Genomic DNA, 56,053 nt, shown 5'->3' on the forward strand with positions numbered 1-56,053 from the left:
GCGTCTTGTCGAACGGGCTGAGCGGGAAGTGCATGATCACGTCGTGCGCGCTGAGCACCTCGACGAGGCTCGGCAGCGGGACCGGCTTCGGCCGCCCCGTGGTGCCGGACGTGTAGAGCCGGGTGGTCTCGTCGTACGTGGACCGCGGCTCGGTGGCGGCGAGCTCGTCGGCGGTGACGGGGTCGGCGGTGACGAGCGTCGAGAACGGGACGTCGTCGGCCGGGGCGTCGACGGCCTCGCCGACCACGACGACGTGCGCCGGCCGGTGCGAGGCCGAGACGCGGGCAGCTGCCACGTCCTCCGCGCGGGCCGTGTCGTACACGAGCACGACCGGAGCGGAGTCGTCGACGATGAACGCGACCTCGTCGGGTGCGAGCCGGAAGTTCGTCGGCGAGAACACCGCGCCGATGCGATGGCAGGCCAGGTAGAGCATCGCGAACTCGGGCGAGTTGAACAGCTCGACCATCACGACCGATCCGCGCTCGACCCCGTGCCGCACGAGCCAGCCGCCGATCCGGTCGACGGCGTCCTCGAGCTCGGCGTACGTCCACGACCGGTCGGACTCCGGGTCCCGGAGCGCCGGCCGCCCGGCGAAGCGGTGCGTGTTCCGCGCGAACCCGTTCGCGTAGGTGTAGCTGCCCTCGAAGACCTCGCGGAAGCGGGTCGGGTCGTAGTCGGATCGGGTCTCGGTCATCGTCGCTCCCTGGCTCGTCCGGTGCTGCCGTCGCACCGCTCGTCAGCGTATCCGCGCGCCGATCCGGGTGTCGCGCGCCGCGCTCGCGGACCCGCCCCGGGACGGACGCCGGCGGGACGGCGGAGGTGGGTCGAGCCTCCAGGCCGGTGCGGTCCGGCAGTCTGCCGGACCCGCACCCGGACGGGAGGCCCGGCTCGGCTCAGGCGCGCGCGTCCGGTTCCAGCACGCGGACCCACACCCACGTGGCGGCCGCGACCGCGACGCACGCGCAGGCGACGACCGCCATCACGACCGGGGAGACGTGCGTGCCGGCGGAACCCGAGTACACGGCCGCGCCGAGCGCGACGCCGACGGCGGCGATCGACGCGTACCGGGCACGGGAGTGCGCCCACAGTGCGCCGCCCGCCGAGCCGGTGAGGGGGAGCAGGGTGACCACGAGCGAGCCGAGCCCGCCGACGCAGAGCGTGATCGCGAACTCCGACACGAGCGAGACCCAGAAGCCCGAGCCCGGCGTCAGGCTGTGCAGGACCCATCCGGCGGCGGCGAGGACCAGGAGCGCGGCGGAACGCCAGGTCGCACTCCGTGCGCAGGCGGCGACCCCGGCGCCGAGCCGCATCGCCCCGGTGTCCACGTCGGTGCGCCCGACCGGGACGAGCAGCACCCCGACCACGAGGGCGGGGGAGAGGTCGGCCGTGCGGGTCACCGCGCAGCCGACGAGCGCGGCGAGCACGAGCCACGGGGAGACCCGGTAGCCGACCGTGTGCCGATCGGTGCCGGCCGCCCACCGGGTCGCCAGGACGACCGCGGCCGCGAGGACCGCGGTGCCGAGCAGGACGGCGATGGCGAGGCGGACGTAGCGGGCCTCGAGCTCGACGCCGACGCCGAGCAGGGCCAGCACGGTCGCGAGCACCACCGCGATCCCGACCGAGACCCAGCCGGGCAGGGTGTCGTCCCCGCGGCGGCGCTCGGCGCGGGGGCGGTTCCGGCCGGTGAACGAGGCGAGGCGCAGGGGCACACGGCCACGGAGGGACCGGACGACGAGCCGGAGGGGCCCCGCGACGAGGAGCAGGAACGCGGCGGCGACGGCGGCCGCGACGAGGAGTGTGCGCCAGGAGAAGGAGGACTGGATCGTGGGGACCGTCTGGTCGAACGTCGTCGCGACGGACCAGTCGCCGGCCGGGCCGGACCAGTCGACGCCGTGGCCGGGGCCGCCGGTCGTGCCGGGGGCCGCGCCGGCACCCGTGCTGCCGGCACCGGATCCCGGTCCGGTGCCCTCGCCGGTGCCGCCCGCGCCACCGCCCGTGCCGCCGCCCGGAGTGGTGCCGCCGGTACCGCCGGTGCCCGGCGTGCCGTGCCCGGTGCCGGTGCCACCCGGGGTCGTCGCACCGGGGGTCGTCGCGCCGCCGCTCGGCGACCCCGGTGTGCTGCCGGCCGCACCGGCGACGCGGACCACGACGGCGGTCGAGGACGCCGAGTGGTTGCCGGCGGCGTCGTGCTGCAGGGCCGTGACCGAACGTGCGCCGGCCGTGAGCGGGACGCCCCTGGTGGAGCAGGACCACGAGCCGTCGGCGCCGACCGTCGTGCCGCACACCGGCGCTCGGTCGACGTAGACCGTGAGCTCGGCCGCGGGCTCGCCGGTGCCGCGCACCGTGAACTGGCCGTCCGCGATGCGCTGTCCGGAGCGGGGTGCGCTGATCCGGGGCGCAGCGGGCGGTGTCCGGTCGAAGGTGACGGACGCCGGTGCGGACGCGGCGCTCCGGAGGTCGGAGCGGTAGCCCTTCGCGGTGCTGCCCGTCTGGGTGGCCGTCATGGTGACCGTGCCGCTCGGGTGCGGGGCGGCGCCGGTCGACCACGACACGACCCACCGGCCGTCGGACCCGACCGTCGCCGTGCGGACCGCCGACGAGCCGGAGACCGACACGGTGACCGTCGTCCCGGCGTCACCGCTGCCGACCACGGTGCCCGTCGTGGGTTCCCGCGTGGTGATCGTGGGCGGGACGACGACGTCGGCGGCGGGGGCGTCGGCGGTGTGCCGCGACGGGTCGGAGACGTCCTGGACGGTGAAGACCTGCTGGGGCCCGGTGTGGACCGTGCCGGTGCAGGACCACGTGCCGGCCGCGCTCGTCATCGCCGTGCAGACCGAGGAGCTCGCCACCCCCGGGTCCATCACGCGCACCCGGTGCCCGGGGGTCGCGGTGCCGTGGAAGCGCCCGGTGGCACTCGTGACGTCGCCGGGATCGGCGATCGTCGGGTCGACGGGCGGGCGGCCGGTCGGTGGGGTGGTCGGTGTCGAGGTGGGGGCGCTCGACGGTGTCCCGGCGCCCGGCCGCGTGAGTGACTGCTGGTTCCGGTCGGACTGGTCGGCGGTCGGGGCGTCCGGCTGGGCCGGGTCGGACTGCAGCGCCTGGTCTGCCTGCGAGCTCGTGCTCGTCGTGCTCGTGTTGGTCGTCGTCGTGCTCGTTGTGCTCGTCGTGGCGGCGGCTGCGGGAGCCACGCTCACGGCGAGCAACGCCGCCGCGAGGGCTGCCGTCAGGCCCGCGACCACGGTCGTCCGGGCTCGACGAACGGGGCCGTCGCCCCCGACTGCCCTGGTGTCCACGTCGTCCCCGTGCGTGTTCATGCCCCTCCATCCCACGCGACGACGGCCGATCGGTCAATACACCCAACGGATGATCCGCGGGAACCGGCTCGTGTCCGGACGCCGGGTGTGTGTGCCTGGGGAATCGCCCGTGAACCGTCGCTCGCGTGGGGGACGTCCACGGAGCGTCGTTAGAATCGTCGATGGCCTGACCTGGCCGAACCCGACCCGACGAGGAGCACTCCCGCATGGACACCGGACTCATCACGACCCTGATCGTCGTCGGCGTGGTGGTCGTGGTCCTCGTGATCGTCGGGATCTACCTCTGGGTCACGTACAACTCGCTCGTCACGCTGAAGGTCCGCGTCGACGAGGCGTGGAGCGACATCTCGGTGCAGCTGAAGCGCCGCGCCGACCTGATCCCCACGATCGTGGACACGGTGAAGGGGTACGCCACCCACGAGAAGGCCGTCTTCACCGACGTCACGAAGGCCAGGGCCGAGACGCTCAGCGCCGGGGACGCCGACGCCGCCTCCGCTGCCGAGGGGCACATGCAGAAGGCGCTCAAGAGTGTGTTCGCCGTCGCCGAGGGGTACCCGCAGCTCCAGTCGAGCCAGAACTTCCTGCAGCTGCAGACCCAGCTCGTCGACACCGAGGACAAGATCCAGTCGGCCCGACGCTTCTACAACGGGGGCGTCCGAGAGCTCAACACGAAGATCAAGGTCTTCCCCAACTCCTCCTTCGCGAAGCGCCGCGGGTTCAGCGAGGCCTCCTTCTTCGAGACCGCCGAGCCCTCGGCCATCGCCGAACCGCCGCGCGTCCAGTTCTGACCTCCCCCTCCGGAAGCCGCTGATGTACAGCGCGATCGCGCGGAACAAGCGCAACACCGTCGTCATCGTCCTGGTGTTCCTGGTCATCATCGGCGCGCTCGGGTTCCTCGGCGGGTACCTGGCGGGCAACGTCTCGATCGGCGTGATCGTGCTCGTCGTCGCCCTCGGGTACGCCGTGCTGCAGTACTTCACCGCCGCCCGGCAGGCCACGGCGATCGCGGGTGGCATCGAGATCGACCAGCAGTCCGAACCGCGGCTCTGGCGGACCGTCGAGAACCTGGCGATCGCCACCGGCATGCCGATGCCGCGCGTGTTCGTGATCCGCGACCCGTCACCGAACGCCTTCGCGACCGGCCGTGACCCGGAGCACGCCGTCGTCGCCGCCACGACCGGGCTGCTCGAGATCATGGACGACCAGGAACTCGAGGGTGTGATGGCCCACGAGCTCGGTCACGTCCGGAACTACGACATCCGGGTGTCCACGATGGTCTTCGGGCTGGTGGTGGCGGTGGGGCTCATCGCGGACGTGCTCCTGCGCATCTCGATCTTCAGCGGGCTGTCCGGCGGCCGGAACCGGAACAACGACAACGGCGGCGGCGCGAACCCGATCCTGCTGATCGCCGGCATCGTCGCGGTGATCGTGGCCCCGATCGCGGCGATGGGCGTGCAGGCGGCGGTGTCGCGGCAGCGCGAGTACCTGGCGGACGCCACCGGGGCGCTCACCACCCGACACCCGGAGGGACTCGCGCGGGCGCTCGAGAAGCTCGGCGCGTACGGGCGGCCGATGCAGACGCAGAACTCGTCGATGGCGCACCTGTGGATCGCGGACCCGATGAAGCCGGGTGTGATGGACCGCCTGTTCTCGACGCACCCGCCGCTGCCGGACCGGATCGCACGGCTCCGCGGGATCCAGGACCGCTTCTAGGACGTCGCTGCGGGCGCCGGGACTCCGGCATCCGCATCTGTGTTCGCGTCCGCGTCGGCGTCGCTCGGTGCGGGCGCGTCCGCGTCGTCCGCCTCGACGTGCGGCACCAGCGGGACGCCCAGCGCTCCGGCCAGCCGTGCAGCCGCCGTGCCGCGATCGGTCACCTCGACGCCGTCGAGTCCCTGCCACGCCGCCGCCCGCCGGATCGTGTCCGCGAGCCGCTCCGGGTCGAGCGTGGTGCCGGGCTCTTCCCACGCGGTCCGCACGCGGAGCACCCCGCGCTGCCGGTCGCTCTTCAGGTCCACCCGCCCCACCAGGGCGTCGTCCTGCAGCACCGGGAGCACGTAGTAGCCGTAGACGCGCTTCGGTGCCGGCGTGTAGATCTCGATCCGGTAGTGGAAGCCGTACATCCGCTCGGCCCGCCGCCGGAACCACACGACGGGGTCGAACGGGCTCAGGACGGCGTCCGCCGAGAGCGACCGGGGCACCCGGGCGTCGGCGTGCATCCAGGCGCGGTCGCGCCATCCCTGCACCTGCACGGGGACGAGCACGCCGGCGTCCTGCAGCTCGGCGATGGCCGTGCCGGTGTCGTCGGAGCGGAGGCGGTAGTAGTCGGCGATGTCCGCGCGGGTGCCGACGCCGAGGGCGCGGGACGCCCGGGCGACGAGTTCCCGGAGGGCGTCCGGGCGCGCGGGCGCGCTGTCGAGGAACCCGGCGGGCAGGACCTGGTCCGGGAGTGCGTACACGCGCTCGAACCCGGAACGGCCAGCGCTCACGGCTTCGCCCCACCGGAACATCTGCTCGAGCCCGAGCTTCACGTCGCTCCAGCCCCACCAGGGACCGCGGCGGACGTTCGACTCGTGCTCGACCGCGCTCGCCGGCATCGGACCCTCGGCGCGGAGCAGCGCGTGCAGCTCACGCCGGACCGTCTCGGTGCGGGTGACCCCGTCGATGCGGGTGGGACCGGCGTCACGAACCCGGAAGGCGTCCATCTTCCAGCGGAACAGCGGGAGGTCGTCGCGCGGGATGAACGCGGCCTCGTGCGCCCAGTACTCCAGGTGCGAGCTGCGCTTGCCGAGCGTCAGGCGGTCGAGGGCCTGCCGGTCGTAGGCGCCGAGCCGGGCGAACAGCGGGAGGTAGTGGCTGCGGTCGAAGACGTTGACCGAGTCGATCTGCAGCAGCCCGAGCCGTGCGATCCCGGCGCTGACGGCGCGGGTCGGGACGGTGTCGAGCGGCGGTCGGCCGAACCCCTGCGCGGCCAGAGCGACACGGCGGGCCTCGGCGGCGGAGAGCGTGGTCCTGGGCACACATCGACACTACTGAGGGCCACCGACGTGCGACGCGCTGGTCATATGCCGCATCTGGAACACGTTGCGCCGTGCACGGATACACTCCAGCCATGGCATGGGGAAAGAAGACGGTCACCGAACCCGTGGTCGTGGAGCGCAAGTCGCACCCCGACCCCGTCGTCGAGGACTCGGTGCCCACCGGGATCCGGATCGCCGGCGCGTGGTCCTGGCGGGTGCTGGTCGTCGTCGGCGTGATCGCCCTCTTCATCTGGCTGATGACGATCTTCAGCGAGATCCTGATCCCGTTCCTCGTCGGCATCGTCGTCTCGGCGCTCCTGGTGCCGATCTCGAACTGGATGCAGCGGCACCACGTCCCGAAGTGGCTCGCGATCGTGATCAGCCTGCTCGGCGGGCTCGCGGCCATCGGCGCACTGCTCTGGCTCGTCGTCGACCAGGTCATCGCGTCGTACCCGTCGCTGCGTGACCGCACGGTGTCGCAGTACGCCAACGTCCGCGACCTCGTCCTGAACTCCGGCCTCGGCATCACCCAGAGCGACGTCAACGGCTGGCTCGACGACGGCACGAAGTGGCTGCAGGACAACTCGGCGTCGATCCTGTCCGGCGTCGCGAGCGCCGGCTCGGGTGCGACCCACGCGTTCGAGGCGCTGTTCATCATCCTGTTCACCACGATCTTCCTGCTCATCGACGGCAAGAACGTCTGGCGCTGGACCGTCCGGCTCTTCCCGAAGAAGGCCCGTGCCGCGGTCGACGGGGCCGGCGTCGCCGGGTGGATCACCCTGACCAGCTTCATCCGCGTGCAGATCTTCGTCGCGTTCGTCGACGCGGTCGGCATCGGCCTCGGTGCGTTCATCGTCGGCCTGTTCTTCGGCGGCATGCCGCTCGTCATCCCCATCGCCGCGTTCGTCTTCCTCGGCGCCTTCATCCCGGTCGTCGGTGCGATCGTCACCGGCTTCCTGGCCGTCTTCGTCGCGCTCATCTTCAACGGCCCGATCGCCGCCGTCCTGGTGCTCGCGGTCGTGCTGCTCGTCCAGCAGATCGAGGGACACATCCTGCAGCCGCTCGTGATGGGCAACGCGGTCAAGGTGCACCCCCTCGCGGTGGTGCTCGGCGTCACCGCGGCGTCCGGTCTCGCGGGCATCGCCGGGGCGTTCTTCGCGGTGCCGCTCATCGCCACCCTGAACGCCATGGTCACCACGATCGCGAGCGGCCGCTGGCGCCGACTCGACTCGGACCACGTGCTCGAGGCGACCCCGAAGCGCGGACAGCACGGGCAGCTGCAGCTGATGCGGCGACGCCGGCACACCACGCGCGACGACGTCCCGGCGCCCGGCAGCGACAAGGAACCGGCCGCCGCTGAGGGAACCGCCAGCACCAACTGACGTCACGGGTTCGTCAGGACGGGCCGGACCGACGATGATGGGACCGTGACCGACACCACTGCGCCGACGATCCCCACCATCGACGACATCGAGCGGGCGCGCGTGACGATCGCGGGCGTGGCACGCGTCACCCCGATGGAGACCTCGCAGTTCCTCGCCGAGGTGCTCGGGTCGCCGGTGCACCTGAAGTGCGAGAACCTGCAGCGCACCGGCGCGTACAAGGTCCGTGGCGCCTACAACCGGCTCGCCGCGCTGACCTCCGAGCAGCGCGCGAAGGGCGTCGTGGCCGCGAGCGCCGGGAACCACGCGCAGGGCGTCGCACTGGCCGCCCGTGAGCTCGGCATCCCGGCGACGATCTTCACGCCGGTGGGCGTCGCGCTGCCGAAGCTGCAGGCCACCCGGCACTACGGCGCCGAGGTCGTCCTGCGCGGCCACTCCGTCGAAGAGGCCCTGTCGGCCGCCAAGGACTTCGCCGCCCGGACCGGCGCGGTGTTCATCCCGCCCTTCGACCACCCCGACGTGATCGCCGGGCAGGGCACGCTCGGCCTGGAGATCGTCGACCAGGTCCCCGACGTGGACACCGTCGTCGTCCCGATCGGCGGGGGCGGCGTGATCTCCGGCATCGCGATCGCCGTGAAGGGCCTGGCCGAGCGCCTCGGCCGACCGATCCGCGTGATCGGTGTGCAGGCCGAGAACGCCGCCTCGTACCCGGACTCGCTCGACGCCGGCGAGCCCGTGACCATCACGACGAGCCCGACCATCGCCGACGGCATCGCCGTCGCGCGTCCGGGGGAGCTGAACTTCCCGATCATCCGCGACCTGGTCGACGAGATCGTCACGGTGTCGGACGACGACGTCGCCCGCGCCCTGCTGGTGCTCCTCGAGCGCGCCAAGCTCGTGGTCGAGGCCGCCGGTGCCGTGGGCGTCGCGGCGATCATGGCCGGCGCCGTCCACGACACCGGGCGCACGGTGGTGCTCCTCAGCGGCGGCAACATCGACCCGCTCATGATGGAGCGGGTGATCACGCGCGGCCTCGTCGCCGCCTCGCGCTACATCGGCATCCGGATCATGCTGCCGGACCGCCCTGGGCAGCTCGCCCGGGTGTCGCAGGTCATCTCCGACGCCGGCGCGAACGTGGTCGAGGTCCTGCACACCCGCCACGGGCAGGGGCTCGTGATCAGCGAGGTCGCCCTGGACCTCTCGATCGAGGCCCGCGGCCCGGAGCACGCCGAAGAGGTCATCCAGCGGCTCCACGAGGCCGGGTTCCGCCCCGAGCAGCTCCTGCACTGAGCCACGGCCGCCCCGGTCGCCACGGCCGCCCCGGCTGCCGGAGCGGTGTCGGCCGTCAGGACGGCGCTCGGGATCGCCCGCGTGCCGTGAGGATCCCGTCAGCGCCGGGTGCACCGCCGCGCGGTCGACCGAAGCTGTCGGCATGACCCTCACCGCGATCCTGCCGTCGCTCCGACGCACCCTGCCCGATCCGATCGACGCCACGTGCTGGCCCGTCCACACCGAGCCCACGCCGACCGACGTCCGCGTGAGCGCGGTCTCGATGGCACGGCTGGCTGACGTCGCCGGGACCCCGTGCGTGCACACCGCCGAGGAGGCCCCGCCCCGCTTCCGACCGCGGGACTGGACGCCGCGCGGGATGAGCGTCACCGTGGCGGCCGTCACCGGCGTCGCGTGGGTCGACGGTGCCCTGCTGGTCGGGCTGGACGCGGTCGTCCCGGACTGTGCCGTCCTCGGCCAGGTCCGCCTGATCGGCCGCTGCAGCACCGCGGCGCCCGCCCCGGCGACGTTCACCGCGACGCCGGTCCCCACGATGCCGGTCCCCACGATGCCGGTCCCGACGATGTCGGTCCCGTCCGCGCAGGACCCGGCGGACCGCGGTACCGCCGCCCGGGTCACGACACTGCCGGCCGACGTCGCCGTCGGTGACCTGGTCTGCTTCCCCTGCCGCCGGGCGCTGACCCACCGCGACGTCGCCGCGGTCGTGACGGGTGTGTCCCGGTGACCGCCACCGTCGCTGCGGACGTCAGCCGGGCCTCCCGAGCGTGGAGCCGCGTCGTCGACGGTCCGCACCGATGGGGCCGGCTGTCGGTGCGCCCCGTGAGCCGCACCCTGTGGAGCGGGCGGACCCTGGTGGTGTTCGCCCCGGGCGCGGACCGGCGGGAGCGGACGCTCCTGCGTGCCCGGCACGGGTGGGGGACCGCCGGCGCGGTCCTGGCCCTGGTGGTGATGGCGGGAACGTCCGTCGCCACCGGCACGGTGACCATGCCCGGGCTGGCGGTCGGACTGCTGGTCTACGGTGCCGGGTTCGCGGTGCTCGGCACGGCGACCCGACGGCTCCGTCGGACGGTCCGGACGCTGACCGTGACGACGTTCCACGGCAACGCCCGGCCGGAGGTGCACGGCGACGTCCGACTGCTGTCGCTCGCGCTCGACACCCTGACGGTGACGGAGGCCGCGCTGCGCGACGGTCGGATCACGCCCCTGGAGTTCGAACTGGTGTGGGGCGACGTCTGGTGCTCGCTACCGCCCTACGGCTCGTAACGCTCGACCTTCGTCACCTCGACGGTGATCTCCTTGCCGTTCGGTGCCGTGTACGTCGCCGTGTCCCCGGCGCGGAGGCCGACGATCGCGGCGCCGACCGGGCTGACGGGGCTGTAGACGGTGAGGTCGGAGCCCTCGGCCACGATCTCGCGGCTGCCGACCAGGAACGTCGACGGGTCGCCGGCGATGGTCGCGGTGACGACGGTGCCCGGCTCCACGGTGCCGTCGAACTCGGCCTCGCTGACGGTGGCGTGCTTGAGCAGCTCGGTGAGGACGCGGATGCGCGCCTCGATCTTGCCCTGCTCGTCCTTCGCGGCGTGGTAGCCGCCGTTCTCCTTGAGGTCGCCCTCTTCGCGCGCGGCCTCGATGCGGCGGGCGATCTCGGCACGGCCCTCGCCGCTCAGTTCTTCGAGCTCGGCGGTGAGGCGGTCGTGGGCCTCTTGCGTGAGCCAGATGGCCTGCGTGTCGTTGCTCATGGAAGTCATCCCTTCGGCCATGAAAGAACGAGACCGACCGGAGCGGTCGGTCTCGTCAGGCGAATCACGGCAGTCTAGGGAACCCAGCAGGTGTGGATCAAGCCGGTCACGCCGCGTGTCGTGGTGTTCACCTCGGTGGTGATGGACCGGGTGCGCTCGGTCACGGCGGGCAGCGAGACGACCTTCCAGCCGACGATCGTGTACGACTTGTCGAGCACCTGCACGGCGCACTTCATGTCGGTGCCCGGGTCGACGGACACCTGCGAGTGCACGACCGCTCGATGCGCCGAGAGGATCTCGTAGCCGACGTCGTCGCTGTCCAGGCCGTGCGAGGTCTGTCCGGGGCCCGCCCAGATCACCCACGCGCCGAACACGACCACGATCGCGGCGGCCGCGGCGATCGCGATCGTGCGGGTCCGGCGGGTACGTCCGGCGGTCCGCCCGTAGCGGTCGTCCAGGACGGCTGCGGTGGTTCGTGTGGAGGTCGGGTTGTGCTGTTCGGACAGTTCGGGGCTCCCGGGGTGATTATCCTGATCCCAGGGTAGTTCACGGTCTCCGTGCATCACCCGCGTCCCCGATCGACCACCGTGAGGATCCCCGTGCCACACCGTCTGATGGCCGTCCACGCCCATCCCGACGACGAGTCGAGCAAGGGAGCGGCCACCGCGGCGAAGTACGCGGCCGAGGGCGACGACGTCCTGGTCGTGTCCTGCACCGGCGGGGAGGCCGGCGACATCCTCAACGAGCAGCTCGGCGAGCCCGCGACCAGCCGCGCGCACCGCGACATGGCGGGCTTCCGCCGCGGGGAGATGGCGGCGGCGCAGGCGGCGCTCGGCATCGACCACGTCTGGCTCGGCTACCACGACTCCGGGCTGCCCGACGCCGAGAAGGGCGAGACGGTGCGACCCGGCACGTTCTCCACCGTGCCGCTCGAGTACTCGACCGAGGCGCTCGTCCGCGTGATCCGCCGGTTCCGCCCGCACGTGCTCGTCACGTACGACGAGAACGGCGGCTACCCGCACCCGGACCACATCCGCACGCACGAGGTCTCGATGGCCGCCTGGCGCGACGCCGCCGACCCGACGAAGTACCCGGACGCCGGGGAACCCTGGTCGATCTCGAAGCTCTACTACGAGCGCACCATGAACCCGCGGCGCTTCACCGCCTTCTACGAGGCCCTCAAGGAACGCGACCCGGACAGCCCCCTGGTGCCGCAGCTCGGCGAGTGGGTGGAGCGCTTCGCGGACCGCCCGGACCTCGCGACGACGCACGTGGACGTGCACGAGTACTTCGACGCCCGCGACGCCGCGCTCCGCGCGCACGCGTCCCAGGTGCCGCCCGACAGCCCCTTCTTCTACTGGCCGAACGACCTCCTCGCGACGGTGTGGCCGACCGAGGACTACCAGCTGGTGGAGGCACGCGTGCCCACCGACCTGCCGGAGTCCGACCTCTTCGCGGGGATCCCACCGGAACAGGACAGCAACGCGTGAGCACCATCGCGGCAGTACTCGCCGCCACCCCGAGCCCCAGCCCCACCTCGGCCGTCCCGGACGTGGACGTCACACCGGGCGTCGTCGGGTTCATCGCGATCGCACTCGTCGCCGTCGTCACGATCCTGCTCGTGGTCGACATGACCCGCCGCATCCGGCGGACGCGCTACCGCGCCGAGATCCGGGAGCGCCTCGAGGCCGAGGCACTGGGCGAGACCCCGCCCGTCGACGAGCCCGGCCGGGCCGACGTCGGCGACGACACCGAACGCGGGTAGTCGGGCGCGGGGCGAGTCGCGTGCGGTGTTGAGTCGCGCGGGTTGTGGATTCGCGCGGAGGCAGTTGCATCGCGCGCGGGTTGTGGACTCGCGCGGATGCAGTTGGATCGCGCGTGGTCGGTCGGAACTCCCGACCGACCACGCGCGATTCCACATCCCATCGCGGGGGTGATGGGAAGGATCGCGCGTGGTCAGCGCACCGGGTGCAGCGCCACCAGGAGGATGCCCGCCCACTGCGCTGCGAACGCGGCGACGGTGAGCGCGTGGAAGACCTCGTGGAAGCCGAAGAACGTCGGCGACGGGTTCGGCCGCTTGAAGCCGTATACCAGCGCGCCGACGACGTACGCCAGGCCACCGGACAGCACGAGGACGGTCATCGGGACGCTCGCGGCGAAGAGCTGCGGCAGGATCCCGAGCGCCGCGCAACCGAGCGCCAGGTACAGCGGCACGTAGAGCCACCGGGGTGCGCCGATCCAGAACACCCGGAACGCGATGCCGAGCAGCGCGCCGCCCCACATCACCCAGAGCACCACGAGCATGAGCGTGTGCGGCAGGGCGCACACCGCGACGGGCGTGTACGTGCCCGCGATGAGCAGGAAGATGTTCGTGTGGTCGATGCGCTTCAGGACGCGCTTGACGACCGGCCCCCACGGGAAGCGGTGGTACGTCGCGGAGACCCCGAACATGATGAGCGACGTCGCCATGAACACCGCCGTGCCGGCCTTGGCAGCGGGTGACGCGGCCAGGGTGACCAGGACGATCCCCATCGCGACGGCGAACGGGAACGTGCCGAGGTGGATCCACCCGCGCCAGGCCGGGCGCTCGTCGACGGCGGTCGCCGCCTCTTCCGTGAACGGGACGTGGGGGAGGGTTCCGGTGTCCAGGTCCTGCTGCATGCTCCGACGATACGGAGGACCGGCAGACCGACGGCTGGGAGTCCGCACCGAGGTCCCGTGCACTACGCTCGTCGCGTGACGGGCAAGCTGGGCTGGGCGGGACGCGGGATCCTCTACCGCGCGTACCAGCAGCGCATCCGCCGCCAGATCGAGGACGCACCGAAGCCGAAGCACGTCGCGATGATCGTCGACGGGAACCGCCGCTGGGCGAAGCAGCTCGGCCTCGAGACCGCGGCGCACGGACACCGGGCCGGCGCGGCGAAGATCCCCGAGTTCCTGTCCTGGTGCGACGACCTCGGCGTCCAGGTCGTGACGCTCTACCTGCTGTCCGCGGACAACCTCAAGGGCCGCGGCGGGGACGAGCTCGAACAGCTCATCGGCATCATCGCCGCGCTGGCCGACCGGCTCTCGCACCACCGGTCGTGGCGGGTGCAGCACGTCGGGTCGAACGACGGGCTGCCCGACGAGCTCGTCACCGCGCTGTCCGACGCCGAGGCGCGCAGTGCGGGCCACACCGGGCTGCACATCAACCTGGCGGTCGGGTACGGCGGACGGCGGGAGATCGCCGACGCCATGCGGAGCATCGTGCGGGCGCACGGCGAGGGCGGCGGCACGCTCGACACCCTCGCCGAGGTGCTGACGCCGGAGCTCATCGGCGACCACCTCTACACGCAGGGGCAGCCGGACCCGGACCTGATGATCCGGACCTCCGGCGAGCAGCGGCTGTCCGACTTCATGCTGTGGCAGAGCGCGCACAGCGAGTTCTACTTCGTCGAGGCGTTCTACCCGGACCTGCGCGAGGTCGACTTCCTGCGCGCGGTCCGCGACTTCGGACTGCGGTCGCGCCGGTTCGGCGGCTGAGCACCGTTCCGCGGCAGGGGCCCGGTTCGGCGGCCCGGTCGGGTCCCAGTACACTCTCAGGGTTCTGCTTCTGTGAAAGGTGCACCACTGTGATCGAGATCGACGAGTACGTCGCGGGCTTCGCCGAGGAACCCGGCTACCTCGACCACGCCGCGTTCGGCCCCGTGCAGACCGCGGTGCTCGAGGAGCAGCGCGTGCTCGGCACCATCCAGGAGCACATGCGCTTCGGCGCCATGGAGACGCTCGACGAGCAGGACGCCCGGGTCCGAGCCGTGGCCGCACGCCTGGTCGGACGCCGTGCGGACCAGGTCGTGTCGCAGACCGCGACCACCCCCGGCCTGCTGCACACCGCGTTCGGGCTCACCGGTGGCGTGCTCGTCGCCGCCGACGAGTACCCGTCGATGCCGCTCGCGCTCGCCAGCGCCGCGTCCGCGACCGGCGGCCGCGTCCGTCCCGTCGTCATCGAGTCCGGTGCCGGCTGGGTGACCCCGTCCCTGGTGGAGTCCTGGCTGGCCGCCACCCCGGCCTCGCCGGAGGACGCCATCACGGCCGTCGCGGTGTCCCTGGTCGACTGGCGCACCGGGTACCTCGCCGACCTCGCCGCCCTCCGCGAGGTGATCGGCGACCGGTTGCTCATCGTCGACGCGATCCAGGGCTTCGGCGTGGTCGACGCCCCGTACGAGCTCGCGGACGTCGTCGCCACCGGCGGGCAGAAGTGGCTGCACGCCGGGTGGGGCACGGGCTTCACCGCGTTCAGTGACCGCGCCCTGGAGCGCCTGCAGCCGGCGCTCTCCGGGCCGCACGGCACCACCGGCTGGCCCGTCGACGTGCCCTCGGTGCGCCCGGGTGCCGCCGGCTTCACGATGACGCGGATCGACCCCGTGGCCCAGGCGCGGCTCGCGGTCTCGCTCGAGCGCCTCACGGCCGTGGGGGTCGCGGCGGTGCAGGAGCGCGTCGCGGACCGCGTCGAGCGGGTCTTCGCGATCGCGGACGAGTTCGGGCTCGAGGTCGAGTCCAGCCGCGACCCGGCCGAGCGTGCCGGGATCGTGGTGCTCCGGCCGGCCGAGGGACGCCTGACCGCCCTGACCGCCGCGATGCACAACCACGGTGTCACGGCGAGCACCCGGCTCGGAACGGTCCGCGTGTCGGTGTTCGCGTCGACGACGGACGAGACGCTCGACATGTTCCGGGACGCCTGCATCTCCTACGCCACGTCCTTCTGAGGGACCCCGTACCGCACCGGACGAGGCGGACGTGCGCCGAGCCTCCCGGCCGCACCGCGCGCTCAGGTGGCGTTCACGCGAACGTAACCGAGCGATCCGCGTGTCGCTGGCGTCGTGTCGGTGGGCCGTCGTAGCTTTGCCGCATCGGGCACCGCGCCCGATCGAAGCGGCCACAGATGGTGCTTCGGGACCCGCTCCGTGGCCGTGTCGAGGACAAGGACCGGGTCGATCGCGGCCCGGGGATGGAGTGGTCGTGACCTCTCAGAACGTCTCCCACGGAACCTCGTCAGCAGCGTCGGTGTCGGCTTCGGCCGGCGCGTCGACCGTCACCGCCCAGCGCACCTACGTGCTGGACACGTCGGTGCTGCTGAGCGATCCGCGGGCCCTGTTCCGCTTCGACGAGCACGCCGTGGTGCTGCCCGTCGTGGTCGTCAGTGAACTCGAGTCCAAGCGCAACGACCCGGAGATCGGGTACTTCGCGCGGCAGGCCCTCCGCATCCTCGACGAGCTCCGTGTCGAACACGAGCGGCTCGACTTCCCGGTGGCCGTCGGCGCGGGCGGATCGCTCCGCGTCGAGCTGAACCACTCGAACCAGTCCGTCCTGCCGTCCGGGCTCCAGCTCGGCGACAACGACTCCCGCATCCTCGCGGTCGCGATGAACCTCGCGAACGACGGCCTCGACGTGGTCGTGGTCTCCAAGGACCTCCCGCTCCGGGTCAAGGCGGCCTCCGTCGGTCTCGCGGCCGAGGAGTACCGCGCCGAGCTCGCCGTCGACTCCGGCTACACGGGTATCGCCGAGCTGCAGGTGTCCGGCGAGCAGATGTCCGACCTGTACGACAAGGAGGAGATCCGTTCCACGTCGCTCGACGGCGTCCCGGTGAACACCGGCGTGGTCATCCACTCGGAGCGCGGGTCGGCCCTCGGCCGGGTGCACACCGCCGGCTCGGTGGCCCTGGTCCGCGGCGACCGCGAGGTGTTCGGTCTCCGCGGCCGCTCCGCCGAGCAGCGCCTCGCGATCGACGCGCTCCTCGACCCGGAGATCGGCATCGTGTCCCTCGGCGGCAGCGCCGGCACGGGCAAGTCGGCGCTCGCCCTGTGCGCCGGGCTCGAGGCCGTGCTCGAACGCCAGCAGCACAAGAAGATCATGGTGTTCCGCCCGCTGTACGCCGTGGGCGGCCAGGAGCTCGGCTTCCTGCCGGGGGACGCCGGCGAGAAGATGAACCCGTGGGCGCAGGCGGTCTACGACACGCTGGGCGCCCTGGTGTCCGACAACGTCCTGGACGAGGTGGTCGAGCGCGGCATGCTCGAGGTGCTGCCGCTGACGCACATCCGCGGTCGCTCCCTGCACGACGCGTTCGTGATCGTCGACGAGGCGCAGTCCCTCGAGCGCAACGTGCTGCTCACGATGCTCTCCCGCATCGGGCAGAACTCGCGGGTCGTGCTCACGCACGACGTCGCCCAGCGCGACAACCTGCGGGTGGGCCGGCACGACGGCGTCGCGTCCGTCATCGAGCGGCTCAAGGGCCACCCGCTGTTCGCCCACGTGACGCTGACGCGCTCCGAGCGCTCGGCGATCGCCGCGCTGGTGACCGAGATGCTCGACTCGCCCGACCTGGTGTAGGGCGGCGGGCGCGCGTCAGTCCGCCGCCGCCCGCCCGCGGCGGCGGCGGCCGCCCGCGGCGGCGCCTGGTGCGTGCCGGATCGGCGCAACAGAAACCGTCTCGAACCACGGACTTCCGTGGTTCGAGACGGTTTCCGTTGTGCGCCTCCAGAACGCGCTAGCGGCCGTGGGGTCACCGGACGGACGGGAGGCCCGGTGCCAGCTGGCACCGGGCCTCCCGTCCGTCTGTGGTCGCGTCAGCGGCCGGCCGCAGCCGGCCGCAGCCGTCAGCGGGCGTCGGCGCGTCAGTTCGGGTGCGTCATCGACAGGACGTCGAGGGCCTCGTCCAGCTGGGCCTCGGTGACCTCGCCGCGCTCGACGTGGCCGAGGGCCACGACGGCCTCGCGGACGGTGACGCCCTCGGCGACGGCGTACTTCGCGACCTTCGCCGCGGCCTCGTAGCCGATCACCCGGTTGAGCGGGGTCACGATCGACGGCGACGACTCCGCGAACGCGCGGGCACGCTCCAGGTTCGCCTGGAGGCCGTCGACGGTCTTGTCCGCGAGCACCCGCGAGCTGTTCGCGAGCAGGCGGATGGACTCGAGCAGTGCCGTGCCCATCACCGGGATCGCGACGTTGAGCTCGAACGCTCCGGACGCCCCGGCCCACGTGATGGTCGCGTCGTTGCCGATCACGCGCGCGGCGACCATGAGGGTGGCCTCGGGGATGACCGGGTTGACCTTGCCGGGCATGATCGACGAGCCCGGCTGCAGGTCCGGGATGTGCAGTTCGCCCAGGCCGGTGTTCGGGCCGGACCCCATCCAGCGCAGGTCGTTGTTGATCTTCGTCAGGCTCACGGCGATCACCTTGAGCGCGCCGGACGCCTCGACGAGGGCGTCACGGGCGCCCTGGGCCTCGAAGTGGTCGAGCGCCTCGGTGACGGGCAGGCCGGTGTCCTCGGCGAGCTGGGCGATGACCCGCTGCGGGAAGCCGGAGGGCGTGTTGATGCCGGTGCCGACCGCGGTGCCGCCGAGCGGGACCTCGGCGACGCGCGGGAGCGTGGCGTTCACGCGCTCGATGCCGAGGCGGATCTGCCGCGCGTACCCGCCGAACTCCTGCCCGAGGGTCACCGGGGTGGCGTCCATCAGGTGGGTGCGGCCGGACTTCACGGCGTCCGCCCACAGCGCGGCCTTGGCCTCGAGCGCCTCCGCCAGGTGCGCCAGCGACGGCACGAGGGACCGGATCAGCGCATCCGTCACGGCGACGTGCACCGAGGTCGGGAAGACGTCGTTCGAGGACTGCGAGGCGTTCACGTGGTCGTTCGGGTGCACGTCCGTGCCGCTCCGGGACGCCAGGGTCGCCAGGACCTCGTTCATGTTCATGTTCGACGACGTGCCGCTGCCGGTCTGGTACACGTCGACCGGGAACTGGTCGTGGTGCTCGCCGGCGATGATCGTGTCCGCGGCCTGCACGATGGCGTCCGCGACCGCGGGGTCGACGATGCCGAGCTGGCCGTTCACGATCGCGGCGGCGCGCTTGATGCGGGCGAGCGCGACGATCTGCGCGGACTCGAGCCCAGTGCCGGAGATCGGGAAGTTCTCCACGGCGCGCTGGGTCTGCGCTCGGTAGAGCGCGGACGCGGGCACACGGACCTCGCCCATCGTGTCGTGTTCGATCCGGTAGTCGGTCGACTCGGTCTGCGCGGTGGTGTCGGTCACGTCGTCGTGGTCCTTCCTGGGGTGACGCCGGGCGTGGTCACGCCCGGTGCGGTGTCGCCGCCGGCGGTCGGCCGGGGCAGGTCGTGGCGGGGATCAGGCGTCGCCCACGACGGTGTCGATCGACACTTCGCCCGTGGTGAGGTCGTAGGTCGCGCCGACGACCGCCAATCTACCCTCGGCGATGGCGTCGGACACGGCGCCGGAGCGCTCGAGCACGGCGCGCAGGGTCGCTTCGAGGTGCGCGGCGCCGATGGCTTCCTGGGGCAGGTCGGCGTCGGTCGCGCGGACACGCTCGACGCTCGGGGCGATCGCGTCGACCAGGACCTGCAGGTGCGGGGCCGGGACGGGCTCGCCGGAGCGGGCTGCCGCGACCGCGCCGCACTTGGTGTGTCGCAGGACCACGACGAGCGGGGTGCCGAGGGCGACGACCGCGAACTCGATCGAGCCGAGGACGACGTCGTCGACGATCTGGCCGGCGTTGCGGATCGCGAAGACGTCGCCGATGCCCGCGTCGAACACGTGCTCGAACGGCACGCGGGAGTCGGAGCAGCCGAGGACCGTGGCGAACGGGGCCTGCGAGCCGGCGAGCTCGCTGCGGCGCTCCGGGTCGATGCGGCCGGTGCGGCGCTTGTCGGCGGCGAACCGGGCGTTCCCCTCGACGAGGAGACGGAGGGCCTCGGCCGGGGTGGACGCTGCGCGATCGGTCATGTGCGGTACTGCTCCTCGGGTTCGGGTTCGGGTTCGGGTTGTGCGGGTCGGTTCAGGCGCCGAGCTGCTTCGCCACGGCCGTGGCGACGGTCCTGAAGGACTTGTCGTCGGCGGTGCCGGCGAGCACGACCGTGTTCCGGCCGAACGTCGCGACGAGCGAGTACGCCTGGTTGCCGGCGTTCTTGCCCTCGGTGCGGCGGTCGTACACGGTCCACTTCGTGCCGCCGATCGTGCGGCTGCCCGTGGCGGCGTGCTGGTCGAGCTGGTTCGCGACCCACGTCGGGTTGGCGTCGATGCCCTGCTGCAGGCCGATGTACTGGTCGTCCGGGGTGAGGAAGCCGACCGTCCAGACGTCGACGCCGTCCGCGGTCTTGTCCTTGAAGTCGGCACGGTTCGACGTGTACGAGGCCGGGAGCGTCGGCGCAGCGAGCGTCACGCCGGGGACGTCCGCCTGCGAGGCGACCTGCCGGTAGTCGACGGCGCGGTCGACCGTGCTGTCCGGGCGTGCGACCACGGCGACGAGGAAGACCACGATGCCGAGCGAGGCGATCAGCGCGAGGACGAGGTTGAACGCGGTCTGGTGCTGCCGACGGGCGCGGCGTGCGGTGTCCTTGCGCGCCCACGTCTCCTCGGGGGTCTCGGGGCGGCCGAGCTCCGCGACGATCGGCAGACCGGTCTTCGGGTCGGTCACCGGTCGGCGTCCTCTGTCGCGGCGCGGGCGGCGTCGAGTCGGGCGCGGGCACCGACGAGCCACTCCTCACAGCGGGCAGCGAGGGCCTCGCCGCGCTCCCAGAGCGACAGCGAGCGCTCGAGCGTGGCCGAGCCCTGCTCGAGCTCGGCGACGACGCGCACGAGCTCATCGCGCGCGGCCTCGTAGGTCAGGGACCGGACGTCGGACTCGGACTGCTCCTCGGATGACACCCCCTGATCCTACCGAGGGTCCACTGACGCTCCGGGTCAGCCTTCGCCGTCCGGCCCGGGGCCGTCCGACGCGAGCGTCCCGGTGGCCGTCCCGGCACCGAGGGTGACCCGCACGTCGGTGTCGCCGTCGAGCTCGGAGGCGGCCCGCACGACGGCGCCGTCGGTCGTCTGCACGATGGCGTACCCGCGACGGAGGGTGTCCCGGGGCGAGAGCGCCCGGAGCCGCCCGGTCAGGTGTCCGACGTCGGCGTGCGAGCGCTCGATGCGGCGGTCGAGCAGTTCCCGGGCACGGGAGAGGTCACGGGCGACCTCTTCCGCGCGGGTGTCCACGAGCCACGCGGTGGAGGCGAGCGCCGGCCGGGAGCGGAGCGCCGCGATCCGGTCGGCCTCGACCGAGAGCGTGTGCGAGAGCCGCAGTCCGAGCCGTGCCCTGGCCTGTCGGACGTTCGCGAGTTCCTCGGCGACGTCGGGCACCACGCGCTTGGCGGCGTCGGTCGGGGTGGAGGCCCGCAGGTCCGCGACCTCGTCGAGGATCGGGCGGTCGGCTTCGTGCCCGATCGCCGAGACGATCGGAGTCGTCGCCGCTGCGGCCGCCCGGACGAGGCCCTCGTCGCTGAAGCCGAGCAGGTTCTGGAAGTCGCCGCCGCCGCGCGCGACGATGATGACGTCGACCTCGGGGTCCGCGTCGAGCTCCTGGATCGCCGCGGTCACCTCGGTCACGGCGCGGTCGCCCTGCACCGCGGCGTGGATCGTGCGGAACTCGACCTGCGGCCAGCGGAGCTGTGCGTTCCGCTTGACGTCCTTCTCGGCGTCGGAGTCCTTGCCCGTGACCAGACCGATCCGGTGCGGCAGGAACGGCAGTCGCCGCTTGCGGGAGGCGTCGAACAGCCCTTCCTCGGCGAGGGTCCGGCGCAACCGCTCGAGCCGTTCGAGCAGGTCACCGAGCCCGACGTGCTTCATCTCGACGACCTGCATCGTCAGCGAGCCGCCCTTGACCCAGTAGTTCGGCTTGACGGCCGCGACGACGCGAGCCCCCTGCCGGAGGTCGGCGGGGACCCGGGACCGGACGCTCGACCAGATCGAGAACGACACCGTGGCGTCGACCTCGACGTCCTTGAGCTTGCCGTAGACGTTCCCGCCGGCGACGTTCCACTGGGTGATCTCACCCTCGACCCAGGCGGTCCCGAGCCGGTCGATCCAGTCGCGCATCTTCGCGCCGAGCAGCGCGACGGGCCACGGGTTGTCGGCCGTCGGGGGTCCCTGTTCGATCGCCATGTGCTCCTCCTGGTGGTGCGGTCCCATCGTGCCGGACGCCGCTGACGTGCGCCCAGCCGGTGTCGGTCCCGCTCACCTATCATCGGGGACGTGACGATCACCAACGGCCACTCGGTCCCGCTCGCGCCGCCGCGCAGTCCTGCGCCGCGCGGACGACTGCGGAACGACCCGGTCACGGGGACGAAGAAGGTCCTGCTCGCGGCTCCCCGCGGGTACTGCGCCGGCGTCGACCGCGCCGTCGTCGCGGTGGAGAAGGCGCTCGAGCAGTACGGCGAGCCGGTCTACGTCCGCAAGCAGATCGTCCACAACGTGCACGTGGTGTCGACCCTCGAACAGCGCGGCGCCGTCTTCGTCGACGACGTCGCCGAGGTCCCGCGCGGGTCGCACGTCGTGTTCAGCGCGCACGGTGTCTCGCCCGCGGTGGTCGCCGGTGCGGCCGAGCGCGACCTCCACGCCATCGACGCCACCTGCCCCCTCGTCACGAAGGTCCACCGAGAGGCCACGCGCTTCGCGAAGGCCGAGCGCACGATCATCCTCATCGGGCACACCGGCCACGAAGAGGTCGAGGGCACGATGGGCCACGCGCCCGAGCGGACGATCCTGGTGAACGGCCCCGAGGACGTCGCCGAGCTCCAGGTCGACGACCCCGACAACCTCGTGTGGCTGTCCCAGACCACGCTGAGCGTCGACGAGACGATGGAGACCGTCCGGCTCCTGCGCGAGAAGTTCCCCACGATCGAGAACCCGCCCTCGGACGACATCTGCTACGCCACCCAGAACCGCCAGGTCGCGATCAAGAAGGTCGCGCCCCAGGCCGACCTGGTGATCGTCGTCGGCTCGGCGAACTCGTCGAACAGCGTCCGTCTGGTCGAGGTCGCGCTCGAGCACGGCGCCCGGGCCGCGCACCGCGTGGACTACGCCGAGGAGATCCGGCAGGAGTGGCTCGAGGGCGTCGCGACCGTCGGCGTCACGAGCGGCGCCTCCGTCCCCGAGGAACTGGTGCACGAGGTGCTCGAACAGCTCGCCGATGCGGGCTACGGCAGCGTGGAAGAGGTCGTGACCGCCCACGAGGACCTGATGTTCTCGCTGCCCAAGGAGCTCCGCACGGACGCGGCGGGCAACCCGACGCGTGCGCTGGGCGGGCGTCGCGCATGAGCCGCGACGACTGGTCCGCGGTCCCCTCGCGCGACGCCGGCGTGGTCCCGGCGCACGGCACCGGCCTGGAGGCCACCGGCGGCTCCGCCCCGTCCGCTGCGGCTCCGTCGGGCGGTCGGGTCCAGGGCCGTCCGGCTCCCCAGTACGGCGAGTACGCCCCGGCCGGCTGGGTGAACCCGGTGCTGGCCGAGCAGGAACGTGCCGAGCGCAGTGCGGCCGCGTCGGCGCCGCGGCCGGCCGCTGCACCCGGACACCCGACCGTGACACGGGACGCGGATCGGCCCCCGGTCGCGGTGCAGCGCCTGGGCGCCTCCTCGGGCGACCTGCTCCTGACCCTGATGCTGCTCGGCCTGGGCCTGTGGTCCGTCATCGGGTACTTCCGCACCGGCGCGGTCGCCACCGCGGTCCGACGTGCGATCGAGCAGCAGTACACGACGCTCGCCGACCCCTCGGCGCTGTCGACCGCGGCGAACGTGAACCTGGTCGGCGCGATCACGATCCTGGTCCTCACGGTGTGGTGGAGCGTCGCCCGGCTCCGGGCCGGCAAGCGGTCGTCGTGGGTCCCGGTCGTCGGCGGCATCGTCGCGACGGTGTTCAGCACCGTCGTGTTCATGGTCGTGCTGTGGCACGACCCGCAGTTCGCGACGTGGTGGGCGCAGCGCAACAGCTGACCGGGCCGCTGCTCAGACGCGCAGGACCGCCCGCATCCGTGCAGCCGTCCGGTCCAGGTGGTCCGTGAACGGCGTGCCGCCCTCGTCCGACAGCCAGGTGCCGAGCGCGGTCTGGAACAGCTCGACGGTGACCCCCGCCAGGACCTCGGCCGTCAGCGCGTCCTCGCCCCGCGCCGAGAAGCCCTGTCGCACGGCCGCACGCAGGTCCGCCTGCTTCCGCAGGTCCCGCTCCCGGAGTGCCGGGTCGGCGTCGATGATCCGCCGTGCCGCCCGGACCTCGTCGCGCCGGGGTTCGAACCGGTGCTCGGCCAGGTGGTGCAGTCCGTGCAGCACGACGGCGAACGGATCGGCACCGGCGGGCGCCTCGGCGAGCATGCGCCGCGCGATGTCCGGGATCTCGTCGTCGCCGAAGAAGACCTCGCGCTTGTCGCTGAAGTGCCGGAAGAAGGTGCGCTTGGTCAGACCGGCTCGTTCGACGATGTCGGGCACGGTCGTCGCGGCGAACCCCCGCTCGTCGAAGAGCTCGAGCGCCGCGGCACGGAGTCGTTCCCGCGTATCGGGTGCCCATCTCGCCATGTACACAGCATACGACTGATGACACCAGGTGTCATGGCGGATAGAGTGACGACACCGAGTGTCATCGAACGACGGAAGGTCCCTCCATGCAGCACAACACCGCAGCCGTGCTCCGAGCACCCCGAGCGGGGCTGGTGGTCGAACCCACCCCGATGCCGGTGCCCGCGGCCGACGAGGTGGTCGTCCGGGTCCGTGCCGTCGCCGTGAACCCGGTCGACTGGGTGGTCCAGGGCACCGGGCCGGTCACCTACCGCTGGCTCCGCACCCCCGCGGTGCTCGGCTCGGACGTCGCGGGCGAGGTCACCGCGGTCGGGTCGGCCGTCACCCGCTTCACCGTGGGGGACCGGGTGTTCGGGCTCGCCACCGGGACCGACCGCGGTCGCGACCCGCAGCACGAGGGCGCGTTCCAGGAGCACACCGCCCTGCTCGAACGGCTCACCGCGCCGACACCCGACGCCCTGTCCGACGAGCAGGTGGTCGTCCTGCCGCTCGGGGCCTCGACGGCGGCGTGCGCGCTCTTCCAGCCGCAGCACCTCGGGCTGCGGATGCCCGGGCAGGACGGCGCCGACGGTGACCGTGGCGTCGTCGTGGTCTGGGGCGGCTCGACGAGTGTCGGCATGAACGCGGTCCAGCTCGCCACTGCCGCCGGGTACGACGTGGTCAGCACGGCATCGCCCCGCAACGCCGACCTGGTGCGCTCGCTCGGGGCCGACGTCGTCGTGGACCACCACGACCCCCGTGCGGTCGACCAGCTGGTGGCGGGCATCGCCGGACGACGGGTGGTCGGCGCCGTCGCGCTCGGGACCACCTCGGCCGCAGCCTGCATCCGCGTGCTGCGGCGGACCGGCGGCTCGGTGCTGGCGCTGGCGAGCACGCCCGTGTCCCTCGAGGGCCTGGCCGGACGCCGGCGCCTCTTCCCGGCGATGGTCCCGGTCTTCGGGCGGCTCGGACTCACCATGGCGGGCCTGCTGCTCCGCGCTCGACGCGCCGGCATCCGGACGGCCTTCATCTGGGGCAGCAGCCTGCGCGACGACGCCGTCGGTCCGACGCTGTGGGGCGAGGTCCTGCCGCGCGGGCTCGCGGACGGCACGCTCCGTGCCGTCCCGGAGCCGCTCGTCGTCGGCACCGGACTCGGCGCCGTGCAGGGAGCGCTCGACCGCCAGCGTGCCGGGGTTTCGGCGCAGAAGGTCGTCGTGACGCTCTGAGGCCGAGCGCCGCCGGGGCCTCAGCCGGCCAGGAAGGCGGCGACCGCGCCGTGCAGCGCCGCGAGGTCCTCGACGTGCACGAGTTCCCGCACGGAGTGCATGGAGAGCAGCCCGACGCCGATGTCGACCGTCGGGATCCCGAGTCGTGTCGCCGCGATCGGTCCGATCGTCGAGCCGCCGGGGATCGTGTTGACGTTCACGAACGGCTGGAACGCGACACCGGCTGCGTCGCACGCGGCGGCGAAGACGGCCTCGCCCTTCGCCTCGGTCATGTAGCGCTGGTTCGCGCTGATCTTGAGCAGTGGACCACCACCGGGGCGCGGCCGGTTGGTCGGGTCGTGCTTCTCCGAGTAGTTGGGGTGCACCAGGTGCCCGGCGTCGCTCGACAGCAGCCACGAGGCGCGGAACGCCCGCGCGGCCTCGGAGCGGGTCGCGCCGAGGCCCTCCTGCACGCGGCCGAGGACGTCCTCGAGGAACGGACCGCCGGCTCCGGACGGCGTCGCGGAGCCGACTTCCTCGTGGTCGAAGGCCGCGAACACCGGGACGTGCTCGCCGTCGGCCGGCGCGTCGATGATGCCCCGGAGACCGGCGTGCACGCTCGTGAGGTTGTCCATCCGCCCGGAGGCCAGGAACGATCCGTCGATACCCACCCGCGCGGGCGTCTGCGTGTCGGCGAGGAACAGGTCCCATGACACCGCGGTCTCCCCGACCCGGCCTCGCAGCCAGGCCAGGGCGTCGACACCGCCGTCGAGGGTGCCGTCCGTGCCGACCACCGGGATCGTGTGCCGCTGCCGGTCGATCTCGGTGCCCGCGTTGACGCCCCGGTCCAGGTGGATCGCGAGGTTCGGGATGCGTGCCACGGCATCGGTGTCGAGCAGCGTGACGGCGCCGTCGGCGTGCACGACCCGGCCCGCGATGCGCAGGTCGCGGTCGAACCAGGTGGACAGGATCGGGCCGCCGTAGACCTCGACGTTCAGCTGCTCCCAGCCGCCCACACGGACGACCGGGTTCGGCTTGATGCGGAAGCCGGGGGAGTCGGTGTGTGCGCCCAGGATCCGGAAGGGCGTCGTCGCCGAGGCGCCGGCGGGCAGACGCCACGCGATGACCGCCCCGTCGCGGACGACCACGTACGCACCGGGCTCGGTCGGCCAGGCGTCCCGTTCGGACAGCTCGGCGAAGCCGGCGGCGACCAGCCGGTCGCGGGTCACGGCCGCGGCGTGGAACGCCGTCGGCGACTCGGTGACGAAGTGGGCGAACTCGGAGGCGATGGCGTCGACGGTCACCCGACCATCGTGGCACGCGACGCACCCGTCGGACGCGCCCCGGGCCTCCCGGCCGGTGCCTGCACGCCCTGCCAGCGCGCGACGCCGTATCCACTGCGGGACGCCGCCGTGAACGCGAGACGCCGCCGGAACCCGCGGTGTCTCGCGGATCCGGCGGCGTCTCGGGGAACGCGCGGTGTCAGCTCTGGCTGTTGCCGGCCGAGCCGAGGATCGTCGCGGCCTCGCCGACGCGTGCGGCCATGGCCGTCTCGGCGACCTTGCCCCAGGCGCGCGGGTCGTACTGCTTCTTGTTGCCGACCTCGCCGTCGATCTTCAGGACGCCCTCGTAGTTGGTGAACATCGAGCCGGCGATCGAGCGCGTGAACGCGTACTGCGTGTCCGTGTCGATGTTCATCTTGATGACGCCGTTGCGGACGGCCTCGGAGATCTCGGCGTCGGTCGAGCCGGAGCCGCCGTGGAAGACGAGGTCGAGCGGGTTCTCGCCCGTGCCGTGCTTCGCGGCGACCGCCGCCTGGATCTCGCCGAGGAGTTCCGGACGGAGCTTCACGTTGCCCGGCTTGTAGACGCCGTGCACGTTGCCGAAGGTCAGCGCGGCGATCCAGCGGCCCTTGTCGCCGAGCCCGAGCGCGTCGACGACCCGCTCGACGTCGCCGGAGGTCGTGTACAGGGCGTCGTTCGTGCCCTCGTGCTCGACGCCGTCCTCCTCGCCGCCGACGACGCCGATCTCGACCTCGAGGATGGCGTTGATGTTGCGGGTCTTCTCGATCATCGTGCGGGCGATCTCGATGTTCTCGTCGAGCGGCACGGCCGAGCCGTCCCACATGTGCGACTGGAAGATCGGGTTGCGGCCGTGGCGGACCTCTTCTTCGCTGGCCGCGATGAGCGGGAGCACGAAGCCGTCGAGGGCGTCCTTCGGGCAGTGGTCCGTGTGCAGCGCGACCGTGATCGGGTAGTTCTTGGCGACCTCGTGGGCGAACTTCGCCATCGCGAGGGCGCCGGCGGCGCGGTTCTTGACGGTGTGGCCGGCGAAGTAGTCGGCGCCGCCCGTCGTCACCTGCAGGATGCCGTCGGAACCGGCTTCGGTGAGGCCCTGCAGGACCGCGTTGATGGTCTGCGACGAGGACACGTTGACCGCGGGGTAGGCGAACTTGCCGGCCTTCGCGCGGTCGATCATCTCGGCGTACTGTTCCGGCGTTGCGATGGGCACTGGGATCTCCTTCGACTTCGGTGGCGTCCGAACCGATCGTAGTCAGCCGCTCCGGTGTGTGACCTCGGTGCCGCTGGGTAGGCTGGCGGGCGTGACTCCCACCACTGAGACCGGCTCCCTGTTCCTCCAGCCCGACCGCAACCTGGCGCTCGAGCTCGTGCGTGCGACGGAGGCAGCGGCGATCCGGGCGCAGCCGTGGGTCGGGCGTGGCGAGAAGAACCTGGCGGACGGCGCTGCTGTCGACGCGATGCGGAAGTTCCTCGGCACGGTGAACTTCGACGGTGTGGTCGTCATCGGTGAGGGCGAGAAGGACAACGCCCCGATGCTCTACAACGGCGAGCACGTGGGCAACGGGCACGGGCCGGCGTGCGACATCGCGGTCGACCCGATCGACGGGACCTCGTTGACCGCCGCGGGCCGGCAGAACGCGATCTCCGTGATGGCCGTGTCGGACCGTGGCTCGATGTACGACCCGTCGGCCGTGTTCTACATGGACAAGATCGCCGCCGGTCCGGACGGGCGCGGGGTCCTGGACCTCGAGAAGCCGATCGGTGAGAACATCCGGGCGCTGGCGAAGGCGAAGCACAAGGACCTCGAGGACATGGTCATCGCCGTGCTCGACCGTCCCCGGCACGACGAACTGATCCGCGCGATCCGTGCGACCGGTGCCGGGACCCGGCTGCTGCTCGACGGTGACGTCGCCGGTGGGATCGCGGCGGCGCTGCCCGGTTCGCCGATCGACATGTGCGTCGGTGTCGGTGGCACCCCGGAGGGCATCATCACGGCGTGCGCGATCAAGGCGCTCGGCGGCGTGATCCTCGGCAAGCTGCAGCCCAAGGACGACGAGGAGCGCGAGCGCGCGATCGCCGCCGGTCACGACCTGGACAAGGTCCTGGACCAGGACGACCTGGTCACGGGCGACAACACGTTCTTCGTCGCGACGGGTGTCACCGACGGTGTGCTCGTGGACGGTGTCCGTCGCTCGCGCGGCGTCATCCACACTGACTCGCTCGTGCTCCGCTCGCGCTCGAACACGATCCGCCGCATCCAGGCCGACCACCGCGCCGAGAAGTGGTTCTGATCCGCTGACGGCGCGCGGCGCGCGGCGCACGGCGGCGCGCCGGCGCGGCGCGCTGGCGCGGCCCGGCGGCCGGTGGGCCTCGCACAACCGAAACCGAACCGCACCACGTGAGCGCGTGGTGCGGTTCGGTTTCGGTTGTGCGGGAGCGATCCGCACCGCGCCCGCGGGGCGCGCGGGCGCGTCGCGGCGCTAGTCGTCCAGGTCGGCGCCGACGAGCTCCGGCGCGGTGAGCAGGCGCGGTTCGTCCTCGATCGTGGTGGGGGCGGCGATGACCTTCGACTCGTCGAGGAGCGACAGCCGCCGGGCACTCGGCAGGACCTGCCGTTCGAGCGACCCCACGAACCGGTTGTAGTCGACGACGCTGCCCCGGATCGCGCGGCCGAGCTTGTCCACGTGGCCGGCCATCGTCGACAGGCGTCCGTAGAGCTCGCGCGAGACCCGGAAGAGCTCACGCGCCTCTGCCGTGACGACGTCCTGCTGCCAGGAGAACGCGACCGTCTTGAGGACCGACCACAGCGTGACCGGCGAGGCCAGTGCGACCCGCTTGCGGAACGCGTGGTCGAGCAGCCCCGGATCGGCCGCCAGGGCGCTCGCGATGAGGGACTCCGACGGGATGAACGCCACGGTCAGCTCGGGGGAGGCGTCGTACCCGGACCAGTACTCCCGCGCGGCGAGGGCGTCCACGTGCGCCCGCAGGGCCTTGACGTGCTGCGCCATCAGCTGGGTGCGTCGTGCTCCCTCGGCGCCGGTGGCCGACGCCGGGATCTCCATCGCCTGCAGGTAGGCGCTGAACGGCACCTTCGCGTCCACGGCGATGCTCTTGCCCCCGGGCAGGTGCACGATCATGTCGGGGCGTGCGGCGCCCGCCGAGGTCGTCACGGAGGACTGCACGTCGAAGTCCACGCGTTCCAGGAGCCCCGCGGCCTCGACCACGTTCCGGAGCTGGGTCTCGCCCCAGACCCCGCGCGTGTTGTTCGCGGAGAGGGCGCTCGCCAGGGTCTCCGCGGTGGCACGGAGCCGCTCGCCGGACTCGGCGGCCGACCGCAGCTGCGTCGCGATCGCGCCGTACTGCTCGCTGCGGGACCGCTCGAGCTCGGCGATCTTGGCGCGCATCACGTCGAGGGTGTCCGCGACCGGGCTGAGCGCCGTCAGCACCTTCGACTCGTCCTGTGCGCGGGCCGACTCGGCGCCGTGCATGCGCTGCACCAGGTGCTCGAGCTCGGCCGCGCGCCGTTCGAGCGAGTCGACCTGTCGGCGGTACTGCGTGTCCTGTGCGTCCAACCGGTCGTCCGCGTCCCGGCGGACCTCGTCCAGACGCGCGCGGAGCGCCTCGGCCGTCGCGGCGGCGGCGCCGGCCCGGCTCCGGGCGAGCGACCAGGCGACGGCGGCGCCCGCCAGGGCGCCGATCAGCAGGCCGATGAGCAGGGCGGGGAAGTCCATGACCAGACCTTCCCAGGACCCACCGACACCGGCGGGGCGGAGGCGACCCAACCCATGTCATGACATTAAGCCAAGGAGGGTGTACAGTCGTGATCGTCCGCCGATGAAGCCGCACGGAAGGTCCCGCACGTCGCATGACGAACGAAGCTCCCCACGCCTACGACGTGATCACCATGGGTCGCGTGAGCGTCGACATCTACCCCCAGCAGACGGGCCCGCTCGAGGACGTCGAGACGTTCTCGAAGTCCGTCGGGGGCAGCGCCACGAACGTCGCGATCGCCGCGGCCCGGCACGGTGCCGACGCCGCGGTCATCACCAGGACGGGCAACGACCCGTTCGGCCGCTACATCGCCCGCACGCTCCCGGAGTTCGGCGTCGCCAACGCGTTCGTCGACACGGTCGAGGGGCTGAACACCCCCGTCGCATTCTGCGAGATCTTCCCGCCGGACGACTTCCCGCTCTACTTCTACCGGGCGCCGAAGGCACCGGACCTGATGATCACGGCGAAGTCCCTGCCGCTGCACGAGATCGAGCGCGCGAAGGTCTTCTGGACCACGGTGACCGGACTCAGCGAGGAGCCGAGCCGCAGCGCGCACCACACGGCGTTCGCTGCACGGAGCGCGTCCGAGCACAGCACCAAGGTCCACACCGTGCTCGACCTGGACTACCGCTCGATGTTCTGGTCCTCGCCGGAGGCCGCAACGCGTGAGGTCGCCGTCGCCCTCGAGCACGCCACCGTCGCCGTCGGCAACCGCGAGGAGTGCGAGGTCGCGGTCGGGGAGACCGACCCGGTCCGCGCCGCCGACGCCCTGCTCGAGCGCGGGGTGGAGATCGCCATCGTCAAGCAGGGGCCGAAGGGCGTGCTGGCGAAGACCCGGGACGAGTTCGTCGAGCTCCGCCCGCACCACATCGACGTCGTCAACGGGCTCGGCTCCGGCGACGGTTTCGGCGGGGCGCTCACCCACGGTCTGCTGCAGGGCTGGGGCCTCGAGCGCATCCTGGCGTTCGCGAACGCCGCGGGCGCGATCGTCGCCACGCGGTTCGAGTGCTCCACGGCGATGCCGACGAGCGACGAGATCGAGACGTTCCTGCAGGAGAACCCCACGGAGGAGGCCGTCGATGCCTGAGATCAGCCACGCTGACTTCGCCCGGTTGCGGGACGTCCGCGCCGCCCACCCGGAGCAGGTGCGGGCCGCGCTCGACGGTCGTCGCCGGCGCGACCTGCTCGCCGACGACGGCAAGCTCTTCATCGTCGCCGCCGACCACCCGGCACGTGGTGCCCTGGCTGTCCGCGACGACGAGTCGGCGATGGCGGACCGCTACGACCTGCTCGAGCGGCTCGTCGTCGCCACCGGCCGCCCGGGTGTGGACGGGGTGCTCGGCACGCCGGACATCCTCGAGGACCTGGCACTCCTCGGCGCCCTCGACGACAAGGTCGTGGTCGGCTCGATGAACCGTGGCGGACTGCGCGGTGCGACGTTCGAGATGGACGACCGCTACACCGCGTACTCGGCGCGTTCGATCCAGCAGGCCGGTCTCGACTTCGCGAAGCTCCTCGTCCGCATCAACCTGTCGGACGCGGGGACGGCCCCGACCCTCGAAGCGACGGCACGTGCGGTCACCGAGGCGGCGGAGCACGGCCTGCCCATCATGCTCGAACCGTTCATGTCCGCCTGGCGGGACGGGAAGGTCGTGAACGACCTGACCGCCGACGCCGTGATCACCTCGATGGCGATCGCCGCGGGCCTCGGTGAGACCAGCGCGTACAGCTGGCTGAAGATCCCGGTCGTCGACGACATGGAGCGGGTGATGGCCGCGACCACGCTGCCGACGCTCCTGCTCGGCGGCGACCCGTCGAGCCGTCCGCTCGAGACCTACGCGAAGTGGGCCGACGCCCTCGCCCTGCCCGGCGTCCGCGGCCTCGTCGTCGGCCGCACCCTGCTCTACCCGCCGGACGGCGACGTCGCCGCCGCGGTGGACGTCGCGGCGGGACTCGTCCACACCGGACGACCCGGCAGCGGGTCGTCCACAGAATCGAACGACAGCGCCTCGGCCGCCTCTGGAGCCGCGACGATGAACCAGCACGTCACGGAAGGAACCAACGCATGACCATCTCGGACACCGTCACCACGACGATCGGCCACTGGATCGACGGCAAGCGCGTCGAGTCGACCTCGGGCGACACCGCGCCCGTCTACGACCCGGCCATCGGCGTCGCCACGAAGCAGGTCGCCCTCGCGAACGAGGACGAGATCCAGGCGGCCATCGCCAGCGCGAAGGCGGCGTTCCCGGCGTGGGGCAACCTGTCGCTGGCCAAGCGGCAGCAGATCCTCTTCGCCTTCCGCGAGATCCTGAACCGCGACAAGGCCGAGCTCGCCGAGATCATCACGTCCGAGCACGGCAAGGTCATCGACGACGCCCTCGGCGAGATCGCCCGCGGACAAGAGGTCGTGGAGCTCGCGACGAGCATCCCGCAGCTGCTCAAGGGCGAGTTCAGCGACCAGGTGTCGACCGGCATCGACGTGTACTCGATCCGCCAGCCGCTCGGTGTCGTCGGCATCATCAGCCCGTTCAACTTCCCCGCCATGGTCCCGCTGTGGTTCCTGCCGATCGCGATCGCCGCCGGCAACACCGTCGTGCTGAAGCCCTCCGAGAAGGACCCGAGCGCCGCGATCTGGCTCGCCGAGAAGTTCAAGGAAGCCGGCCTCCCCGACGGCGTCTTCAACGTGCTGAACGGTGACAAGCGCTCCGTCGACGGGCTCCTCACCAGCCCCGACGTCGAGTCGATCTCGTTCGTCGGGTCCACCCCGATCGCGCAGTACGTCTACGAGACCGGCACGAAGCACGGCAAGCGCGTGCAGGCCCTCGGCGGCGCGAAGAACCACATGCTCGTGCTCCCGGACGCCGACCTCGACCTCGTCGCGGACAACGCCATCAACGCCGGCTTCGGCTCCGCGGGCGAGCGCTGCATGGCGATCTCCGTCGTCGTGGCCGTCGAGCCCGTCGCCGACGCACTCATCGAGAAGATCACCGAGCGCGCGGCCACGCTGCGCATCGGCGACGGTCGTCGCGGGTGCGACATGGGCCCGCTCGTCACGAAGCAGCACCGCGACAAGGTCGCCTCCTACATCGAGGTCGCCGCGCAGGACGGCGCGGTGGTCGTGGTCGACGGTCGCGACGTGCAGCCCGACGGCGACGAGAACGGCTTCTGGCTCGGCCCGACCCTGATCGACCAGGTACCGACCACCAGCCGCGTCTACACCGAGGAGATCTTCGGCCCGGTGCTGAGCGTCGTCCGCGTGGCGACCTACGAAGAGGGCCTCGAGCTCATCAACAGCGGTGCGTTCGGCAACGGCACCGCCATCTTCACGAACGACGGCGGCGCTGCCCGCCGGTTCCAGCGGGACGTGCAGGTCGGCATGATCGGCATCAACGTCCCGATCCCGGTCCCGGTCGCCTACTACTCGTTCGGTGGCTGGAAGAACTCGCTGTTCGGCGACCACAAGGCGTACGGCGCGGACGGCGTGAGCTTCTTCACCCGGCAGAAGGCGATCACGAGCCGGTGGCTCGACCCGTCGCACGGCGGCATCAACCTCGGCTTCCCCTCGAACAACTGATCCGGACGGCAGCGATGACCAAGGAGCAGCACGAGGACTGGTTCGTCCCGGCGGGCAGCCGCCCGGACGCAGGCTGGACGGACGTGGTCGACGGCCGCATCGACGGCTGGGCACACACCGGTCTGCGGATCGGTGCCCTGTCCGACGGCGGGTCGCTCGCGCTGGACGCCGCAGCGGTGGAGCGCATCGTCGTGCCGCTGGCCGGCAGCTTCACCGTGACCCACGACGGCGGCGTGCAGTTGCTCGACGGACGCGCCAGCGTCTTCGACGGCCCGACCGACGTCCTCTACCTGGGGTCCGGAACGGCGGCCAGCATCACCGGCACCGGTCGGGTGGCGGTCGCGGAAGCGCCCACCGACACCGTCAAGCCCACCACGTACCTGCCCCGGCAGGACGTCCCCGTCGAGCTCCGCGGTGCCGGCCAGTCGAGCCGGCAGGTGCACAACTTCGGGACCCCTGCGGCACTCGACGCGGTCAAGTTCATCGTGTGCGAGGTGATCACGCCGGCCGGCAACTGGTCGTCGTACCCGCCCCACAAGCACGACACGAACGTCCCCGGGGAAGAGTCGAACCTCGAGGAGATCTACTACTACGAGTCCGCGGTGACCCGCGGGGCCGAGTCGGTCGCCCCGGAGAACGCTGACCCGTTCGCGCTGCACCGGACGTACGCCTCGGACGACCGCGCGATCGACGAGTTCCGCCAGGTCCGTACCGGCGACATCGCCCTGGTGCCGTACGGATGGCACGGGCCCGCCGTCGCTGCCCCCGGCTACGACATGTACTACCTCAACGTGATGGCCGGACCCGACCCGGAGCGCGTGTGGAACATCACCGACGACCCGGCGCACGGCTGGGTCCGCCAGGTGTGGGCGAGCGAGACGCTCGACTCGCGCCTGCCCTACGAACCGCAGAAGGAGGACGTGTGACGAACGCCACACGACGCATGACGGTCGGCCAGGCACTCGTCGAGTTCCTCGCCAACCAGTGGACCGTCGACGGGGACCTCCGCGAACGCACGATCCCGGGGATCTTCGGCATCTTCGGGCACGGCAACGTCGCCGGTCTCGGCCAGGCGATCAAGCAGCTCCACGTCGAGCAGCCCGGTCTCCTGCCGTACCACCAGGCCCGCAACGAGCAGGCGATGGTGCACGAGGCCGTCGGGTTCGCACGCATGCACCGCCGCCGTGCGACGTTCGCCGCGACGGCCTCGGTCGGGCCGGGTGCCGCGAACATGCTCACCGCGGCCGCGCTCGCGACGACGAACCGACTGCCGGCGCTGCTCCTGCCGTCCGACACGTTCGCCACGCGCACCACCGACCCGGTGCTGCAGCAGATCGAGATGCCGCACGACACCTCGATCCAGGTCACCGACGCGTTCCGTCCGCTGTCCCGCTTCTTCGACCGCGTCGAGCGTCCGGAGCAGCTGTTCTCGATCGCGCTCGCCGCGATGCGGGTGCTCACCGACCCCGCCGAGACCGGCGCGGTCACCATCGCCCTGCCGGAGGACGTGCAGGCCGAGGAACTCGACGTGCCCGTCGCGTTCCTGCAGCCGCGCGAGTGGCACATCCGCCGTCCGCTGCCGGAGCACGGCCCGCTGGCCCGTGCGGTCGCGGCGATCCGGAACGCGGACCGCCCGGTCATCGTCGCCGGTGGCGGTGTGCTCTACTCGGACGCCGCCGCCGAGCTCGCCGCCTTCGTCGAGGCGACCGGCATCCCGGTCGGCACCTCGCAGGCCGGTGGCGGGTCGCTGGTCTGGGACCACCCGCAGTACCTCGGCGGCATCGGCGCGACCGGCACGGCCGCGGCCAACGCGATCGCCGCCTCCGCGGACGTCGTGATCGGCATCGGCACCCGCTACAGCGACTTCACCACGGCATCGCGGACCGCGTTCCAGAACCCGGACGTCACGTTCGTGAACGTCAACGTCGCCGCGTTCGACGCCTACAAGCACGGCACGCAGCTGCCGGTGGTGGCAGACGCACGGGAGGCCCTGGTCGCGTTGACCGCGTCGCTCGCGTCCGGTGCGGCATGGGCTGTGGACGCGGCCTACGCCGCCGAGATCGCCGCGTTGAAGCAGGACTGGGACGCCCAGGTGGACGCCGCGTTCGCACCGTCCGGGAACGCCCTGCCCGGGCAGCCGGAGATCATCGGCGCGGTCCAGGCCGTGTCGGATCCCCGCGACGTCGTCATCCAGGCGGCCGGTTCGCTCCCCGGCGACCTGCACAAGCTCTGGCGCGTGCGCGACGAGCTCGGCTACCACGTGGAGTACGCCTTCTCGTGCATGGGCTACGAGATCGCCGGCGGCATCGGCGTCCGCCGCGGTGCACCCGACCGGGACGCCATCGTGCTGGTCGGTGACGGCTCGTACCTGATGCTGCACACCGAGCTCGTGACGGCCGTGGCCGAGGGCATCAAGATCATCGTCGTGCTCATCCAGAACCACGGGTACGCGTCGATCGGGCACCTCTCGGAGACCGTCGGGTCGGAGCGCTTCGGCACGAAGTACCGCTACCTCGACGAGACCGAGTCCTTCGAGAACGGCGAGCCCCTGCCCGTCGACCTGGCGGCGAACGCCCGCTCCTACGGCGTCGACGTGATCGAGGTCCAGCCCGGACCGGACGCCATCGCGGACCTGCAGGCCGCGGTGCGCCAGGCGAAGGCGAACGAGCACACGACGCTCGTGCACATCAACTCGGACCCGCTGGTCTACGCCCCGGAGGGCGACGGCTGGTGGGACGTCCCGGTCGCGCAGACCTCGACGTTGCCGAGCACCCAGGCCGCCCGTGCGAAGTACGAGCAGCAGGTCGCGAGCCAGCGTCCACTGCTCGGCTGACCCCGTCAGCCGAACGACCCGCCCACCACACGCGCAGAAAGCGACGACGACGTCATGACCGACACCGCCACCCCCCTCGGCACCCCGTCCACGGATGCGGCGCCCGCGTCCATCCGCATCGGCACCGCGCCGGACTCGTGGGGCGTCTGGTTCCCGGACGACCCGAAGCAGGTCCCGTGGCAGCGCTTCCTCGACGAGGCCACCGCGGCGGGCTACAAGTGGATCGAGCTCGGCCCGTACGGGTACCTGCCGACCGACCCCGCGCAGCTCTCCGACGAGCTGGAGTCCCGCGGGCTGCAGCTCTCCGCAGGCACGGTCTTCACCGGGTTCCACAAGGGCGAGGACCAGTTCCAGCGGGCGTGGGACCAGGCCGTCGCGGTCGCCGGTCTCGCGTCGGCGCTCGGTGCCGAGCACCTCGTGACGATCCCGGACCTCTGGCGCTCGGACGCCACCGAAGAGGTCCTCGAGTCGCGGACGCTGACGGACGAGCAGTGGGAGCGCCTCGGCACGGGCCACGACCAGCTCGGCAAGGCCCTGCTCGAGGAGTACGGCGTCCACCAGCAGTTCCACACGCACGCCGACAGCCACGTGGGGACGTACAAGGAGACCGTGCGCTTCCTCGAGGTCACGAACCCGGCCTACACGAACCTCTGTCTCGACACCGGCCACTTCGCGTACTACGGCGGCGACAACCTCAAGCTGATCGCGGAGCACCCCGAGCGCATCGGGTACCTGCACCTCAAGCAGGTGGACACCGACCTGCTGTTCGACGTGCTGAAGAACGACGTGCCGTTCGCCACCGCCGTCTCCCAGGGCATCATGACCGAGCCCCCGCACGGCGTGCCCGCGCTCGCGCCGATCATCGAGGCCGTCGCCGCGATCAACCCGGACGTGTTCGGCATCGTCGAGCAGGACATGTACGGCTGCTCGGTCGACGCACCCGGACCGATCGCGGACCGCACGTTCCAGCACATCCTCGGTTCGACGTCCGCCGCGCGCGCGTCCTGAACCGACCCCCAGCAGCAGTCCACCACCGCAGGAGCACACCATGAGCACCACTGACAACCTCCGCGTCGCCGTCGTCGGCGCCGGCGCTATGGGCAGCGACCACATCCGTCGCATCACATCGACCATCGCCGGCGCCGACGTCGTCGCGATCGTCGACCCGGACACCGCGCGCGCCACCGCGGCCGCCGCGAACGCCCCCGGCGCGATCACCGCGGCCTCGTTCGAGGCAGCGCTCGACGCCACCCCGATCGACGCGGTCATCGTCGCGACCCCGGGCTTCCTGCACGAGCCCGTCCTGGTGCCCGCGATCGAGCGGGGGCTCGCGGTCCTCTGCGAGAAGCCCCTCACGACGAGCGCCGAGGACTCCCTGCGCATCGTCGAGCTCGAGCAGGCCACGTCGGACCGCCCGAAGATCCAGGTCGGCTTCATGCGCCGCTTCGACAAGGGGTACCAGGAGCTCAAGGCGCTCCGCGAGAGCGGCTCGAACGGCGCCCTCCTCGCGCTGCACCACGCACACCGGAACCCGACGACCCCGCCGAACTTCAGCGAGTCGATGCTCATCCACGACTCGGTGATCCACGAGATCGACATCATCCCGTTCATCACCGGCGAGGCGATCACGAGCGTCGAGGTCAAGAAGCCGCGGCAGAACTCCCTGGCGCCGGCCGACCTGCCCGAGCCGCAGTTCGTCCTGTTCACCACCGAGTCCGGCACCATGGCGATCGTCGAGATCAACGTGAACGCCCAGTTCGGCTACCAGGTGACGACCGACGCGGTCTTCGAGTCCGGCGTCGCGTACATCGGTCGCGAGACCTCGCTCACCCTGGTGTCGCAGGGCGTGTCCGGCCAGGGCGTCACGCCGTCGTTCGTGGAGCGCTTCGGTGACGCCTACGACGAAGAGGTGCAGCGCTGGGTGGACGCCGCGAAGCACGGCGGCATCGACGGTCCGAGCGCCTGGGACGGCTACACGGCGTCCGTCGTCGCCGAGGTCGCGGTACGTGCGCAGCAGTCCGGTGCGCTCGAGTCCGTGACGTACGCCACCGCGAAGCCCGCGTTCTACGACGCCGGCGCGAGCGCGCTCGCGGGGGCCTGATGCCGAAGATCGCCCTCGATCCCACCCCGTTCCACCACGACCTCTCGCTGCTGGAGTTCCCGCGGAAGGTCGCCGACCTCGGGTACGAGTACCTCCAGCTCACCCCGCACCGGGACTTCATCCCGTTCTTCCGGCACCCGAAGGCCGACGACGACCTCGTCGACGCCTTCGCGGCGGCGTGCACCGACGCCGGCGTCCAGGTGGCGAGCGTGCTGCCGGTGCTCCGCTGGTCCGGTCCGGACCGCGAGACCCGCGAGACCGCGGTCAAGCAGTGGAAGCGGGTCATCGAGATCACGAAGCGCCTCGGCGTGGACACCATCAACACCGAGTTCTCCGGTCGACCCGAGCGCGCCGAGGAGTCCGAGGCGCAGTTCTACTGGGCCATGGAGGAACTCCTGCCGATCATCGAGGACGCCGACCTCCGCGTCCTGATCGACCCGCACCCCGACGACTTCGTCGAGGACGGCCTCGAGGCACTCCGCGTGATCCGCGGCCTCAACTCGAAGCACATCGGCTTCGTCTACGTCGCCTGCCACACGTTCCACTACGGCGGGGACATGGACGCGATCATCGACGCCGCCGGTGACTCGCTCCAGCTGGTCCACATCGCGGACGCCTTCGACCACAACCGCTCGCACGGGCTCCGCTACATCACCAACCCGCCGGGCAACGCGGTCCGTGTCCACCAGCACCTGCCGGTGGGCCAGGGCGACGTCGACTTCGACCGGTTCTGGGCAGCGCTCGACCGTGTCGGGTTCAGCGCACGCGAGGACACCGTCGCGGTGTCGAGCGTCTTCGCCGAGGACGAGAACGCCGACGAGGTCTCGCGCTTCCAGCTCGACACGATCACGAAGGGACTGCACCGATGACCGCTGCACCGATCAAGACGGCACTCGACACTCCGGTCACCGCCGGAACCGACGTCCGCCCCGTCACGCGTCAGGCAGCGGAGCAGACCCCGACCGCGCTGTGGAACGACTCCGCCGACCCGCGGGAGCTCGCGACGGCGATCTCCGAGTACGGTGCCGTCGGCGCGACGTGCAACCCGGTCATCGCCTACACGTGCATCAAGCAGGACCCGGAGACCTGGGTCCCGCGCATCCGGCAGATCGCGGCCGAACACCCGACGGCGGGGGAGTCCTGGATCGGGTGGAAGGCCGTCGAGGAGCTCTCGATCGCCGCGGCCGCGCAGCTGCTGCCCGCGTTCGAGGCGTCGGGCGGTCGCAACGGGCGCCTCTCGATGCAGACCGACCCGCGCTTCCACCGCGACCAGGACGCCCTCGTCGAGCAGGCCGTCCGCTTCTCGCAGCTCGCGCCGAACATCATCGTGAAGATCCCCGCGACGAAGACGGGCATCGCCGCGATCGAGGAAGCCGCCTACCGCGGGGTGTCGATCAACGCCACCGTGTCCTTCTCGGTCGCGCAGGTCGTCGCCGTCGGTGAGGCGATCGAGCGCGCGCTCGACCGCCGTGCCGCCGACGGGCTGCCGGAGCAGGAGTTCGGCCACGTGGTGACGCTGATGGCCGGCCGTCTCGACGACTGGCTGAAGACCGTCGTCAAGCGGGACCACGTCATGATCGACCCCGGGTACCTCGAGTGGGCGGGTGTCGCCGCCGTGAAGAACGCGTACCGGGTCTTCCGGGAGCGCGGCTTCCGCTCGCGCGTGCTCGTCGCCGCCTTCCGCAACGCCCTGCAGTGGTCCGAGTTCCAGGGCGGCGACCTCGTCGTCTCCCCGCCGTTCCAGTGGTCGAAGGACATCAACGCGAACGCCGTCCCGTTCCGTCCGGACGCGATCGACGACGAGGTCCCCGCGCACGTGCTCGACGCGCTGCGGAAGGCGACGCCGGAGTTCGCCCGGGGCTACGACGTGGACGGCATGACCATCGACGAGTTCGAGCGGTTCGGCGCAACGGTCACGACACTCCGCCAGTTCCTCGACGCGGACGCACAGCTCGACGCGCTGGTGCGCGACATCATCGTGCCCGCCGTCTAGGCAGCGCGCGCCCGACGCGACACCACACCGGCCTGGAGGCTCGGTGCCAGCTGGCACCGAGCCTCCAGGCCGTCGTGGTGTCGCGACCCTATCCATGTTAGTTTGTAAGGACAAAGTCCCGAACTGCAGGAGGCACCATGCCGCTCGTCCGTATCGACCTCGCCACCGGGCGCAGCCCGGAGACCGTGCGCGCGATCGCCGACGCGATCCACGCGGCCATCGTCGACGTCTACGGGATCCCCGTGCGCGACCGCTTCCAGATCATCACCGAGCACCCGGCGCAGCAGATCATCGCCGAAGACGCCGGGCTCGGCTTCGAACGGACCGACGGCGTCGTGATGATCCAGGTCTTCACGCAGCGCGGCAGGACCGACCAGGCGAAGACCACCCTCTACACGGCGATCCACGACGCGCTCGCAGCGGTCGGCGTCGCATCCGAGGACGTCTTCATCGGCTACGTCGAGAACGGACCGCAGGACTGGTCGTTCGGGTTCGGGCGGGCGCAGTACGTCACCGGCGAGCTCGGGGTGCCCGCACCGGCGTGAGCCGGCTCACTTGTCGACGAGCGTGACCTCGAACGAGTAGCGGTCGGGCCGGTAGCAGTGCACGCCGTACTCGACCGCACGGCCCGAGGCGTCGTACGCGGTACGGCTCATCGTCAGGACGGGGTCGCCGTCCTCGATCTCCAGCAGGCCGGCCTCGTCGTCGGTGACCGCCCGTGCACCGATCCGCTGCTTCGCGACGCGCATCGTGACGCCGCGGGAGCGCAGGAGCTGGTAGAGGCCGTGCGCCTGCAGGTCGGCGTCGGTGATGTCGAGGAACTCCGGGGGCAGGTAGTTCTCGAGGATGGCCATCGGCACGTCCTCGGCGAACCGAACACGGCGGATGTGCGCGACCGTCGTCCCGGGCTCGACGCTGAGGGCCTCGGCCACCACGTCCGAGGCGGGCACGTCGTTCCGTTCGAGGAGCGTCGTCGCGGGCTTCTGCGCACCCTGTGCCAGGTCGTCGTAGAGGCTCGTGAGCTCGACCTTGCGCGTGACGGGGCCGTGGACGACCTGGGTGCCGATGCCGCGGCGGCGGACGAGCAGGCCCTTGTCGACGAGGTCCTGGATCGCACGGCGGATCGTCGGGCGGGACAGCCCGAGCCGCTCACCGAGGGCGATCTCGTTCTCGAGCCGGGCGCCGGGGGGCATCGCGCCGGAGCGGATCGACTCCTCGATGCGTGAGGCGACCTGGAAGTACAGGGGCATCGGACCCGACCGGTCCAGGTCCATGAACAGGTCGGACGGCAGCTGGCCTTCGTTGGTCATCCGGGTCCTTCGGGGAGTGCGGGGCGTGGCATCGTCGCCGGCGTCGGTCCCGGTGTCGGTCCCTGTGGGTCTCGGCGTCGATGTCGCGCGGGATTGTCGTGACAATACCACCGGGGCCCGCTCCGTCAGCCTCCGACGGTCGCCGTCAGCTCGGCGAGCCCCCGCTCGGAGTCCCCGTCGAGGACCTGCCGGGCACGGGGACTGGGTGGTAGAACCGCAGGATGGACGACCAGGACACCCCGGCCGCGCGCCTGCTGGCGGTGGTCGCGGCACCGGACCGGGAGCGCATCGACGCACTGCTGCGACGCGGTGCCTACCGGAAGGCGATCGACCGGCTCGGACGGGGCGGCTGGTGGCACGCCGAGCGGATGGTGCCCGTGGACGACCCCGAGGCTGCGGTCGTCGATGCCGGGGCGCCGCTCGTCTCGCTCGAGTCGTCCGGCTGGGAGCCGATCGACGGCGCGGCAGCGGCGAGTCGGCTCGTCGACGGCTACTTCGCGCTGTTCGTCAGCGCCGACGGTACGGTGCTCTACGCCGACGAAGCGCGACGTCGGCTGCGCTCCGCGTAGATCCCGAAGTCGGCTCAGTCCGTTCAGTCCGTTCAGTCCGCTCAGTCCGCGAAGATCATCGGGCGGTTCGAGAGCCGGGGCTGGTTCGCCGCCTTCGGCTTCTCGGCGCGGATCCGCACGGGGTTGATCGTCACCCGGGTCGCTGCACCGAGCGCTTCGACCGTGTCCGCTGCGTGCCGGCCGGCGGCGTGGATCACGATCGCCGCGCACGCTTCGGCGTCAGCCGCCGCATCGTGGTGCTGGAAGCCCTCGAAGCCGGCGGCCATCGCGGCGACCGGCAGCCGGTAGGAGTCGAGCGTGTAGGTCCGCCGCGCCACCTGCAGCGAGCACATCGAGTGGTGCTCGGAGAGTTCGATGCCCGTCGCCGAGCAGCCCCCCGCGATGACGCCCATGTCGAAGCGGGCGTTGTGCGCCACGAGCACGTCACCCTCGGCGAACGCGACCAGGTCGGGGTACTGCTGCTCCCAGGTCTTCGCGCGGACGACGTCCTCGGCGACGATGCCGTGGATCCGGGTGTTCCACTCGAGGAAGGCGTCGTGCCCGAACGGCGGTCGGATGAACCACGACGCCCGGTCGACGACCTTGCCGGCCCGGACCTTGACGAGTCCGACCGAGCACGCACTGGCGGGCGAGCTGTTCGCGGTCTCGAAGTCGATCGCGGTGAAGTTCAACGGCACGGATCGATCGTCGCACGGGGCGCCGACATCGCCGGAACCCGGGGCGGCGTTGCGCCAGGCGGTGCCGCAGCGGCGGTGGGCGGCGCCTCAGCGCCGGGCGCGCCGGGCGGTGCCGCAGCGGTGGCGGGCGGCGCCTCAGCGGCGACGGGCGCGCCGGGAGCCGCGCCGGCGTCGCGCGGTGGCGCGCCACGTGGCCGCTCGACGGGTGCGCTGCTCGGCCCAGTACGGGTCGAGCAGGGTGCCGACGAGCTCGAAGGCGACGGCAGCGACATCGAGACGCCAGCGGAGCGGGACGCCCTCGACGTGCGCGGTGAACGCCGTGGCGAAGTCGGAGGTGGTCGACGGGAACGCGAACTCCACGGGGAGCGTCACCAGTCGGTGCCGGTCCTCGTCGGCCTGGTCGATCGCGTCGTCCTCGGGGTCGTACTCGACGAGCACGTCGGCCTCGAGCTGCGCGAGCACGTCGTGCAGCTCCTCGAGTTCGCGCGGCGGCACCGCACCGAGCGCCTCGATGGTCTCCGGCGTGAAGTACCGCCGCTGGCCCCGTGCGTCGTGCCCCATCGAGTGCACACCGAGCTGATCGCGTTCGAACCACATGCAGCCAGGCTGCCACGTCGGGTCCGGCCCGGTTGTCGGTCGCGTTCCGTGCGGACGGCCTGGAGGCTCGGGTCGGCTTCCGGACGCCGCCACCGTTAGGCTCTACTCCCGTGGCTCTCACCATCGGAATCGTCGGTCTCCCGAACGTCGGCAAGTCGACCCTGTTCAACGCCCTCACCAAGAACCAGGTCCTGGCGGCGAACTACCCGTTCGCCACCATCGAGCCGAACGCCGGCGTGGTGAACCTGCCCGACTCCCGGCTCGACCAGCTCGCGACCCTCTTCAACTCGGAGAAGACCGTGCCGGCGCCGGTGTCGTTCGTCGACATCGCGGGCATCGTCAAGGGTGCGAGCGAGGGCGAGGGCCTCGGCAACAAGTTCCTCGCGAACATCCGCGAAGCCGACGCCATCGCGCAGGTCGTCCGCGGGTTCGCCGACGACGACGTCGTGCACGTGGCGAACAAGGTCTCGCCCTCCGACGACCTCGAGGTCATCAACACCGAGCTGATCCTCGCGGACATCGAGACCATCGACAAGGCACTCCCGCGGTACGAGAAGACCGTGAAGCTGAAGCAGGCCGAGCCGATCGTGCTCGAGACCGCCCGCGAGGCCCGTGCCGAGCTCGAGCAGGGCACGCTGCTCTCCGCCACGACGATCGACCTGTCGCCCATCGCGGAGCTCGGCCTCCTCAGCGCGAAGCCGTTCATCTTCGTCTTCAACGTCGACGAGGCGATCCTCACCGACGAAGCCCGCAAGGCCGAGCTGTCCGCGCTCGTCGCCCCGGCGCAGGCCGTGTTCCTGGACGCCAAGATCGAGTCCGAGCTGATCGACCTCGACCCGGAGGACGCCGCCGAACTGCTGGAGTCGACCGGGCAGACCGAGTCCGGGCTCGACCAGCTCGCGCGCATCGGGTTCGACACCCTCGGGCTGCAGACCTACCTGACAGCCGGGCCGAAGGAAGCGCGTGCGTGGACGATCGGCAAGGGCTGGAAGGCTCCCCAGGCTGCCGGCGTCATCCACACCGACTTCGAGAAGGGCTTCATCAAGGCCGAGGTCATCTCCTTCGAGGACCTGATGGAAGCGGGCTCGATCGCCGAGGCGCGTGCGCACGGCAAGGCCCGCATCGAGGGCAAGGACTACGTCATGCAGGACGGCGACGTGGTGGAGTTTCGATTTAATAACTAGATCGTTGATCTGGTGCGCATCGAGCCGCGAAATCTGACACAGATTTGACTCAAAAATCGTCCCCTGTGTCGATTTTGTGTCAATCGCACGGAGGCTGATCGCCTCCGCGATCGAGACCATAGCTGCCCGTCTGAGGCACGATCTGCCCCGGGCGAACATACTGTCGGCCCCGACGCGAAATCGCTCCTACGGCGCAGCCATGGCCCCCAGACGGGCGGGTTGTTCCCTGTGTGTCCTCTCTGCCAGGCTCGTGAGTGATCCACAGCTTTACGAAGGGGGAGTCCATGACGGATCTTGCTGTTGCTCCGAACCAGATGCTCACAGCCGATGAGGTAGAGGTTTCGAACCTCTACGACGAGGACAAGATTCCGGCAGGCGCCACCAACGCCGTCGAGGTCGTCAGCCAGGTCGACGACCCGGCTGCGTTGAGCTACATCGTCACCACTCGGTCTGAGGATGGTGAAGCGGCAGAGGTTCTGACAGTCGGCCTCGACCGCCACCTCAAGAACTGGAATCTGGAAGGCAATCCCAGCGCCTACTTCCTGGCGTTGCACAAGGTGATCCAGCTCCAGCACGGCGTCGATGTCCGCCTCGCATCCAAGACGGATGTCGAGGAGCGTGCCGGTGAGCGCGAGGTTGCCGAGGCGGTTGCCCGTCATCGCAACTGGGAGGACGACGAGCAGAAGCGTCGAGCCGCCAACTCCGCGGTCATCATCAAGGCGTTCGAGGACCGTGCGACCTCGCCCGCTGGGGTCAGGGCGTTCGTCGGTCAGTACGACCTCAACACCAACCAGATCAACGCTCTCGCCAAGCGAGCCACCAAGTGCGAACCGCCCGTGATGCTATCCAAGGAAGCAATCACCCAGTGGGCGCAGGTTGTCCACGACGACCGTCCGAAGCCGAAGCCGAAGCCCGGCGAGTCGAAGACGCCGGTGGCCGAACTGGCAGACAACTTCTACCTCGGTCGTAAGAAGAACGACGACTAAGACCAGTTCTCCCCCGGCCATCATCGATGACCGGGGGAGTTCTCTGTCAGGGGGAACATGCCATCGATCAATAAGTCCATGATGCACTTCCAGCAGGACTTCCCGCTCTCACAGATCATTCCGCGTGAGCACCGCACTCGGCTGCGAACGAACGAGACTGAGCGAGTGCTGTCCGAGTCGATTCAACGGTTTGGCTGGGTACAGCCGCTTACCCTCGACGCTCAGTACAGGATTGTAGACGGCCAGTATAGGTATGAGCTGGCGAAGAAGTGGAAGCTGGAATCTGTTCCAGTCATCATCAGCAACGGTGTCTCGAAGCGAAGCGGCACAACCGACCTCTTTCACATGCTCGCGGGTCGGATCATTGAGTGGGATAAGTGGGATTACCCGGCAACGGCGACCATCCTCAAAAGTCTCGACGGAGGTTTGGGCGTCGACCATTCCCTCGGTGTCCCGGCAGTCGATGAGTCGGGGTCGCTTCGGGAACTGGCTCGGATCGTCGGGTGGTTTGTCGAGGTCATCCCGACCACGCTGACAGCTTCCAGCGCGACGATGGAGACGCTCACCGATCTTCTGGTGAAGAACCTCGGCCAGAAGTACCACTACGATCCCGCGCAGCTCCTCTACATCGAAGCGCTCCGCGAGCAGATCCTGGACACTCGGATTGAGATGGTCACCGAGGGTCACCCTGACGCCGACGGGAAGTTCAAGGAGAAGCTTCGTAAGCACCTGACGGATGAGGAGTCCGCCGTCGCCACCGGAAAGGCACTGGCCGCTGCAACGGGTATGGAACTGCAAACGGACGATGAGACGGGTCTGTCCCAGTTCAGCATCGACGCGGAGGTCAACTACCTGGTTCGCAAGCAGCGGGAGAACATCGAGGACATTCGCGCGGCACAGAGCGGCGAGACTCCGGCGCGACCTACCCGCGTGCCCCGATTCTCCTTCGTCGCCTTCGCTACTCAGGCCAGCAGCTACACCCGGGAGGAGGCCGAGGCATTCTACGATTCCAGCGACGACGCCGCGATTGCGACCGAGATGTCTCGGCTCATGGATCGGCTGGGACAGTAAGGACCGACGAAAGGAAGCCCCGAGAGATGACATCGGGGCTTCCTGGGAAACAAGCAACGCCCCCGGGTTCGGGTCCCAGGGGCGTTGCGGTCTTTAGGGCGGTCTACGCCTTGTCTCGTATGGAGTAGAGGATCGGCACACCGTTGCTGATGAAGACGGAGTAGACCTCCTTGCCCTTGCCCTTGCCCTTGCCCTCGGCCTCGGCATCAGCCGGAGCCTTCTTGAAAGCTTCCAGCTGCTGAGGGGCCACATGCTGCTCAGCCTCGACGGCGTCGAAGGTCGCCACAGGTCAGTCCTGCTTCTTCAGGGTGTCGATGCGGTCGGCCAGCTCGGAGAGCACCTTGATGGCCGAGTCACGCTTCGCGATCGCCTCCTCCTTGCTCTTGGCGTAGAAGGGCCGGCTGCGGCCGGCGTCGTCCACGAGGCCACCGACCTCGTGCTTCAGCCGAGCGAACATGCGAGTGACCTCCTTGCGGTCGAACTCGTCGGCCTTGGTAGCGGTGGGCTGGGTCTGGGTCGTGTTCGCCATGATGATTGCCTTTCGAAGTGGTTGGGAAGTGGTGTTGGCGGCAATCATCGTTGGACTAGTCCTACTGTCAACTCCTTCGGCGTGTCCAATCCCGCTCCACCGCTCCAAGGCATTCCTTTCGACCGTTGGGGCCGGTGCTGAAACCGCCTCCTAAGCGCGCAGCCCACAGCCCCGATGGCATCGTGTCTCTGGATCGTGCTTTCGCCTCGTCCGGGCAATCTTGGGCTGCGAGGGGTGTTCCTGGATGACGATGCGCGAAGTGGGGATTTCAGCAGAAAGATGGTGGTGTCGGTGGTCGGCGCTACAATGTGATTGGAACTGCTCAGCAGCGGAAGGAACATTATGGGGTTGGACTGGCCCGGCGCATTTGCGGGTGGAAGCCAGTTGTCGGAGGCTGAGCAACAAGCGGCCAAGGCGGTAGTGGACGAGTTTGGCGACGCAGTGAGGACTGAGCTGGCTTCGCGCGGTCTACCGCCGCACGCGTCTCCGTTCTTCCGGCCGTTCTCCTTCATGGCGGTGCGGGACAGCTCGCAGATCATGGTCGGCATAAGCGCCACGAGCGCCATCCCACAGGTTCTCTGGCTTGACCGTCCAGGCGAGAAGTACCCCCTGTCAGCGATGGTGGATCTTCTCCAGAACAGGCAGGGTTGGCCGGTTGCCGCCGTCGCGTCGCTGCCCCTACCGACGAGCGCCATGCGTGGCATGGCGGTTCAACTAGCAGCAGCGGAGCACGCGCAGGAAGTAGAGACCATGACCACCCTCGGCAAGCTCGGCGACATTAGCCATGTCCGACACCTCGAGAACGACCTCCGTCGCTTCCTCGAGGACCACCCAGACCGCGACCGCAATGTCTTCGTGATGATGCGATTTGCCAACACCGTGCAGATGAACCAGATCTACCAGTCGATCAAGGACGCTCTGGCTGAAGTTGGCATGACTGCCGTTCGAGCAGACGACCGGGATTACACGGGTGAGCTGTGGTCCAACATCGAGGTGTACCTCACTGGCTGTGCCTACGGTATCGCCGTGTTCGAGGATGTCGAGCAGCGCGACTTCAACCCCAATGTCTCCCTAGAGCTGGGCTACCTCATGGGCCGAGGCAAGCGGACGCTCCTCCTGAAGGAGAGGCGGCTGCCCCGGGTTCCCTCGGATGTGGTGCACCGGCTCTACAAGGAGTTCGACATCTTCGACATCGATGCGTCGATCAAGCGTGAGGTCGGTCGCTGGATCAGCGTCGACCTCGGCCTGAAGTTCCCCTAGCATGGTCGAACGGCGGCGAGGATGGTAGGCCCTCGCCGCCGTTGGTGTGCGCACACCTGGGGATGTGTGCAGATCGTTTGCTCTCAGAGATCCCAGACATTCCCCGAGAACAGCTTGCCCTCGGCGTCTGTGAGCAGTGCTGTTCTGAACAGCGGCTGCTGCTTCCGATCCTTCTCCGGCTTGCCCGTCTGCTGTTCCATCTCGTCGTAGTATTCCTGAGCGGTCTCCATGACTCGCTTCGCGATGGCCTTTTGATTGGTCAGGTAGATAACCATGCCGATGGGCGTAGGGCTTTCGCGACGGAAGTAGGTTGCGACGATCCGCCTCATTTCGTCAGGCGTTTTCATGCTCAACTCAATCTCGACGGCGATGGAAGGCAGACCGATCGGGGTGAGATTGAGAGCAAGATCGGCAGGGTGCTGGTACTTCGCTTCGCTCGGTCCGGTGTAGATGAGCTTGCCTACGATCATCCAAAGTTCGGGGTGCTGAAGGAGTAGAGCGTCCACCGACTGGCCCTCGGGTCTGTTCCTTTCGATGTCCTGCCACAGTGACTGGATGGCTTTTCCTCGCTCTCGACCATCGCTGAACTTGCTCCTCGTGCCCTGCGGCTGAAGCGCACTGTTGAAGCTCGCACGCATGTAGCGCTCGGGAATCAAGAAGGGAAGAAGATCGAGTCCGGCACTGAGGGGGACGCTCACATGCTTGCGGATGGTGTCCGTTCCAGCCATGAGCTGCGCGGCAACCTGGCTGGCGAGGAGGTTGGGCCGAATCTTCGACAGGTCGAACTGACCGCTCCGGTGGAGGGGCTGAGCCGTCACTGGCACCTCCATGGCCGTCCTCAAGTAGCTGTGACCCTTGCCGGTGAGGTACCAGAGCTGAGGTCCGAACTCGATCTTCTCCTGTCCGATTACGCCGAACTCCTGGAGTCCGAGCATGAGCCGACGGGCGCTTGGCTCGGACAGGTTGCGCAGTACCCCAACCTGCTTCGTGGTGATGAACTCGAAGAGCTGGAGGAAACCGAGCACGAGGAAATCCTTCTCGGTGAGCCGCTTACGGCGGTAGGTTGAACCCTTCTTCTTGGTTGGGCTGTTGCGGTCCTTGCCCCGGTTTGGATGCTCCCAGCCGTTGACTTCGCCTGCTGCCACACGCTCCTTCCACTCCCTTCCGGTCATAGGCTGGCCGTTGGCGGGTGTCTGATCGTATGCCGAAGCGGTCGATTCGCCATCGAACTCTTCATCATCACCGTTCAGCACGGGGTTGATTTCGGCTGGCTCATCGACTTCTTCCGCCTTCCTAACTGCGCCGATGGTCGTACTTGCCTGTGGCTGCTGCTGCGCTACGGGCTGTTCTAAGGCGACAGGAGACGGGTCTGCGGCGGCTGTTGCAGGGCTTTCGTAGTCTTCGTCTGAGAGGAAGTCTGGGACGCTTGTGGTGGTCATCTTGGCTGCTCCTTGTGGTCCTTTGCGGTCACAGAACGCCTACTCAAGAGAAGTCACGAAGTAGGAACGAACTGCAAACGCTCATATCGCAATGACCGCAAACCAACTGCAAATGTGGCTGCAAACAAAGAACGCAAGCAGGTATTTGCACCCACTCGCCCTCCTCGTGGCGGATGAGGAGGTCAGCTCCGCTGCCCTCCAGGGGGGGGGGAGAAGCAAAGCGCCGAGCTGCGCTCGTCGAATCGCAGCTCCGCTGCGAGCTGCAGCCTGCCGTGGGCAGTCTGTGGGAAGCGGTGCTTCCCAGCGAAGGCCGCAAGCGCTCTTCGCTATCCCGCTGGAAGGATGTTGGCACCCTTCCAACCTGCCCTCGGGCCGTTGCCACTCCGAGACCCCGCCGAAGGCTGCACCAGCAGACTTCACTCCTCTCCACTGCGAACCCGCCCAGTGGTCTACGGAGGTGTGCGCACACCTTCACTACGCGCTCCGCTCGTTCCCAACTGCGGAGGGCAGTTCCATGTCCACAGCACATGGAGTGCTGAAAGCTGTCTCCAAGGAGCCAACACCTTCACTCAATGCCCCTACTGGATCTCCAAACGATGAGACCAACTAACAGGAATCTGAGCTTCAAGGCCGGGGAAGCGGGAGCGGCGGCCGCGGCGATGGTGAGTCGGTGGTTTTTTTAGCCTGCGGCTGTAGGAGAGCAGTTTTGAGCCTGGGGTCAACAGCCGTTGTCAGCATCGAGCCAAGCGTCAGCAGGAGAACAGCTCTCCTAGATTCCTAACTGCGCCGATGGTGAATGGACTAGTTCTCTAGTTCATTCAGGGCGAGAGTAACTTCTCGCAGCTCTTCCTCCACGGACTGCATACGCCGCGCCGTCATGCTGCTTCGAGAGTCAGCCCCAGCCTGACTGTGGCTAGCCCGGTTCTCCAAAGCCTTTCGCTGCCGACGCAACGACACCAGCTGTTGATCGAGCTCCGCCAGCCGAGCCATTCTGTCGTGGCGATTCCGGATGTATTCTTCTCGCGCTTCGGGATCGTCAAGGGCCCCGGGTGGCAGGGGAAGCGTATCCATCGGGCTTGCGAGACTGTTCCTTCGCCCTTCCAGAAGTTGCTCAGATTGCCGGATAGTGACGAGGTCTGGAAGTCCCAGCAGCTGATCGTCCTCGCGGAATCGCTCGCCCTCAAGTTGCTCTAGTGTCGCCTGGAGGTGATCACGCTGCCTTTCCAGCTGATGGTGGCGGTCGTGAAGTATTCGGAGGGCACGCTCCTTGCCGTCCGACACTTCCTTCACCTCGTCGAGGGAGTCGTCACTGACGGGGAGCTGCGTGCGGTCCTTTGCATGCTTCAGGAACTGAAGCGGCTCGTAGAGGTGAATGCGCTGCTCTGCCTCCGCCCAGTACTCATCGATGAGTTCGGGCCGTGGTCCTTGAGTCTTCCCTCGCTCGATGAGCCACCAGTCCTCCTTCGCGTCATCCGTGACGAAGATCACTGGCTTCTTCATGGTCTCACCAAGTCGCAGGATCTCCTTCCAGATGATGAGATCCCCGTACTCGTTGCCGTTTGTCTTGTTGGCGTCTTTGTATCCTGGCGGCACCTTATCCTCGTAGCGCCGTTTGCCGTCTTCCTCGATCGCATCCAACTCCTCGCGGGTGAACCCCTGCCCGACCCGTTGGGAGTAGAGGTCGCTGATGCGGAAGAAAGTCTTCTCGGGATCGCCATCGCCCGCAATCCACACCTCGTGTTGTTCCGCCTGGGCGTCAACTTGCGCGGAGAAACGCTCGAAGAGCGTGTCCAGCTCCTTCGTCAGCTCGTTGCGGTTGAGCGACGGGTGATGCTTGTACTCGTTAAGCTTGTTGTTGACGGTGTTTTTCGCCGAGTCAACAGAAGCCTTGATCTTCGAGAAGGCATCGGCGGTGTTGCTGATCACTTCAAGCCTGCGGCGCTGAAACTCTAGGCCGACCTGGTGAGGAATCCAGAGCGAATCCTGAAGGCTTTCGAGCACGCTTAAAAACTCATCGCGAGTGCTCGGCGTGTACCGGAAGAAGTTCAGCAGGGTGTTGGTGTCCAGCACGATGATGCCCTCCGTCCAGAGAGCATCAAGTTCCTGACCGGCTGGCGCGTAGTACGCCCTGAACACATCTCGCATGGTCGTCCCTCCACCGCTGAGCGTTACTCATCCTAGCGGCTCGGCAGTACCGCTCTCGATAGTTGGTGTCGGAGGTGGTGAACGATGAATGACACGCCACTACTCGGGGAACGGGTTGGGTTCCATGTGGACATCGGTTGGCCGCGCCCTGATCCGTGCTGGGGCGACTGTAGCTACTGCGCTCAGGGCCAGTACCGCTTCGAGGATGAGCAGACAGCTCAGCGACTTCTCGACCTTCTACGGTTCTGGCGTAACTGCGCCGACGCTATCGATATACCTCCCCGACTGAGGAGGTCATGATGCCCTTTTACCACCTGCCCATTTCGGCAAAGCATCCAGAGGTGTGCGCACACCCATCGAACTGCACGCTCGGAGTCCATGTGACGACCGTGGAGGAGGCAGCCAAGCTCCGGGAGCGTCGGGACGACGCCTACGGTTCGCTCGCTCCCGTGTTCACCAAGGCTGATCTGCCCCAGCTCCGGGAGTGCCTGCGGACCGGCGAACCCTTCTTCGACTTCAGGTGAGGAGCAGGACCATGCCAACAGCAACCAACAGCAACCTCCACTACTCACCTAAGCTCGGACGCTATGCCCGCTGCGTGGCTCAGCAGCAGTGTGAGTACGGTGACGCGCACACCTCTCTAGCCGGCCTCGCCCGGGCGGGAGGAGCCGAGGTGTCCACCAACGGCCACAGCCAGCTTCAGATTGTCAGCCCCATCGTCGGCGGCGCGTTCTCGGTCGGTACCGACAAGCAGCGTCAGACCTTCCGGGAGGACGGCTCCAAACTCACCCCGACCGAGGCTCGGCGGTGGCGTGACACCATCGCTCAGCTCACCGAGGACAGCGGTGGTGTGACATCACGGCTCGGCCCGACCTTGCTTCCGTCCCTGGGCTGGGGCGAGGGTCCGAAGCGAGCACAGACAACGGTGCGTCACACCACCGCCTCCGACTTCGCCCTGGCCGAGTCCAGCAACGATCCGGGCGTGCTTGCACAGCTAGCCCACTCCGCCGATCCTGCCGTGCGGCTCGTGGTGGCGCAGAACCCGGCGACGGCCACCGACACCCTCGAGGGTCTTGCGACGAGCACCGACGACGGATCGAAGCTCTACCGCGACCGGGCCCACACCGAGCTGGGCCACCGCTACCAGGACCTACGGGATGCCGCGGAGCTGGATGCCTGCGAGCGAATGGACCGAGATGGTGTCTTCCAGAAGCAGCTCCAGGAAATGCCGAGCTACCGGCAGCTCGTCTACATGCCAGCGAAGCGGTGGCAGCAGAAGCCCGTCAAGGCTCGACGCTCGCTGATCCAGCGGGCACTGCATGAATCCGGTCGGGTACTCCGGCTCTCCTTCCGATTCGGCGGTTGGACGCTGCGCAAGAGCTTCCAACTCATCACGGGTAAGGACCCGGTGAGGCTCGTCAAGATCCCGGCCGCCGTCGCCGCCTACAGCTCCGCCCCGGAGGTCGTGGGCTTCCTAGCTGATGTGTTTGGAGCACTGGCCGATGACCAACGCTCGCGAAAGAAGATTCGCCGGAGGCTCGGATTGGGCTGACCCTACGATATGAACCGCGAGTGCCGTGAACCTGTCCCGGCATTCACCTCCTGTGTGACAGATACGCCGGAGACGCAGAGGTTACTCTCTTCCAACTGCGTCTCCGGCGTTCGCGCTTTTTGCGGTGCCTTTCTGACTGTGCGGCCGTTTTGATATGTGGCTGTCGATCGCAACAACAGGAGGCAGATCATGTTCAAGAAGAACGACACCAATCCCGCTCCCCAGGACAGCCGCTGGATCAAGCTCGGCATCATCGGGGCCGCGCTCGCACTCGCTCTGAGTGTCACACCACTGCTCAGCAGTACGAGCACCGATGCGCTCACGAGCGATGGGAAGTTCTGCGTGAAGGCAGTCAGCGATGAGTCTAAGTTCAAGGGGCAGGCGGGCTGGAAGGATTGCGGCTCAGGAGCTGAACCGGTGACCGAGCCAACCACACCGCCCGTTGCTGCTGTGCAGTGCCGTGTAGCGAAGAACACCTTCGGCGGGTACAGGCAGGCCAACGCAGACAAGGGCTACAGCACCAAGCCGTATGACGAGTACTGGACTAGCCCTTACACGACTCCGGGGCTGGTCTTCTACACGCTCGATCGTGACTGCAAGCAACAGCCCGCGACGGGCATCTCTGTGACCGATGACGCGACCGGCGAGAAGCTCACCGTCGAAGGTTCCAAGGGTGCGTATTCGGCTGAAGGAGTGATCCGGGATCACAGCTACACGGTGAAGGTTGACGGCAAGCTCCTTTCCGATCCTGAGAGCACGAAGATCGTGACCGGCGACGCTGGCTGGTACTCGATCATCGACGCCAAGTTCGCCGCTCACTCGCAGATCGTCCTCGGCTGATCCTCTCGAAAGCACTAGGAAGCCCCGGAGCACATCGCTCCGGGGCTTCCTTCGTGTGGACTCGCCATCCACTGTCGCTAGGAGCTGTTCTCAGGCGTTTTGGGCGCCAGGTGCAGCAACGATGCGTCCAAGAGGAGAGACGGGCTGAGGCGGGCAGGTAGCGATTCCTGCCTGTGGTTGTGTGACACCACCGCTGCGCTCCGATAGTTGCCGAGACAGAGGAGGATCGCCATGGATCAGACACAGCGAGAAGGCGCACGCCGCCGCACTGCCGAACTTGCCGCCGAGCGCTACAGGAAGATGCCCGCATGGGCGAACGCCGCACCTACGGTTAGCCCTCGCTCGACGAAGCCGAAGCCGAAGCCGGTTGCGGTGCCCGGCTACGAGCTGTGCCTCGCCGCGAAGGAAGCCGCGGCCCTCCGCTGGCTCACAGATGGTATGGACTCGCCAGATCCTGCCGTCTAAGGCGCGTGGAGCGCTCAGGCGCACATCCCGACAGCCTGCGAGTCTCGGCGTCTTAGACGGGCAGCGTCGGTGCCGGGCGAGAACGCAACTGCGCTGCCGGTCACGATCGATATACCTCCAGCCCACTCGGGCCTACACCGGAGGTACCCCATGCACCTACTCGCCCTGAGCAACCTGGTTGATTTCGTCGTCAACAGCTGGATCGGCCCAGCCTTCGTGCTCATCATCGCTGCCGTTGCCATCATCCTGGCCCTGAAGCGGCAGCTCGCCGCCTTCCTGTCCTTCGCCGCCATCGCCGTGCTCGCCGCTATCTTCATCTTCTTCGGCAACGACCTCTTCGGCAAGAACGGCAATGTCACCAAGGCGGGCAAATCAGTAGCCCAGAAGATCAACATCATCGACCTGGCCGGGAGTACATACGCACCCGGCTTCCTCCGGCTCACCCCATGAGATTGAAGCACGAGTAGGAGGACGGGGCGGCACCGAATCGTTGCCGCCCTACTTCTTTGCCTGCTCAACAGTCAGCGGTGATGCGACACGACACCACCACTGGCT

The 56,053-nt window shown here is 69.7% G+C and carries 56 protein-coding genes (1 of these 56 running past the window's edge); 34 read left to right on the forward strand and 22 right to left on the reverse strand.

Translation table 11 applies throughout. The features are described 5' to 3' along the window. Positions 1 to 694 carry the start of a class I adenylate-forming enzyme family protein gene (locus tag ACIPJY_RS15525; protein WP_400465445.1) on the reverse strand. 980 nt of this gene lie to the left of the window's left edge, so only the first 694 of its 1,674 coding nucleotides appear in the window; it begins with the start codon at positions 692 to 694; its stop codon lies beyond the left edge, outside the window. Between the two features lie 199 nt (positions 695 to 893). Then, the gene (locus ACIPJY_RS15530) at positions 894 to 3,314 is read right to left on the reverse strand and encodes an Ig-like domain-containing protein (RefSeq protein ID WP_400465447.1); all 2,421 of its coding nucleotides are present in this window, start codon (positions 3,312 to 3,314) and stop codon (positions 894 to 896) included. A gap of 221 nt (positions 3,315 to 3,535) precedes the next feature. Here ACIPJY_RS15530 and ACIPJY_RS15535 point away from each other — a divergent pair, with 221 nt between their 5' ends. Beyond that, a complete protein-coding gene (locus ACIPJY_RS15535; protein ID WP_400465893.1) occupies positions 3,536 to 4,102 on the forward strand; it encodes a LemA family protein in 567 nt (188 codons plus the stop codon). 22 nt (positions 4,103 to 4,124) lie between these two features. Further along, positions 4,125 to 5,027 carry a M48 family metalloprotease gene (locus tag ACIPJY_RS15540; protein ID WP_400465449.1) on the forward strand — a complete coding sequence of 301 codons (903 nt, stop codon included), beginning with the start codon at positions 4,125 to 4,127 and terminating at the stop codon, positions 5,025 to 5,027. Here the strand turns inward: ACIPJY_RS15540 and ACIPJY_RS15545 are convergent. Continuing rightward, positions 5,024 to 6,334 (reverse strand): winged helix-turn-helix domain-containing protein, encoded by a 1,311-nt coding sequence (locus ACIPJY_RS15545; RefSeq protein ID WP_400465451.1) that lies wholly within the window; start codon positions 6,332 to 6,334, stop codon positions 5,024 to 5,026. The two genes, ACIPJY_RS15540 and ACIPJY_RS15545, sit on opposite strands and share 4 nt — an antisense overlap. Positions 6,335 to 6,426: 92 nt before the next feature. On the opposite strand from ACIPJY_RS15545, the gene ACIPJY_RS15550 reads away from it, so the two are divergent. The 4 genes from ACIPJY_RS15550 (at position 6,427) to ACIPJY_RS15565 (ending at position 10,269) form a co-directional block, all read left to right on the forward strand. Next, complete coding sequence (locus tag ACIPJY_RS15550) at positions 6,427 to 7,716, forward strand: AI-2E family transporter (protein WP_400465454.1); 1,290 nt, start codon at positions 6,427 to 6,429, stop codon at positions 7,714 to 7,716. 45 nt (positions 7,717 to 7,761) lie between these two features. Continuing rightward, positions 7,762 to 9,006, forward strand: a complete 1,245-nt coding sequence (ilvA, locus tag ACIPJY_RS15555; RefSeq protein WP_400465457.1) for a threonine ammonia-lyase — start codon at positions 7,762 to 7,764, stop codon at positions 9,004 to 9,006. A 142-nt stretch (positions 9,007 to 9,148) separates the two neighbouring features. Further along, entirely contained in the window at positions 9,149 to 9,730 is a 582-nt protein-coding gene (locus ACIPJY_RS15560; RefSeq protein ID WP_400465460.1) for a hypothetical protein, read from the forward strand. Beyond that, complete coding sequence (locus ACIPJY_RS15565) at positions 9,727 to 10,269, forward strand: DUF6611 family protein (RefSeq protein WP_400465463.1); 543 nt, start codon at positions 9,727 to 9,729, stop codon at positions 10,267 to 10,269. The genes ACIPJY_RS15560 and ACIPJY_RS15565 overlap by 4 nt, the downstream gene beginning before the upstream one ends. Here the strand turns inward: ACIPJY_RS15565 and greA are convergent. Next, complete coding sequence (gene greA / locus ACIPJY_RS15570) at positions 10,257 to 10,745, reverse strand: transcription elongation factor GreA (protein ID WP_400465466.1); 489 nt, start codon at positions 10,743 to 10,745, stop codon at positions 10,257 to 10,259. The genes ACIPJY_RS15565 and greA overlap by 13 nt on opposite strands. Positions 10,746 to 10,819: 74 nt before the next feature. Then, entirely contained in the window at positions 10,820 to 11,308 is a 489-nt protein-coding gene (locus ACIPJY_RS15575) for a DUF4307 domain-containing protein (RefSeq protein ID WP_400465469.1), read from the reverse strand. Positions 11,309 to 11,344: 36 nt separating this feature from the next. Here ACIPJY_RS15575 and mca point away from each other — a divergent pair, with 36 nt between their 5' ends. Continuing rightward, positions 11,345 to 12,235, forward strand: a complete 891-nt coding sequence (gene mca / locus ACIPJY_RS15580) for a mycothiol conjugate amidase Mca (protein WP_400465471.1) — start codon at positions 11,345 to 11,347, stop codon at positions 12,233 to 12,235. Next, positions 12,232 to 12,510, forward strand: a complete 279-nt coding sequence (locus tag ACIPJY_RS15585) for a hypothetical protein (protein ID WP_400465474.1) — start codon at positions 12,232 to 12,234, stop codon at positions 12,508 to 12,510. Before mca ends, ACIPJY_RS15585 begins: the two co-directional genes overlap by 4 nt. Positions 12,511 to 12,701: 191 nt before the next feature. Here ACIPJY_RS15585 and ACIPJY_RS15590 read toward each other — a convergent pair whose 3' ends face one another. Next, the gene (locus ACIPJY_RS15590) at positions 12,702 to 13,406 is read right to left on the reverse strand and encodes a hemolysin III family protein (protein ID WP_400465476.1); all 705 of its coding nucleotides are present in this window, start codon (positions 13,404 to 13,406) and stop codon (positions 12,702 to 12,704) included. Positions 13,407 to 13,481: 75 nt separating this feature from the next. On the opposite strand from ACIPJY_RS15590, the gene ACIPJY_RS15595 reads away from it, so the two are divergent. The 3 genes from ACIPJY_RS15595 to ACIPJY_RS15605 all read left to right on the forward strand — a co-directional run bounded on the left by ACIPJY_RS15595 (position 13,482) and on the right by ACIPJY_RS15605 (position 17,111). Beyond that, positions 13,482 to 14,267, forward strand: a complete 786-nt coding sequence (locus tag ACIPJY_RS15595) for an isoprenyl transferase (protein ID WP_400465479.1) — start codon at positions 13,482 to 13,484, stop codon at positions 14,265 to 14,267. Positions 14,268 to 14,356: 89 nt separating this feature from the next. Next, positions 14,357 to 15,490, forward strand: coding sequence for an aminotransferase class V-fold PLP-dependent enzyme (locus ACIPJY_RS15600; RefSeq protein ID WP_400465482.1), 1,134 nt, complete (start codon positions 14,357 to 14,359; stop codon positions 15,488 to 15,490). 298 nt (positions 15,491 to 15,788) lie between these two features. Then, positions 15,789 to 17,111 (forward strand): PhoH family protein, encoded by a 1,323-nt coding sequence (locus ACIPJY_RS15605; protein ID WP_400465895.1) that lies wholly within the window; start codon positions 15,789 to 15,791, stop codon positions 17,109 to 17,111. A 284-nt stretch (positions 17,112 to 17,395) separates the two neighbouring features. On the opposite strand, the gene ACIPJY_RS15610 is transcribed toward ACIPJY_RS15605, so the two are convergent. The 5 genes from ACIPJY_RS15610 to xseA form a co-directional block, all read right to left on the reverse strand. After that, positions 17,396 to 18,808, reverse strand: a complete 1,413-nt coding sequence (locus ACIPJY_RS15610) for a class II fumarate hydratase (RefSeq protein WP_400465485.1) — start codon at positions 18,806 to 18,808, stop codon at positions 17,396 to 17,398. Between the two features lie 93 nt (positions 18,809 to 18,901). After that, positions 18,902 to 19,516 (reverse strand): carbonic anhydrase, encoded by a 615-nt coding sequence (locus tag ACIPJY_RS15615; protein ID WP_400465488.1) that lies wholly within the window; start codon positions 19,514 to 19,516, stop codon positions 18,902 to 18,904. A gap of 52 nt (positions 19,517 to 19,568) precedes the next feature. Further along, positions 19,569 to 20,207, reverse strand: coding sequence for a DUF4245 domain-containing protein (locus tag ACIPJY_RS15620; protein WP_400465490.1), 639 nt, complete (start codon positions 20,205 to 20,207; stop codon positions 19,569 to 19,571). Continuing rightward, positions 20,204 to 20,437 (reverse strand): exodeoxyribonuclease VII small subunit, encoded by a 234-nt coding sequence (locus ACIPJY_RS15625; protein WP_400465493.1) that lies wholly within the window; start codon positions 20,435 to 20,437, stop codon positions 20,204 to 20,206. Before ACIPJY_RS15625 ends, ACIPJY_RS15620 begins: the two co-directional genes overlap by 4 nt. Before the next feature lie 36 nt (positions 20,438 to 20,473). Further along, a complete protein-coding gene (gene xseA / locus ACIPJY_RS15630; protein WP_400465495.1) occupies positions 20,474 to 21,712 on the reverse strand; it encodes an exodeoxyribonuclease VII large subunit in 1,239 nt (412 codons plus the stop codon). A gap of 90 nt (positions 21,713 to 21,802) precedes the next feature. Between xseA and ACIPJY_RS15635 the strand changes: the two genes are divergently transcribed. Both ACIPJY_RS15635 and ACIPJY_RS15640 read left to right on the forward strand, forming a co-directional pair. Beyond that, positions 21,803 to 22,867, forward strand: coding sequence for a 4-hydroxy-3-methylbut-2-enyl diphosphate reductase (locus ACIPJY_RS15635; RefSeq protein WP_400465498.1), 1,065 nt, complete (start codon positions 21,803 to 21,805; stop codon positions 22,865 to 22,867). Continuing rightward, the gene (locus ACIPJY_RS15640) at positions 22,864 to 23,538 is read left to right on the forward strand and encodes a DUF6264 family protein (RefSeq protein ID WP_400465501.1); all 675 of its coding nucleotides are present in this window, start codon (positions 22,864 to 22,866) and stop codon (positions 23,536 to 23,538) included. Before ACIPJY_RS15635 ends, ACIPJY_RS15640 begins: the two co-directional genes overlap by 4 nt. 12 nt (positions 23,539 to 23,550) lie before the next feature. On the opposite strand, the gene ACIPJY_RS15645 is transcribed toward ACIPJY_RS15640, so the two are convergent. Continuing rightward, positions 23,551 to 24,114, reverse strand: coding sequence for a TetR family transcriptional regulator (locus ACIPJY_RS15645; protein ID WP_400465504.1), 564 nt, complete (start codon positions 24,112 to 24,114; stop codon positions 23,551 to 23,553). An 86-nt stretch (positions 24,115 to 24,200) separates the two neighbouring features. Here ACIPJY_RS15645 and ACIPJY_RS15650 point away from each other — a divergent pair, with 86 nt between their 5' ends. Beyond that, positions 24,201 to 25,319: a zinc-binding alcohol dehydrogenase family protein gene (locus ACIPJY_RS15650; protein ID WP_400465507.1), complete on the forward strand. Its 1,119-nt coding sequence runs from the start codon at positions 24,201 to 24,203 to the stop codon at positions 25,317 to 25,319. Positions 25,320 to 25,339: 20 nt separating this feature from the next. Here the strand turns inward: ACIPJY_RS15650 and ACIPJY_RS15655 are convergent, their stop codons facing one another. Both ACIPJY_RS15655 and fbaA read right to left on the reverse strand, forming a co-directional pair. Then, the gene (locus ACIPJY_RS15655; protein ID WP_400465510.1) at positions 25,340 to 26,602 is read right to left on the reverse strand and encodes a M18 family aminopeptidase; all 1,263 of its coding nucleotides are present in this window, start codon (positions 26,600 to 26,602) and stop codon (positions 25,340 to 25,342) included. A gap of 178 nt (positions 26,603 to 26,780) precedes the next feature. After that, complete coding sequence (fbaA, locus tag ACIPJY_RS15660; RefSeq protein ID WP_400465513.1) at positions 26,781 to 27,809, reverse strand: class II fructose-bisphosphate aldolase; 1,029 nt, start codon at positions 27,807 to 27,809, stop codon at positions 26,781 to 26,783. A gap of 91 nt (positions 27,810 to 27,900) precedes the next feature. On the opposite strand from fbaA, the gene glpX reads away from it, so the two are divergent. After that, positions 27,901 to 28,890, forward strand: a complete 990-nt coding sequence (glpX, locus tag ACIPJY_RS15665; protein WP_123654181.1) for a class II fructose-bisphosphatase — start codon at positions 27,901 to 27,903, stop codon at positions 28,888 to 28,890. Between the two features lie 189 nt (positions 28,891 to 29,079). Here the strand turns inward: glpX and ACIPJY_RS15670 are convergent, their stop codons facing one another. Then, a complete protein-coding gene (locus tag ACIPJY_RS15670; RefSeq protein WP_400465517.1) occupies positions 29,080 to 30,330 on the reverse strand; it encodes a DNA recombination protein RmuC in 1,251 nt (416 codons plus the stop codon). A gap of 134 nt (positions 30,331 to 30,464) precedes the next feature. On the opposite strand from ACIPJY_RS15670, the gene iolC reads away from it, so the two are divergent. The 10 genes from iolC (at position 30,465) to ACIPJY_RS15720 (ending at position 41,419) form a co-directional block, all read left to right on the forward strand. Continuing rightward, the gene (gene iolC / locus ACIPJY_RS15675; protein WP_400465520.1) at positions 30,465 to 31,457 is read left to right on the forward strand and encodes a 5-dehydro-2-deoxygluconokinase; all 993 of its coding nucleotides are present in this window, start codon (positions 30,465 to 30,467) and stop codon (positions 31,455 to 31,457) included. Continuing rightward, positions 31,450 to 32,439 (forward strand): class I fructose-bisphosphate aldolase, encoded by a 990-nt coding sequence (locus ACIPJY_RS15680; RefSeq protein ID WP_400465522.1) that lies wholly within the window; start codon positions 31,450 to 31,452, stop codon positions 32,437 to 32,439. The genes iolC and ACIPJY_RS15680 overlap by 8 nt, the downstream gene beginning before the upstream one ends. After that, positions 32,436 to 33,947, forward strand: coding sequence for a CoA-acylating methylmalonate-semialdehyde dehydrogenase (locus ACIPJY_RS15685; protein WP_400465525.1), 1,512 nt, complete (start codon positions 32,436 to 32,438; stop codon positions 33,945 to 33,947). Before ACIPJY_RS15680 ends, ACIPJY_RS15685 begins: the two co-directional genes overlap by 4 nt. Before the next feature lie 14 nt (positions 33,948 to 33,961). Beyond that, positions 33,962 to 34,873, forward strand: coding sequence for a 5-deoxy-glucuronate isomerase (gene iolB, locus ACIPJY_RS15690; protein WP_400465528.1), 912 nt, complete (start codon positions 33,962 to 33,964; stop codon positions 34,871 to 34,873). Positions 34,874 to 34,890: 17 nt separating this feature from the next. Beyond that, positions 34,891 to 36,780 carry a 3D-(3,5/4)-trihydroxycyclohexane-1,2-dione acylhydrolase (decyclizing) gene (gene iolD, locus ACIPJY_RS15695; protein WP_400465898.1) on the forward strand — a complete coding sequence of 630 codons (1,890 nt, stop codon included), beginning with the start codon at positions 34,891 to 34,893 and terminating at the stop codon, positions 36,778 to 36,780. 54 nt (positions 36,781 to 36,834) lie between these two features. Then, positions 36,835 to 37,788, forward strand: coding sequence for a sugar phosphate isomerase/epimerase family protein (locus ACIPJY_RS15700; protein WP_400465531.1), 954 nt, complete (start codon positions 36,835 to 36,837; stop codon positions 37,786 to 37,788). A 40-nt stretch (positions 37,789 to 37,828) separates the two neighbouring features. Beyond that, positions 37,829 to 38,881, forward strand: coding sequence for a Gfo/Idh/MocA family protein (locus ACIPJY_RS15705; protein WP_400465534.1), 1,053 nt, complete (start codon positions 37,829 to 37,831; stop codon positions 38,879 to 38,881). Beyond that, entirely contained in the window at positions 38,881 to 39,750 is an 870-nt protein-coding gene (locus tag ACIPJY_RS15710; protein ID WP_400465537.1) for a sugar phosphate isomerase/epimerase family protein, read from the forward strand. Before ACIPJY_RS15705 ends, ACIPJY_RS15710 begins: the two co-directional genes overlap by 1 nt. Continuing rightward, positions 39,747 to 40,874, forward strand: a complete 1,128-nt coding sequence (locus ACIPJY_RS15715) for a transaldolase family protein (RefSeq protein ID WP_400465539.1) — start codon at positions 39,747 to 39,749, stop codon at positions 40,872 to 40,874. The genes ACIPJY_RS15710 and ACIPJY_RS15715 overlap by 4 nt, the downstream gene beginning before the upstream one ends. Positions 40,875 to 41,011: 137 nt before the next feature. Continuing rightward, positions 41,012 to 41,419 (forward strand): tautomerase family protein, encoded by a 408-nt coding sequence (locus ACIPJY_RS15720; protein WP_400465542.1) that lies wholly within the window; start codon positions 41,012 to 41,014, stop codon positions 41,417 to 41,419. Between the two features lie 6 nt (positions 41,420 to 41,425). Here the strand turns inward: ACIPJY_RS15720 and ACIPJY_RS15725 are convergent, their stop codons facing one another. Beyond that, on the reverse strand, positions 41,426 to 42,184 hold the full coding sequence (locus tag ACIPJY_RS15725; protein ID WP_400465545.1) for a GntR family transcriptional regulator: 759 nt from the start codon (positions 42,182 to 42,184) through the stop codon (positions 41,426 to 41,428). 221 nt (positions 42,185 to 42,405) lie between these two features. On the opposite strand from ACIPJY_RS15725, the gene ACIPJY_RS15730 reads away from it, so the two are divergent. Continuing rightward, positions 42,406 to 42,753, forward strand: a complete 348-nt coding sequence (locus tag ACIPJY_RS15730; protein ID WP_400465548.1) for a hypothetical protein — start codon at positions 42,406 to 42,408, stop codon at positions 42,751 to 42,753. 41 nt (positions 42,754 to 42,794) lie between these two features. Here ACIPJY_RS15730 and ACIPJY_RS15735 read toward each other — a convergent pair whose 3' ends face one another. Together ACIPJY_RS15735 and ACIPJY_RS15740 are read right to left on the reverse strand one after the other, a co-directional pair. Continuing rightward, positions 42,795 to 43,430 carry an exonuclease domain-containing protein gene (locus tag ACIPJY_RS15735; protein WP_400465551.1) on the reverse strand — a complete coding sequence of 212 codons (636 nt, stop codon included), beginning with the start codon at positions 43,428 to 43,430 and terminating at the stop codon, positions 42,795 to 42,797. Between the two features lie 135 nt (positions 43,431 to 43,565). Next, positions 43,566 to 44,027, reverse strand: a complete 462-nt coding sequence (locus ACIPJY_RS15740) for a hypothetical protein (protein ID WP_400465554.1) — start codon at positions 44,025 to 44,027, stop codon at positions 43,566 to 43,568. 110 nt (positions 44,028 to 44,137) lie between these two features. Here ACIPJY_RS15740 and ychF point away from each other — a divergent pair, with 110 nt between their 5' ends. From ychF to ACIPJY_RS15755, 3 genes are all read left to right on the forward strand, one after another. After that, positions 44,138 to 45,211 carry a redox-regulated ATPase YchF gene (gene ychF, locus ACIPJY_RS15745; protein WP_400465557.1) on the forward strand — a complete coding sequence of 358 codons (1,074 nt, stop codon included), beginning with the start codon at positions 44,138 to 44,140 and terminating at the stop codon, positions 45,209 to 45,211. 284 nt (positions 45,212 to 45,495) lie between these two features. Beyond that, the gene (locus ACIPJY_RS15750) at positions 45,496 to 46,197 is read left to right on the forward strand and encodes a hypothetical protein (protein ID WP_400465560.1); all 702 of its coding nucleotides are present in this window, start codon (positions 45,496 to 45,498) and stop codon (positions 46,195 to 46,197) included. 78 nt (positions 46,198 to 46,275) lie between these two features. Further along, complete coding sequence (locus ACIPJY_RS15755) at positions 46,276 to 47,268, forward strand: ParB N-terminal domain-containing protein (protein ID WP_400465563.1); 993 nt, start codon at positions 46,276 to 46,278, stop codon at positions 47,266 to 47,268. 103 nt (positions 47,269 to 47,371) lie between these two features. Here the strand turns inward: ACIPJY_RS15755 and ACIPJY_RS15760 are convergent, their stop codons facing one another. Beyond that, a complete protein-coding gene (locus ACIPJY_RS15760; RefSeq protein WP_400465566.1) occupies positions 47,372 to 47,554 on the reverse strand; it encodes a hypothetical protein in 183 nt (60 codons plus the stop codon). A gap of 3 nt (positions 47,555 to 47,557) precedes the next feature. Beyond that, complete coding sequence (locus tag ACIPJY_RS15765) at positions 47,558 to 47,797, reverse strand: hypothetical protein (protein ID WP_400465569.1); 240 nt, start codon at positions 47,795 to 47,797, stop codon at positions 47,558 to 47,560. Between the two features lie 312 nt (positions 47,798 to 48,109). Here ACIPJY_RS15765 and ACIPJY_RS15770 point away from each other — a divergent pair, with 312 nt between their 5' ends. Continuing rightward, on the forward strand, positions 48,110 to 49,057 hold the full coding sequence (locus ACIPJY_RS15770) for a hypothetical protein (protein WP_400465572.1): 948 nt from the start codon (positions 48,110 to 48,112) through the stop codon (positions 49,055 to 49,057). A gap of 83 nt (positions 49,058 to 49,140) precedes the next feature. On the opposite strand, the gene ACIPJY_RS15775 is transcribed toward ACIPJY_RS15770, so the two are convergent. Both ACIPJY_RS15775 and ACIPJY_RS15780 read right to left on the reverse strand, forming a co-directional pair. Then, complete coding sequence (locus ACIPJY_RS15775; protein WP_400465575.1) at positions 49,141 to 50,496, reverse strand: hypothetical protein; 1,356 nt, start codon at positions 50,494 to 50,496, stop codon at positions 49,141 to 49,143. Between the two features lie 801 nt (positions 50,497 to 51,297). Next, entirely contained in the window at positions 51,298 to 52,641 is a 1,344-nt protein-coding gene (locus tag ACIPJY_RS15780) for a PIN-like domain-containing protein (RefSeq protein ID WP_400465578.1), read from the reverse strand. 296 nt (positions 52,642 to 52,937) lie between these two features. Between ACIPJY_RS15780 and ACIPJY_RS15785 the strand changes: the two genes are divergently transcribed. The 4 genes from ACIPJY_RS15785 (at position 52,938) to ACIPJY_RS15800 (ending at position 55,948) form a co-directional block, all read left to right on the forward strand. Then, a complete protein-coding gene (locus tag ACIPJY_RS15785; RefSeq protein ID WP_400465580.1) occupies positions 52,938 to 53,165 on the forward strand; it encodes a hypothetical protein in 228 nt (75 codons plus the stop codon). Positions 53,166 to 53,176: 11 nt separating this feature from the next. Beyond that, the gene (locus tag ACIPJY_RS15790; RefSeq protein ID WP_400465582.1) at positions 53,177 to 54,193 is read left to right on the forward strand and encodes a hypothetical protein; all 1,017 of its coding nucleotides are present in this window, start codon (positions 53,177 to 53,179) and stop codon (positions 54,191 to 54,193) included. Positions 54,194 to 54,382: 189 nt separating this feature from the next. After that, a complete protein-coding gene (locus ACIPJY_RS15795; protein WP_400465585.1) occupies positions 54,383 to 55,033 on the forward strand; it encodes a hypothetical protein in 651 nt (216 codons plus the stop codon). 615 nt (positions 55,034 to 55,648) lie between these two features. After that, the gene (locus ACIPJY_RS15800; RefSeq protein WP_400465587.1) at positions 55,649 to 55,948 is read left to right on the forward strand and encodes a hypothetical protein; all 300 of its coding nucleotides are present in this window, start codon (positions 55,649 to 55,651) and stop codon (positions 55,946 to 55,948) included. Positions 55,949 to 56,053 lie beyond the last annotated feature (105 nt).

It is taken from the genome of Curtobacterium sp. NPDC090223, from assembly GCF_044746585.1.
Lineage (GTDB): Bacteria > Actinomycetota > Actinomycetes > Actinomycetales > Microbacteriaceae > Curtobacterium.

Excerpts from the sequence above, each read along its gene's own strand:
- ACIPJY_RS15765 (WP_400465569.1), bottom strand. The coding sequence starts at position 47,797 with ATGGCGAACACGACCCAGACCCAGCCCACCGCTACCAAGGCCGACGAG.
- ACIPJY_RS15750 (WP_400465560.1), top strand. The coding sequence starts at position 45,496 with ATGACGGATCTTGCTGTTGCTCCGAACCAGATGCTCACAGCCGATGAG.
- ACIPJY_RS15730 (WP_400465548.1), top strand. The coding sequence starts at position 42,406 with ATGGACGACCAGGACACCCCGGCCGCGCGCCTGCTGGCGGTGGTCGCG.
- ACIPJY_RS15640 (WP_400465501.1), top strand. The coding sequence starts at position 22,864 with ATGAGCCGCGACGACTGGTCCGCGGTCCCCTCGCGCGACGCCGGCGTG.
- ACIPJY_RS15795 (WP_400465585.1), top strand. The coding sequence starts at position 54,383 with ATGTTCAAGAAGAACGACACCAATCCCGCTCCCCAGGACAGCCGCTGG.
- ACIPJY_RS15725 (WP_400465545.1), bottom strand. The coding sequence starts at position 42,184 with ATGACCAACGAAGGCCAGCTGCCGTCCGACCTGTTCATGGACCTGGAC.
- ACIPJY_RS15615 (WP_400465488.1), bottom strand. The coding sequence starts at position 19,516 with ATGACCGATCGCGCAGCGTCCACCCCGGCCGAGGCCCTCCGTCTCCTC.
- ACIPJY_RS15720 (WP_400465542.1), top strand. The coding sequence starts at position 41,012 with ATGCCGCTCGTCCGTATCGACCTCGCCACCGGGCGCAGCCCGGAGACC.
- ACIPJY_RS15530 (WP_400465447.1), bottom strand. The coding sequence starts at position 3,314 with ATGAACACGCACGGGGACGACGTGGACACCAGGGCAGTCGGGGGCGAC.
- ACIPJY_RS15800 (WP_400465587.1), top strand. The coding sequence starts at position 55,649 with ATGCACCTACTCGCCCTGAGCAACCTGGTTGATTTCGTCGTCAACAGC.
- ACIPJY_RS15740 (WP_400465554.1), bottom strand. The coding sequence starts at position 44,027 with ATGTGGTTCGAACGCGATCAGCTCGGTGTGCACTCGATGGGGCACGAC.
- iolD (WP_400465898.1), top strand. The coding sequence starts at position 34,891 with ATGACGGTCGGCCAGGCACTCGTCGAGTTCCTCGCCAACCAGTGGACC.
- xseA (WP_400465495.1), bottom strand. The coding sequence starts at position 21,712 with ATGGCGATCGAACAGGGACCCCCGACGGCCGACAACCCGTGGCCCGTC.
- ACIPJY_RS15540 (WP_400465449.1), top strand. The coding sequence starts at position 4,125 with ATGTACAGCGCGATCGCGCGGAACAAGCGCAACACCGTCGTCATCGTC.
- ACIPJY_RS15650 (WP_400465507.1), top strand. The coding sequence starts at position 24,201 with ATGCAGCACAACACCGCAGCCGTGCTCCGAGCACCCCGAGCGGGGCTG.
- ACIPJY_RS15590 (WP_400465476.1), bottom strand. The coding sequence starts at position 13,406 with ATGCAGCAGGACCTGGACACCGGAACCCTCCCCCACGTCCCGTTCACG.
- iolC (WP_400465520.1), top strand. The coding sequence starts at position 30,465 with ATGACGAACGAAGCTCCCCACGCCTACGACGTGATCACCATGGGTCGC.
- ACIPJY_RS15710 (WP_400465537.1), top strand. The coding sequence starts at position 38,881 with ATGCCGAAGATCGCCCTCGATCCCACCCCGTTCCACCACGACCTCTCG.
- ACIPJY_RS15785 (WP_400465580.1), top strand. The coding sequence starts at position 52,938 with ATGATGCCCTTTTACCACCTGCCCATTTCGGCAAAGCATCCAGAGGTG.
- ACIPJY_RS15670 (WP_400465517.1), bottom strand. The coding sequence starts at position 30,330 with ATGGACTTCCCCGCCCTGCTCATCGGCCTGCTGATCGGCGCCCTGGCG.
- greA (WP_400465466.1), bottom strand. The coding sequence starts at position 10,745 with ATGAGCAACGACACGCAGGCCATCTGGCTCACGCAAGAGGCCCACGAC.
- ACIPJY_RS15780 (WP_400465578.1), bottom strand. The coding sequence starts at position 52,641 with ATGCGAGATGTGTTCAGGGCGTACTACGCGCCAGCCGGTCAGGAACTT.
- ACIPJY_RS15550 (WP_400465454.1), top strand. The coding sequence starts at position 6,427 with ATGGCATGGGGAAAGAAGACGGTCACCGAACCCGTGGTCGTGGAGCGC.
- ACIPJY_RS15705 (WP_400465534.1), top strand. The coding sequence starts at position 37,829 with ATGAGCACCACTGACAACCTCCGCGTCGCCGTCGTCGGCGCCGGCGCT.
- ACIPJY_RS15715 (WP_400465539.1), top strand. The coding sequence starts at position 39,747 with ATGACCGCTGCACCGATCAAGACGGCACTCGACACTCCGGTCACCGCC.
- ACIPJY_RS15700 (WP_400465531.1), top strand. The coding sequence starts at position 36,835 with ATGACCGACACCGCCACCCCCCTCGGCACCCCGTCCACGGATGCGGCG.
- ACIPJY_RS15790 (WP_400465582.1), top strand. The coding sequence starts at position 53,177 with ATGCCAACAGCAACCAACAGCAACCTCCACTACTCACCTAAGCTCGGA.
- ACIPJY_RS15685 (WP_400465525.1), top strand. The coding sequence starts at position 32,436 with ATGACCATCTCGGACACCGTCACCACGACGATCGGCCACTGGATCGAC.
- ACIPJY_RS15755 (WP_400465563.1), top strand. The coding sequence starts at position 46,276 with ATGATGCACTTCCAGCAGGACTTCCCGCTCTCACAGATCATTCCGCGT.
- ACIPJY_RS15575 (WP_400465469.1), bottom strand. The coding sequence starts at position 11,308 with ATGCACGGAGACCGTGAACTACCCTGGGATCAGGATAATCACCCCGGG.
- ACIPJY_RS15560 (WP_400465460.1), top strand. The coding sequence starts at position 9,149 with ATGACCCTCACCGCGATCCTGCCGTCGCTCCGACGCACCCTGCCCGAT.
- ACIPJY_RS15775 (WP_400465575.1), bottom strand. The coding sequence starts at position 50,496 with ATGACCACCACAAGCGTCCCAGACTTCCTCTCAGACGAAGACTACGAA.
- ACIPJY_RS15680 (WP_400465522.1), top strand. The coding sequence starts at position 31,450 with ATGCCTGAGATCAGCCACGCTGACTTCGCCCGGTTGCGGGACGTCCGC.
- ACIPJY_RS15645 (WP_400465504.1), bottom strand. The coding sequence starts at position 24,114 with ATGGCGAGATGGGCACCCGATACGCGGGAACGACTCCGTGCCGCGGCG.
- iolB (WP_400465528.1), top strand. The coding sequence starts at position 33,962 with ATGACCAAGGAGCAGCACGAGGACTGGTTCGTCCCGGCGGGCAGCCGC.